Here is a 57,671-nt window from a genome sequence, read left to right on the forward strand (position 1 = left end):
ATGAATGTTTCCAATTACTGGATTAGAAGTAATATGGAGCGTCCAGCTGGTATTGCCACCGTGGGAATGGGCTCTGCACTTACGGCATCAAACGCAATACGTCCTGATATGGCAATGATCACACTTGCCGACAATTCAAATATGAGATTTGTAATGACATTTATGGTTAATGCAATGTCGGGTGTCATGCATACGGTGCTCCCGTGTTTTGTTAACTTAGAGGGAGGATCAGGGTATAGGGGAGAAAACTGGGGTCCCTTCAGTAGAAACATGTTTATCGGCATGTAAACCATATTTTGAACTTTCACTTCTGCAATAATTTGTTATACCAACGGAACACTTTAGTTTAATAAAAATTCTACGAAAAGGACCAGTTGGGTCCTTTTTTCTATTGGAAAATTATCGACATTTTACAAGTAGATCAAAGTAAGTAATTCCTATTCCTGATTAATAAATATCCTCTCTCTTCGAAAAATTGGGCAACTGGTGTATGATAATGGCCAATCTTGATGATAACGACCTGTTTCCTATGATAATACTTGGATTACTAAATCAATATTTAAGCCTCAATCATGTTTCTACAAGTAAGGGGCGAACTGTTTAGTTGACGGGATCAGTAGCCCCACGGGTGCTTACGTTCTACCCCGGCTACCGCAATCATATATCGATATAAAAAAAGGTCAACCAGAAATATCTGGCTGTCTTCTAGTCGACCGTAATGATCGTAAGTGAGATTTTGGGGTTAGGTGAACAATGATTTACTTTTGCTATTAGTAGAGCAAGTATTTAGGCTTTCGAATCTACAACTAACGGGTGCTTTAGTTTAACAAGACCGTCATTTAGATGGTCTATTTTTTTATCCAAAACTTCAAGTAGATCTTAGACATCCATTGTGAAATGTTACACTTAAACTAACGGGGCAGGTTAGTTGAAGAAGAAATCGGAATATTATGTTAATATTTACAGCAAAGATGGGGAGAGGAATTAATGGACAATGGGGATATGAACATTAGAAAAGCCGTTTTATCAGACGCAAAAGGAATAGCTAAAGTACACGTTGATTCTTGGAAAACTACGTATAAGAATATAGTTTCAGACCAATATTTGAATAATTTAACATACGAAAGCAGAGAAAGGCTATGGGAAAACAATATTCCTAATGGAGGGGTATATGTAGCAGAGAACAAGGAAGGGGAAATTGTTGGTTTTTCTTCTGGTGGATTAGAAAGAAGCGGGAATTACCATGGGTTCGAAGGTGAGTTATATGCAATATACATTTTAAAAGAGTATCAAGGCAATGGTATTGGAAAAGCACTTGTTAAACCAATCATTGAAGAGATTACAGAATTGGGATTAAACTCTATGCTTGTTCTTGTCTTGAAAGATAATATTTCTCGTCTATTTTATGAATCACTTGGTGGTAAAAAAATAGATACTGTTGAAGTTGAGATTTCAGAGAAAAAACTTACCGAAATTGTTTATGGTTGGGAAGATATTAGAAAAATATATTAGTTTTTACTTCAACTAACGGGTGCTTTAGTAAAAATCGTTGAGCTGTTCAAACAGCTCTTTTTCTTATTGAACTAACGGGGCAGTTTAGTTGAAGAAGGAATTATTCAACCTAGCAAAGAATGTTATTACATTGGAGGGAATTGGATATGAACGATTTATTTACAATAGACTGCGGTGAAATACTATTAAGAGAGTTTAGAATAGAAGATGTAGATGCTATTTATGAACTGACTTCACAACCCGAAGTTTATGAGTTTTTACCAGATTGGCGTTCAACTAGAGAACAAAGATTAGATTGGGTTACAAACTATGAGATACCGGATAATAAAGAGTTTTTAGCTAAAGTCCCAAGCATAGGCAAAAGGTGGCTGAAGTTGGGAATTATTTTAAAAGAATCTGATGAATTTATTGGTTTCTGTAATACGGGTATTAAAGAGGAATTAAGTGGACCAAATCGAGAAGTAGCTTACTCTATTTCTAAGCATTATAGAAATAAGGGGTACACAACACAAGCAGTAAAAGGATTAGTAAATTACCTATTTAAAAACACTGATGTTGAACAGTTGAATGCTGTGGTTCTTCCACGAAATGTAGCTTCAAATAAAGTAATAGCAAAATGTGGTTTTCACCTTAGAGGGAATGTTGAGATTGATGATCAACTACATTATCATTACACACTTGCAAAAAAATGATGAAATAAGTTTATTCAACTAACGGGTGCTTTACTTCAAGAAGAGGAACGCATTTTTACTTATTGAACTAACGCGGCAGGTTAGTTGTAGAAGCATAATAATAAAAATAAAGGGACTGTACTGTTTTTTTAGGTACTGTCCCTTTTCTTTTATTTTTTTAACCCAAGAGCAAAGAAAGGACCATTAACTGTAATGGTCGATAGAATACGAGCCATTTCTTTAGGAGATTCTTTCATTCCACTATTCAACCATTGTTGAATTACCCCTATATGTGCAGACGCAATATAAGAAATTAAATATTGTCCTGGAACAAGTAAATTTTCCTTTTTGATCATTGCGTTTACATCATTTCCAAATATTGTTTTCGAAATAAAATCTTTCAGCCTTGTTTGGAATGATAAATCTCCTTTAGGACCTAAAACAGCTTTCATAAAACCACTATTTTTTTTAAGATACTCAAATATTGAAACTGCAAGAGAAAAGGGTTCTGAAGTTGGTAAATAAGTTTCAAGTTCGGCAACTATACTTGGAAGGTTCTGTTTTGCAATTTTGGACATTTCAAGCATAATTTCTTCTTCACATTGAGTCATTAAATCATATTTGTCTTGAAAGTGTGCATAAAATGTACCTCTATTTATTTTTGCTCTAGTTGTTATGTCTTTAACCGTAATTGCCTCGAAACCTTTTTCATCGATTAATTCTACTAGTGCATCTCGGATGGATTCTTTTGTCCGAATGACACGTAAATCCGTATTACTATCACGCAAGCTACTTCCTCCTTAATTTATCCGACACATTTATAAAAGGTGTTCCTTACCCAACACATCTGTGCTTTTTGATTATTGAAAAGAAAAGGAAACAATTATAAAATTTTAAATGCAATAAACAACAGGTTGTTTATTATTATAGCAAAAAAATAGGGAGGGTAAAATAAATGATTAAAAACAAATTGTTATTAGTTTCACCAATCATTTCATTTGCAGTCATTTTTATTTTTTCACTAACATTATTTCCATCGGTCCAACCTCAACCGAAAAATCTGCCAATTGCAATCGTAAATGAGGATGAGGGAATGGAAATTCCTAATCAACCAAAAATAAATATTGGTCAAACAATTGTAGAAATGATACAAAAAAATCCAAAAGCAAAAACAGATGAAGACACTGCTGTGAAATGGATTAAAGTAAAAACAGCAGAAGATGCACAAAAAGGAATGGATAATCAAAAATATTATGCAGCATTGGTCATTCCGAAAGACTTTAGTGCGAAGCAAGCATCCTTACGTACGCCAGCACCTTCTTCACCGGAATTAAAAATATTTATCAATCAGGGAATGAATACGGCTGCCTCTACGATGGCAGGACAGGTTTTAAACGGAGTAGTCGATAACATGAATAATTATGTTCGAACACAACTGCTTGATAATTTTGAAAAACAGGGAGCAACTTTAACAGCAAAACAGGCGGCAAGTCTTGCAGTTCCAATTGTTAAAAACGTCACAAATGTGAATGATATCGGAACCAATAGTGCTAACGGAAATTCGCCTATTTCATTATTCCAACCATTATGGATGGCAAGTTTGGCTAGTTCAGCGATTCTCTTTATTGCTATTAGTAAATTGCCAATTAGCACTCGAAAAGAAAGTCTTTTCACAAAGGTAGGGCAAATTGTAATGAGTGCTATTATAGCACTAGTAATTGGGTTCGGATTTACCTGGATAGTAGAGGGAATGGTAGGAATAAATATTCCGGATTTCCTTGATACAGCCCTTTTTTTATCAATTACCTCATTTAGCTTTATCCTAATGATTTTAGCTGTACTTTCGATAGTTGGGATTAAGGGTATTTCAGTCTTTGCCTTATTGCTTTTCTTTGGCGCACCTTTACTAGCATTAGCACCTGAAATGATGTCTCCATTTTATAGAAATTGGATTTACTCATGGTTACCAATGCGATTTATGATAGAAGGTCTTCGAGAATTATTCTTCTTTGGTGAAGGGTTAACCTGGAACACTCCAATTTCAGTACTTTTTGGGATTGGATTGGTTAGCATGATTGTCATACTTACTTCTGCTTTAAAGCATAATAAAGTTAAGAAAGAAACATTGGATACCGATATAGCTTAATAGTTATTGCCTTCATTCAAAGTTGAAAAAATTTATCCCATATAGTCGTTTTTCTTATAGAAAACGACTCTTATTAATGAGTATGTGAAAAAGTGCACTTAAACTAACGGATGCTTTAGTAAAAAATCATAGGGTTGCCATAGGTAACTCTTTTTCTTATTGAACTAACGAAGCAGGTTAGTTTAATATAGAAAGTTTCAAATTTAGTGTAAAATTGTTCGTGAGGTGAGAGAACTTATGAAAATATTTCAAGCTACAATTGAAGATTTAGAAGGAGTATCAAATTTATTTAATTTGTATCGTATGTTTTATCAACAAGAATCCGATTTAGAAGGTGCTAAGAATTACATAAAAGAACGTATAGAAAGCAAGGAGTCAGTTATTTTTGTTGTTAAAGACAAACAAAACTATTTCGGCTTTACTCAACTTTATCCAACATTTTCGTCTATATCTATGAAAAGAGCTTGGGTATTGAATGACTTATATGTTGATACAAATGTGAGAAAACAAGGAGTAGGAGAAATTCTCTTACACAAAGCTAAAGAATATGCAATTGAAACAGGTGCTAAAAGCCTTAGTCTTAGTACAGCACCAGATAATAATTCTGCACAAAGATTATATGAAAAAAATGGATACAAAAGAGATTCCCAATATTATCATTATGAATTAGATTTAGCTGAATAATTTCTAATTACTTCTTCCACTAACGGGTGCTTTAGTTAAACAAGACCATCATTTCGGTGGTCTATTTTTTATCCAAAACATAAGTAGATCTAAAAAATCCATTGTGAAATGTTACACTTAAACTAACGGCGCAGGTTAGTTGAATAAGAAAAATAAAAAGCATTCAATATGTTGAATGCTTTTTATTTTTATGATATTTAGGTGATGTAATAGAAATTGTTAATGTGCTGTCCAAAACTTTTACAGTAAAGGCATATAGTAATTGTATTAGCCTCCCCAAGCCTCTTTTAAAAGCTTCACTCCTTCTTGAATTTCATCAAAGGTTAGATTACTGAATCCAAGTTTAATAATTGCTTCGGCTGAATGATTTTCTATGAAATAGATGGAGGTAGGATACACTTTAACTCCATAAATGGAAGCACGCTCGATTAACCATTCTTCTGAACGATTTAGATGTACCTTAACTAAAACGTACAAGCCAGACTGTTCCCCAATAATGGAAATACATTGTTTGAAGTGTATTTTTAATTCTGAAACTAAGCACTGCATTTTTCGCTTATACACAAGTCGCATTCGTTTGATATGGCGATTCCATTCTCCCTCTTCCATAAATTTAGCCATTGTAAGCTGGCTAAGGAGGGAAGTGGTGCTCTCGAAATGAAGAAATTGATTTTTATAACGATTTAATAGTAACTGTGGAAGCACCATGTAACTTAGGCGGATTCCTGGAAGAAAGGACTTTGAGAAATTCCCTAGGTAAATGACTCTCGTTGAATCAATGGAAGCAAGTGCTGGAAAGGGTTGTTGGGTATAGCGAAATTCACTATCATAATCATCTTCGACGATAATAAATGCATTTTTGTTGTTTGCCCAAATGATAAGCAGTTGCCTTTGCTGGATGGACATACTTACTCCTAGTGGACTTTGATGGGATGGTGTCACATAAATTAAGTGCGACATCATATTTTCTAATTGTGAAAACTCAGCACCTGTTTCATCAACTGGTAAAGTTTCAAGTGTAAAACGATGGAATAGAAATACCTCTTTTGCTCCATCATACCCTGGGTCTTCCAAGATTACGCTTGGGAAATCATCCTTTAGGATTTGTCCAAGATTTATTAACATTTGCTGTGTGCTGCTCCCAATGATAATTGCATTTGGCTCTGTCTTTACCCCGCGAGATTGGAGTAAATAGACAGCAATTTGGTTACGCAAACACATTTCACCAAAAGGATCCCCGTATAGAAAACTCTCCTGTAAGGTCAGTACTGAATTAGTAATTCTTCTCCACGCTTTTAGAGGAAAATTTGCTTGATCTACAGCCCCTGCTTTAAAATCAACAAAAAATGTTGTCACCCGCTCAGTTTGCTTGCTAGGAATAGAAATGTCTTCCTCCTGAAATAAATGTGGCTCTAATTCATTAACAAAGTAGCCTTTTCTTCCTTCTCCCCGTATATAGCCTTCTGCCACAAGCTGTTCATAAGCCATTAATGTCGTATTGCGACTGACTTGCAGGGAATCAGCAAGTTGACGTATGGAAGGTAATTGCTCGTTTTCTGGTAGGTCCCCATGCTCAATTAATAATTTAAATCGTTCATATATCTGTTTGTATTTAGAAGAGTGATCGTCTAAAGCAAAAATGATATTTTTCATTATAAATCGCCTCTGACATGTCTGTTTTATTTAAATTGTACCTTTTTATATGTCAATTATTATATTACTATGTTGACTAACCGATATCCACAAGATTTAAAAATAATCAGATAAACATTAGGGGGGCTTCGATGCTCAATATTGCTGAGTATAGTGCATTTATTATGGTTGTCTTTGGTTTGTTTTTGATCCCAGGTCCTGCTGTATTGTTAATGATAACTCGATCGGCTCATGAGGGAACCAAAACAGGTATTATAACAGGTCTAGGCATTGCAACAGGTGATTTCATTCATGTGTTATTAGCAGCTATTGGATTTTCAGCCATTCTTATGACATCTACGGTTGCCTTTAATATCGTAAAAATCGCTGGGGCAGCGTATTTGTTGTATATGGGCATTAGGGCATTATTTGCAAAATCGTCATCCCTAAGAATGCCTGAAGTTGTACAGGAGTCATTACTTAACGTCTATAGGCATGGAATATTAGTAGAAGCCTTGAATCCGAAAACAGCACTTTTCTTTATAGCTTTATTTCCACAATTTGTAGATGTTGAGAGAGGCACGATCGTAATTCAATTTTTAATTTTAGGTGTAATTTTTGTTGTATTAACTGTAATTTATACAACTATCTTGTCCATCTTTACCGGGAAAGTTAAACAACAGATCGTGCGTGGGGCTGGTATGAACAGATGGAGTAATAAAGTGTTGGGTCTGCTTTATATCGGACTAAGCATGCAAGTATTACTCCTAGGACAATAATCTTTTTTAGATTTCGAGGATTCCCCCAAAGTTTCGATGAATCATTTTAATATAGAAAGGAGAAGGCTTTATGTATATTCCAAAATTCTTTAAAGTCACCAATATCAATGAAATTCTGGAGTTTATGCAGGAGAACTCTTTTGCAACACTGGTCACAACAAAAAAGGGGAAACCCATTGCTTCTCATCTGCCATTACAGCTTCATAAACAGGGAGAGGATTATTATATAACTGGACATATGGCATATGGAAATCCTCAATGGAGAACATTCCAATCATGCGAGGATGTTCTAGTCATCTATCAAGGATCACATAGTTATATTTCATCATCCTGGTATGGCCATGAAAATGTACCGACATGGAATTACCAGGCAGTACATGTATATGGTCAAGCAAGTATATTAGGGGAAGAAGAGTTGAAACAAGATCTGATAACGTTGCTAGAAAAGTATGAGAAACAACGTGATAACCCAGTTTTATGGGGTAAATTGTCGCCTGAGCTATTAGAAAGTGAAATAAAAGGGATTGTTGGCTTTAAAATAAAAGTAGAAGAAGTCCAAGCAGCGTATAAATTAAGTCAGAATCGAAATGAAGAGGATTACCAAAACATCATTGAAAAATTACAAGAAGAAGAAAATCTAAATTCCCATCAATTGGCTGAAGTAATGAAAAAAATCAAAAATTAGGTAAATTGAGAGGTTTGTGAAGGATTCACTTAAACTACCCGGTGCTTTAACAGAACAAGCGGCTACCTTGAGAGGTAGCTTTTTCTTATTGAACTAACCCAGCAGTTTAGTTGAAGAAGGAATTATTCAACTTAGCGAAGGTCGTGAATTCTGAGTTGAAAACAACTCTTATTTATTAAAGTAACGGGTGCTCTAATGAAATTCGTTGAGCTGTTTAGACAGTTCTTTTTTCTTATAGAACTAAAGTGGCAGTTTCGTTCAATAAGCAGGAGTTTTTGAAAAGATGTAGAAGCATTTGCTATATGGGGAATTATAGCTAAAAACTATTCTCATGAGGAGTGGTTTGATTAAGAACATCAGTACAAAAGCAAGTTGAAGCAATAAGAAAGAAATTATAAGTTATGTGTTGACTATAATAGACAAAAATCAGGAGGTAATTATTTGAGAAATTCTATAAACTTTACGATAGAACCCCCTAATAACTTTGAGCAATTACTAACCTTATATGAATCTTTAGGATGGAATTCACTTGACTTAACAATTAATGATTTGGAGAGAATGTGCAATCAAAGTTGGTATGCGATTTACGTATTTGATGAAAAACAATTAGTGGGTATGGGACGTGTTATATCAGATGGTGTAATTACTGGTGTAATTTGTGGATTGTGTGTTCTACCAAGTTATCAGTCAGAAGGAATCGGCAAAGAAATGATGAATCGAATAATTCAACATTGTGAGCAAAATCGGGTAGTTCCTCAATTATTGTGCGTGGAAAGTTTGGAACCATATTATGAAACTTTCGGGTTCAAGAAATTCACCATTGGAATGTCAAAAAATATAAATAGATAAATTTAATTTGATTTCTTGTTTAACAAACGGGTGCTTTACTTCAAGAAGTAGTAAAGACTTTTTTCTTATTGAACTAAAGCAACTAGTTTGTATTTCAAGATTTTAAAGATAAATACAAATATAACGGGTGTTTAGTTGAACAAGTGGCTGCCTGTTTGGGCAGCTTTTTCTAATTGAAGTAATGCCGCAGTTTATTTTAGAAGTGAATATTACGAGAGCATTAATAAAAACCCATTTTATGGTCCAGTGAAACATTAAGCGATATTCAACTAACGGGTGCTTTACTTCAAGAAGGAGTAAAGCCTTTTTTCATAAGGAACTAAAGCAGCAGGTTAGTTGAAGAAGGATTTTTTTCAATTTATATAGAATATTCTAAAGAAGAAGAGGAGTTGGTTAGTTTGTATGGGATTTGAAAGTAGACATTTAGAAAGAGATTTACTATTACCAAAACATCGTGATAATCTATTGGAAAATGTATTAAAAGATTTAACATCAGATTCTAATGTTTTGGCTATTTATCTGGCAGGTTCATTGGCTAGAGGGAACTTTGACAATTACTCAGATATTGATTTACATATTATTGTTACTCCTAAAAAGAAAGCAGATTACATTAAAAACAAACGCAATAGAGCAAAAAGATGGGGAGAAGTATTGTTTTACGAAGACTTTAATCCTTCTTCACCCGTTGTAGTTACCCATTATGATTCCTTTATAAAAGTAGATAGTTGGTATCATTCACCTGAAGAAGTTGTACCTTCTATCTGGATAAAAGGATATAAAGTTCTTTACGACCCAAATAACATTATTAGTAATGTCATAAATGATTCTGCATATGAAGTTTATAAACCCTCATCGGAAGAAGTTATTTTTTGGAGAGGAAAACTTTTTGCTTTTATACACGAAACTTACCGAGCGGTTATGCGGGAAGAGATATATTATGCTTTATCTAATATAGATAGAGTCCGATGGCTAGTTGTTTCTGGTTGGTATATGGAGATGGAGCAACACTTAGATAGCCCATACGGTGTTTGGTCAAAAATTGAGGGGAAAAGAAGTAAATTAAATCATTCGCAGTTATCTCTTCTGGAAAACTGGGATTGTGGTCGTAATACTAATCAAATTATGAAAGCCTTGGTTGGTATGGTTCCTGAAATTATTAGACTGAATAAATACTTGAGTAAACAAGTTAATATCGAAGAAAATGAAGACCACATTAAAAAAATCATAGAATTAGCATATTAGTATAAATTGAAAGGAGTACTATAATGGTACGCCTTATTTGTATAACTAACGGATGCCTTAGTTTAAAAAGTACTTAACGAAAATCGTCTTTTAAAGGCGTTTTTTTATTTTTAATGAAAATTAGAAATAGTTTAAGCCAAATTGAACTTTAAATTCTCTAATAGATATAAGTTAAAAAAGAGGGAGTGAACTAAGATTATACGTTTGTTAACACAAATTAAACTGTAATACTGTGAAGAGTTTTACTTAAACTGATGCCGAAGTTTACTAGAGGATAAATTTAATTCCCCAAATAGATATAATAGAACGTATATTCGTGTTATAATTTATCTGATAATACTAGTGTGGGGGATAATTGTGAATTTAAAGAACATTAACATTGAAGAGCGAATGAAACATTATAATGTGCCAGGGTTAAGTATCACATTGCTTGAGGGCGGTGAAATTAGTGGAACAGAAAATTACGGCTTATTACAAGTGAAAAGCAATAGAAGAGTAAATGAAGATTCAATTTTTAGTGCGTGTTCAATTAGCAAGTTTTTAACAGGAATACTTGCTATGAAGCTAGTAGAGAAAGGACTTCTTGATTTAGATGATGATGTAAACGAAAGACTTGTAAGGTGGAAAGTACCAGAAAATGATTTTACTAAAAATAATAAAGTGACATTGAGGAACTTACTGAGTCATCAATCTGGAATTAAAGACACTGAAGGTAGTTTTCCTGAACTGAATTCGAAAATGGAGGTTCCTTCGATGGTTGAATTATTAGAGGGGCAAACTTCTTATTGTAAAACTCCTATTGACGTCAAGTGTGAACCAGAAAATGAATTCCATTATTCGGATGCAGGTTTTTGTATCATTCAGCAACTGATAGAAGATCTTACCGAAAAACCGTTTCATCAAGTTATGAATGAGCAAATATTTGAACCATTAAGAATGTCAAATAGCCAATTTAATACAACAATGTTGGAAGCAGATAGACAATATTTTTCTTGTGGTCACAACAAAAAAGGTGAATTAGTGGATGGGAAATATCCTATATATCCTTATCCAGCGGCTTCTGGATTATGGACAAGTTCTTTGGATTTAGCTGAATTAGTACTTGAGTTAATGAATGCTTTAAAAGGAGAAAGCAAGGTTGGGATTTCGGAAAGTTTAGCAAGAGAAATAATAACCCCACAAAGAGGTAAGAGTTGGACTGGATTAGGAGTGTTTCTTGGAGGCTCTGAAAAAGAACTAGAAATTACATCACTTGGTTGGGGAGTGGGTTTTCAATGCTTGATGGTGGCGTTTCCCTATTTAGGGAAAGGTGCGGTCATAATGACGAATGCAGAATTGGGTGTTCATCAACTCGAAGGAATTATTGGAGAAATATATAAGTCTCTTTTGTCTTAAAAAACGTTAAGGGGGGAGAAATTTCCTGATAGCCTTAGTGAATCCAACTCATATAAATGAAGTTATGTCGTTTTTCAACTAAAATTTAGTCAGTAATAACTGTGCGGTTTATTCTGAAGAATTTTTATGTCCTTTTGGAATTAAAGCATCCATAAGAAGAAAGCAAATGATAGTGGCACCTGTAGAAGATCAAGTAGTAGGGGCTTTTCGGTTTTATCTATTAAAAAAACAAAACAAAATATCATTATATCGATTATTGAGTAATACAGGTGAAAAATTTACAAATACTTCATAAATACTTCCTCATAAATACTTCCCTATTGGACAAAATATGTGACGGGACAGTACTGCAAATACAATTGCACATACCTATAAAAAATGAAGGAGTGAAATAGATGGCTGATATTAACAAACGCAAACGTGCCAATAACCATACTGATGAAGAACTAGGAACTAATGTAGGTGCTTTTGCTGGGGATACAATGGCTACTGCTCTTGATCCATTTGGTACTGCTGCAGGTGCTATTGCTGGCGCAGAGTCGGACAACAAGGCGAGCGAAAATACCGTTGATGACGACAACCATGACTCCAAAACAAGAGATTAGAATTAGTAAAGTAATCCTTAAAACGAAGGTTATGGCATGTAGAGGACTTCCTAAATGGGAGTCCTTCTAAAGAAACTTCTTATGTTTGCAAATATAAGGAAGCCTATTACACAATTATAGTGATTAAATAAAGCCATTTTAGCTCTCCTAACCAAAATCTCATTACTTAGAAAACTCTAATACTAAAACTTTGCAGCAGCAAATCTAGTTGTTTGATACACTAAGTATGCAAGATTGAGAGATAGAGAATAAAAGGTGGAGAATAATGAGTAATTTTGGATTGATTTTAATGTTATTAGCTTTTGCTAGCTTTTTTGTTGGTCTAATTGGTGTTGTAAAGGGAAGTGTGAAATTCCTAAAATTAGGTTCTAGGAAGGCAAGTGGATTATTTCTCGGTGCTTCCTTCGTAGTGTTTATTGTTGGTGCAATCATGGTAGGGAGTGATTCTTCTATCACTGATCCAGCAGACGATAAACAAGTAGCTTCAAACGTAGAAGAAAAGAAAGAAACGATGAAAGAGGAAACGTCAGAAGAAACAGAAGAGAAAAAAACAACGAATGCAGTGGTTGTTCCTCCAAAGAGTGACACTACTAAAACGGAAACAGTAAATGGAGATTTAGAAGTACATTTCGTAAATGTAGGTCAAGGAGCAGCACAAGTCATTATTACGCCGAATAAAAAGGTTATGGTTATAGATGGCGGAAATAATGATGATGAGGATGAAATGGTTGCTTATTTAAAACAATTAGATGTAACTAAAGTGGATATATTAATAGGAACACATCCGGACGCAGACCATATCGGCGGGATAGATGCAGTGATTAATTCTTTTGACATTGGAAAAATCTATATGCCGAAAGTTCAAAGAGATACTAAAACATTTGAATCTGTATTACAATCAATTCAAAATAAAGGATTGAAAGTGACAACTGCTAAAGCTGGACTAAATCTTGATTTGGATCCTGCGGTTCAAGTAAAAATGATATCTCCTATCGAAGAAACCAATAGTGATGCAAATGAACTGAGCGCAGTTGTACGACTGCAACTAGGAGAACAATCTTTCCTTTTAACAGGAGATATTGGAGTAGCAACGGAAGAACAGTTGATCCAATCAGATGAAAAACTACAATCCACTGTTCTTTTAACAGGTCATCATGGAAGTGATCATTCCTCAAGTGAAGCATTCATACAAGCAGTTCAACCAAAGTATGCAGTTATTCAAGTAGGGAAAAATGGCTATGGTCATCCAACAAGCGAAATATTAGATCGACTAGCTAATCACGAAGCAAGTATCTATCGTAATGATACAGATGGAACGATTGTTTTTAAGACAGATGGTAAAGAGATGAAAGTAAATAAAAATGCTTTTGCTCATACACCTAAAGCAAAAACACAAACAGCTACTCCAGTTGTTGTACCAGTTACGCAACCAGATGCAGAATCAAGTTCACCCGGTAGCTTAAAAGCTACTGCAACTATTGATAATGCTAGTCCAAATCAAAATGAAGAAGTAACGGTAACGGTTACGGTTAAAGACCAAAATGGCGCACCTGTAAATGGAGCAAATGTTCATTTGAACCTTGCATTTAAATCAAAAGATACTATTTATGAGAGTTTAACAAATGCAAATGGTGTAGCTTCCATGTCATTTAGAATTGGACGAGCAGCTGAAGGATTCACGGTAAATGGTGACATTACTATTTCTCATAATGGTACAACCACAACTGCTCAAACAGGTTTTACACCAAGATAAAAGGATGTGTAGACATGAAAGGAATTGTTGACCGCTTTGAAGGGGATATTGTTGTGATTGAGATTGATGGAAAAACACAAGATATTTCGAAAGATATTGTGAATTCAGATGTGAAAGTTAGTGATGTTGTGGAATTGGTGAATGGAAAATGGGTATTGAGGAAAGAAGAAACAGATAAACGAAAAAAAGAAATAAAATCTCTTATGGATAGTGTTTGGGAGGATTAAGCTAAATAGCTTTTTTAATGAACTTACTAGAAAGTAGGTTCATTTTTTTGTCTTTCTATCCGTTCATTTCCCTTATGTTACATTTTAAAATCTTGTTATAAACTTTTTTTATATTCAACCTTTTCCATTTGACTCAATAATAAAAACGGTCTCCTGATTAAGTAATTCTGAGAAATCAATTAGGAAACCGTCTTTGTTTATCATGGGAAAAATTTGAAATACTTGAATATCCTCTCTCACAGGCTCATTCCACTATCGACTTCTTTTTGCAAAAAGTTTTTTCTTAATGTTTAAGTAGTTTTTCATTTCAAAAATCAAATAGGATAGATTCGCCTGTACTTCAAATTCTTCTCTTGTCTTCGGCAAATCCATCTTGCGGATCGAGGCATTTAATTCTTCTAACTGATTTAATGTAATGTCGGTTGTATCTCCCGAATGAACGTTTCGACTTAAATTTTCCAAGAACTCTGCAAACATTTCTTTCTGTTTGACGTCTTGGGTGGATGAAGAGAAGATAGCAATGATTTTCATCATATGTTTTAGTAGCTCTAATTGATCCTCTCGCATTTCCAAATAATAATAATCTTTATTTTGTTTTCGCAACAGATGATTTTCTACATCTTGAATAGCAATGCTTTTGGATTGATTAATCAAATCTTCTACTTCTAGTATTTCTCTCCCATCCCAGTTTCGCATTCTATCCCTTAAATGAGCAGAGAATTCAAAGAGGATAATTTCAAACTTTTGTTCAATCTCCTTCTTAGAGTTTTCAATATCTCTCTTGAGATTTGGCATGAAACTATTGACGAGAAGAGCAATTCCCATACCGATGAAAATGATATAGAGCTCGTTCAGAAACATAGCCCAGTTAGCATCCTTTACCGTATAAACATGTAATACGACTACCATACTTGTGACAAAACCACCTTGGATATGAACCCTTACGAGAATTGGAACAAATAATAAAATAAATAAGGAAAAGATAATAGGAGAATAACCTAATAGCTCAAACAACAAAGCACCAAGAACCAAAGATAAAAGAGAGGCAAAGAATTTATTCTTAATTGTAATTAAAGTCTTTTTCTTCGTTTTCTCGATACACATAATAACTATAATTGCTGCAAATGTTGCAAATTCTAAATCCAATAAACTCGCAATCCAAATTGCTAGCCCTGCTCCTATAGCAGTCTTTATCGTCCGATAGCCAATACCAATCATGGAAACACCATCCTATCATTTTCAATGTAAATCTTTGCACGTTACCTGATTTACAATATTCGAGTTAATTCACATATATGTACCATAATAACACCATAATTGTTTGGAATCAGCTTCTATAAATATCAATACATTTGTAGTGTATTCGAATAAGTTCCATTTCACTAATTAAAGTCAAAGAATTTATTGATAAAGTAAGAAGGTAGAAAAAAGTTCATAAAAAATGTCTATGTTAGAAACATGTTTGTTTCTAACATAGGGTCAAAAAGTCAATACAGGAACAAAAAATAAAGGCAAAACCCTGTCGATATCAGCATAATTAAACGTTGATCCAACAGGGTTTTTATAGGCGTTTATCTAAAATATTTTAAGTATCATGCTGCTTGGCATGCAATCATAGATGGAGAAGGGTAATGTCGATTATTTTGTGATTTGATATTTTTCTAGATCTTTGCTCGCACGATTCACGATTGCTGCCATTTGCGCCCTTTTAATATACTCGCTCGGATAAAATCCTCCGTCTTCTTTTCCTTTAATAATACCTTTACTACTTAGTTTTAAAATATCTTGATACGCCCAATGTTCTTTTTGTACATCATAAAAAGGAGATGCATTCATGTTATTAAAAGGGTAATCTAATATTCTCGATATTATTGCTGCTAATTGAGCTCTTGAAATTTTGGCATTTGGTTTAAATGTGTGTGGATTCGTTCCATTAACAATATTATACTTATGTGCAATCTCAATATCCCGTTTTGCCCAATGGTTAGTAGGAACGTCAGTAAAATAATTGGGTGTTGTTTCGTTTGTTTCGTTTAAATTGATAGCGTTGATAAGGATAACGACAGCTTGTGCCCTTGTTAAGTCACCATTTGGATCGAAAGTGTATTCGGTTTTCCCATCAATCCATCCTTTTTTATAAAGAGACATAATATCCTTTTCAGCCCAATGATTTTCTGAGTCTATAAAATTATGTTCTCCATTCGCCCAAGAAGCATAATAATCCCAAATTCCGTTATCAGCCTGATTTAAATCCCAACTACCTGTTCCTCTTAAATTGTATTTCTCTACTAATCTTAATTTATATTTTAATGATAAATCATTCTCATACCATATGGTGTAATTACCCGCAGTAAGCTTGTTACCTCCAATATAAGTTGGTGAGTCACTACTTTTAACAGTGAATTTAGCATAAGCTGATTTGGAAACTTGATCAAAATATAGTTTTCCTTTATGTTTATTAACTATGCTATTGACAGATCTATTAGGTACACCGTCTCCTCCTATTTTGACGTCATCTTTCCAGATTCGACCATAAAAAGGTAGGCCTAAAACTACTTTTTTTGGATCAACGCCTTGATTTAATAATGACTTAATAGAGTTTTCAACAAATGATAAACTAGCGACAGGACCTACTGGACCACCTTTCCAACTTTCATCATATGTCATAACCATTAAGTAATCACTATATTCACTAATCTTTAAATAATCATATGAACCATGCCATCCTACTGTCCATCCATTTGGATTTGCAGCAACCGCTATGGATATTGTTTTGTCATTAGGCATCTTTTCATTTAATAATCGAATAAAATCTGTGAATATTTCCTTATCTGTATAGTTTAAATTCTCTATATCTATATCTATTCCATCTAAATCATTTTTTACTACAGAATCTACTAGTTGAGTAGATAAGCTTTCTCTATTTTTCATAGCAATTTGACCTAAATTTCTATCGAAGTGGTTAGTAATAAAAGGAACCACCTTTAATCCTCTTTTGTGTAACTCATCTATTAACCTTTTATCAACTAAAGATTTTAAACTGCCGTCAGCGTTCAAATTATAAAATTCTGGCGAAGCTGTATTTATCGCACCTAATGTTCTATCTATATTTTCTAAAGAGGAGCTAGTAGTGCCACCATATAAATAAGACATGTGTATGTCATTTACGGAAGCATTAGCACTAACTGGGGGGGCGAAAATTGTAGTGAACAAAGCCGAGATTAGAAAATATTTTATTAAATTTTGTTTCATATTTTTCTTCCTTTAAAATAGATTTTATCTACTCTAATTATCTATTATTACTTTAAAATAACAATTATAAAAATATGGTATCTAAGAGTATTTTAGTAAATTTAAGTTTTAAGAGGGGTTGCTTAGTAATAGTAAGTAAGTTTCGATCGTAACAGGAGGGGCTATGATAATGCTACGCAGTTGCAAACGGCATAGTAAGTAGCTTGTAAGATCAATTAATAAATAATAAAGTAAAAGCGACCTTAAAGTTGATCGCTTTTTTATTTGTCAAAATTTACTTTTCGTAAAAATCAAAATTTCGCTCTTTTTTCGAAAAGAAGTATGATGAACCTTTCGCAGATGTACTAAATAGCGCAAACTTACCAGAGTTAAATGTAGGAGTTTCAAGATAATCCACTTATTAAATTCATAGATACGAGATAAATTACCTTATTCATACCATAATTACTTCATAAGATATAAATAGTAATATGAAAGGAGGGGTATATGATGTCTGGATATGGTGGAAACGGCGGATATGGTAATAGCGGATCAAACTTCGTGTTGATTGTAGTATTGTTTATCCTACTTATTATTGTGGGAGCAAGCTTTTTGAGTTACTAAACACATATGATCTAGTATAAGGGAGAGTATAAGCTTTACCAACATGACTTTTTAGTCATGTGGTATAATTTGTCCGCTGTATCTAAAGGTCTTAAGGCGCTTTTCCATTTTTGAATTTTCTCTTCTATAAAAGCGACCTTCTCATTCATTTGAGTTGGTCGCTTTTTTATTTGTCCAAATTTAATAGAAAATTTAAATGTTTTATCTAGAATGCCGTTATTAAGAGGGAGGAAAAATAACATGTTTTAAGCCAGAAATATAATGGATAATTCTCTTGTTAAACGGTAAAAAACACGGTTAGTAAAAATTTGTCTCACATTGGTCACGCAACATTAATTTTCACTTGTTTTATAGGGGATAGAAGGAATTGAAAAAAGCCTGCAACCATTGAGGTTAAAGGCTTTTGTCTAGATGGTCTCGAACCAGCGCCCCCCACCCTTGTCAAATTTGTAACCTTTAAATAACTTGGTAAACTGAATTCGTTTAAGTTAAATAAGTCTGATTTAATTAGGTTTTCGTAACTTTGGATAAAATGATGATTATTCAAGCAAGGGTGAAGGAATTAATTCTAACTGGCATACTTACAGAAATCTTTTTATTTCTAAAACCTTAGTGATAAGGAGAATATCTTGTTTGATAATATTTTTGATTGATGCATCGGTACAACGTTCGTAATCCATGGACAAACGTTTAAATTCTTTTTCAAAAATAGGGATTTCGCTTTTTTTTAACAATCATGACATCTCCTTGGAGCAAGGAGCCAGCCAGAGATAATTCCTTCTACCTAACCTTAACTGATAAAACTATAATCTCCTAATTTATATAGGAATAATAATCTAAAGCTTTAGCACAGAATTGATAATTATTTCACCAACAGAAGAACCTTTTATAATTGCTTCAACAAAATACTGAACAATTAGACCATACGGGGGGGGAGCATGTTTTATGGAATCAGAAAAAGGTAAGATTACAGGTTAAGCTATTGTTGCAGTTGATTTTTATGAAAATGGAGTTTGTGAAATCAGGTCACATGCATATTTAGGTGTTGATGAAGTTGAAATGTGGATTAAACAATAATGCGTATATCGAAAAAATGACGCAATTGCCATTTAAGTTAAAAAAAATAAAAACCCCCAAGTGCGAGGGTCAATTTATATAAATATTATTTTCTATATATTCTACTACCGAATCTACACTTTCATGAGAATCTGTATAGTGTGTGTTGAGATTAGTAACTTCAAATAAACTATTGGATAAACTCACTGAAAATAACGGTTTATGGTTAAGGTCGTTAATGGTAATCAAGATTTTAGAATCCTGAAATTGTTGCATAGAAAGTAACATATTCTTCAAATGTTTAGATGACATATCCTGGTACTCCTCTCTAAGGAGTGACTACCACGGAAAGTCTCTAGTCACTAATCAAGTTGTGTATTACTTATATTATACCATTATTTACCGGAATAATATAAGTATTCAAAAATTATTGATTAGTGTTACATAAAGATCAGCTCCAAATAGAACTACTAGAATAAGCTTGTTCGTCACCTTTCAATTTATTAATTTCTCCGCCATTATACTCCAGCCACTTTTCCTTTTCTCGCTCCACTGCTCGATTTTGCCATTCAAACCAAACGTATGAACTCACTACAATGACTTTCTACAACACTATTATTGTGCAGATCTCTTTTTGAGATGCTAGAGCAAGCATGGAAGTACTATATAGGGGATGGACGTAAATCCATACCCTACGAAGATTTTGTCATGCAATGCGATCAATTGAATAATGATAAAGGACATGTGCTGCATTATTTGAAATCGGTTTAAAACGTACTGCCACATTATGTTCAGTAGTGGGATGAGTGTATGGAGAAATTAACAGTTTTTGATATGATAAATGAATTTGATGGATCAAGGTGTAAGTGGGTCGATGTGCTAGGAGATTTTGAGAAATGTACTGAATTAGCGATGATACCAACGGAAGTTTCAGTCCATTAGAAAATCCTTACAAATACCGCAGTGATGAATACTGAAAGGCTAACAAAATATGGAGTGAATATACGTATGCGATATTCAGTCATATTGACCCAGGTGAAAAATCATGGCATGTTGCTTGCAATAGATTTAGAGCACACAGAGATAGCAATGAGCCTTGTTTGAGGGAAATCCGTAGAACTAAGCGAGGTGATGATTTTAGACCATCTCAAGTGATTGATTACATTAGACACATAAAGTGAATTACAATATTGAAATTGTATTTATATGTAAAAAAATAAATTGGATATATCACCACTATTATTATCAAGCTAATTATTAAAGATCAGGCTTTTTAGTACTTGTAAAAGGGTGAGAGTGAATGCAACGAATATTCCGAGATAGAAAAATTGAAAAAGGTCAAACTCGTAAAGAAATTGAGGACAAGATTGCAGAAAATGAAACAAGAGGATGGAAGCAAATAAGTGACATAAAAGAATACTGTGGGAAATTCCAAGTATTGCTTAAATTTATGCCATAAGGAGACTCTAAATTGGGCAAGACCATTACACAGTAAATCAAAATAAAAAGGCAATCAAAATTAGATTGCCCAAAGAATTATTATTCTTTACCTGGAGAGTTTAAGTGTAGTGGAGGAGGAACAAGCCAACCTTTATCTTTGTTAAGTCTCAGAAGCTTGGCACCTATTTGCACTTTCTTCAATTGGAATTGACCAAACATTAAAGCGATATCTTCTCTAATGCACATTGCCATAGCTTGACTGCTAGCAACTAAACCAGCTGATGAATTCATAGAAAGTGCAGCGCTAATTTCGGGATCATTAAATCTAGCGCCAACTGGAATATCCTCTAATCTAGCTTTTGGACGTTCAGGAGGTGACGGAGGAAGTCCTATACCATTAATTTTTAGTATTACTTCCAGTTGTTTGTTCTCATCTTTCATACACTCAATTGATTCATCGATGATTTTTGCTAAATCTTCGTCGCCAGTGTGATTAATAAATGTTTGGTATGCAGCTATTAGCCCGTTGTTTGTTGCTACATTCGTCCATATAGAAAATACTTCACCATAATGTAATGGTTCATCTTTTGGGTTTCCACCTAATATTCCCATAATTGCACTCCCTATCTGATAATAATTTTTCAAGCAAAACTATTATGTGTAAAAATTAGGAAAAGTATTCATTTAGGAGGTTGGAACCATTCTTAAGTGTTTTCACTATCGAACTCCTGAGACATAAGTAATAATGCGTCCGTTAATAGTTTAAGATTGGAGAGAATTAGTTCTTTAATTTGTAATTCAGGACATTTGTAATAATCATCAACGAGTCTGTTAAGCTCTTTATATAATAGTGATATAGGCACTTTTACACCAGCCTCTAGTAGTTCATATTTCTTACTAATCATTATGAAACATTTTATTATTAAATGAAAGTAAAATACCAAAATAACAAGTATTGTTAAAATTTAGAATAATTAGGTTTAATTAATATGCATATGCCGAGGATTGGGCGTTCTTATAAAAAAAGACCCTATTCAAGGTCTAATAGTTTTTATTTCATTATTCACATGTTCCCGAAGGAGTAGTAATTCAATAACATCCTGACCGGAATATGAATATGGAGAATGGTCAGGAACAAGTTCATTGAATTGTCTAACGATATCATTAAGAGTTTCAAAATAAAAATCATTTAAGGTTAATTCCAATTTAGTCAAAGTGTTCACCCTCCTCTTTTTTAGAAGTTTGACCTTTTCGGGCGGAATTTATTCAAATCGCAAAATGGGGGCCAGAGCCTAGATTCGCATATGAAAATGGTTGTTATTGTATAAAAACTTGTTCGTCACCTTTCAATTTATTAATTTCTCCGCCATTATACTCCAGCCACTTTTCCTTTTCTCGCTCCACTGCTCTATTTTGCAATTCAAACCAAACGTATGAACATTCACTACAATGACTCTCTACACCACTATTATTGTGCAGATCTCTACTTATAAATAAAGTCCTTTTACGACAGCAGTAGCAATAAATTATTTTATCATCACTTTTTTTTATTATTAACATGATCATATTACCTCCAATTTACAATATTTATTGTCTAAAATTTGGTTATTTATTCTAAAACCAATAATTTCATTGAATAAATTTGCTTTCTTAAAGGTAAAAATTGATTTTTAGTAAATGGTATTATGAAGATTACCTACATCGAATGAAATAAGTTTCAACCAAACTGGATATTTTGTTAATACATAAAAAGTTTGTGAAAGAATGCATGTGATAATATTTTATGAATTGGAAAAGATACTCTTATGAAAGGAGGAATTGCGAATGTCGATGAAAAAGTGGTTAACTGGATTGGTCGTTTTGCTTGCGATGATTGTGGTTGTGATAACTCCAGGATCACTCAGTGTATTTGCTGAGTCAGGCGTCGTCACACAGCCAATTGAGTCAGAGAAAGCTATTGAAGTCGAGTTGAACAATAATTACTTTAATCCGAAAGTCATTACTATTCCTAATGGAAGAACGACAACGTTGATATTGAAAAACAAAGGTACGAAAAAGCACACCTTCACAGTGGAAGAGCTCGGAATTGACGCCGAAATCCAACCGGGAACAGAAAAAACCATTACCGTGAATCCAATAAAAAGCCGTACATATAACCTGATATGTAGGTACCATTTCCAAGAAGGAATGGTTGGAAAAGTAATAGTCGAATAACAAGCAGGGCCAATTGGTCCTTGCTTTTTTAATAGGCAACGATAACTTAGTTGTTATTACCCAGACATCATAACAGCTAAGTTTCCTCAGCGACCAAATGTTACTTTAAAATGGGAAATGCTCACTTTTTGAGGTAGGCGAGAAAAGATTTGTTCCATATTCACTAGTATTAATAGAACTAAAAAATTGAAGAAAACAGGTATTTGGAATCAATATCGGAGAAAACATAATAGTTCTATGTTTTTGAGGAACAATAAATTGAAAAGTAATAAAAAGGATATATAAAGCGAGGAGTTCTATGAAAAAGGTTGCAATGTTTTTCCTATGTCTACTTATATTAACTCTCCCATCACAAGTTTTTGCTCAACGTAAAGTACCTATTTTAATATATCATTCGATTGATGAATTTAAAGGGCATGGTTCAAAGGAGTTATATGTAACACCGAAGAATTTCGAGAAACAAATGATATATCTAAGAGAGCATGGCTACACATTATTAACTTTTGATCGATGGCAAGACATTAATAAAGTAAACAAACCCATTTTCATTACCTTAGATGATGGGTACAAAAACAATCTTAATGCATTTGGTATCTTTCAAAAACTGAAAAACGAACGTTTTAAACCAACTGGTACCATTTTTGTTATTTCTGACTTTATCGGTCGCTCCAACCGATTAACGGAATCGGATTTAAAAATGATGTCTGATTCGGGAATCATCTCAATTCAGTCTCATACTGCTACACATCCTGATTTGACGAAAATAAAAAATTATGAATATGAACTGAAAGAGTCCAAAGATAAAATTCAGAAAATAACGGGCAAACCAGTTAATGCTCTTGCGTATCCATACGGAAAATTCAATAATAAGGTCGTAGCAGAAACGAAGAAATACTATTTGTTTGGAATTACGACAACTCCTGAACTATTTTCTGAGAAGGGCATAAAAGACGAATTCTATCTTTTACCACGGATCTATATCAAGTATGAAACTACTATTGATGACTTTGCAAAAATTGTTGAAGGGGAATGAAGGCGATTACTATACCAGGTAATCGTTTTTTCTTTTGGAACCAAACCCATTTGTTGCCGCGTTTGTTTTTCGAGCATTTCCTGTCAACTAGATTCAACTAAGAGAAGAAAACGGGTAAAATAGTAAGCCATAAAAGTTATTTCTTCAGGAAGGAATTTATTTTAGCTGCTGCCGAAGAACTTGGTATAAAGGCACAATTAGTAAAATCACCAGTAAATTGGAATTAATTGAAATGAGAAATGACCTCTTATAAATAACAAAAAAGACTAGAACAAGATCAGACTATCCCGACTGATTTGGATCTGGTTTGTAAAGTATGAATTGTTGTCCTACTTTGAAATTAGAATAGGTAAACTGCGAGCTAAAACCAAGAAGTTTTTGTACAAACAAAGCAATAGAACTGTACAGTAATATACTTATATATTTTTTATCTTTGTTGTTTCTTTTTTCTTTTATTATAAAAGGTACGAAATGGACCAACAACGATAAGACCAATTAAGAGAAAGAAAATAACTATTTCTGCTACTTCCATCACTAGAAAAGGTCTAATAGCATTATTGAAGGAGGTGTTTAGGTCAAAACCTAAAAGAATGTCTATGCATAGAGAAAAAACAGTTAAAAAGACGAACATCAGAATAGAAATACCGATTATTTTCATTTTTTATCACGCTCCACTAAACGATACTTCCTTTTTGGAAATAAATTTTTACTTTGCTTGCTTTTATTTTTTTTGTTCTTAATAAATGCAATCAGAAGTAACAGACTTGGAACAATTACTTGAAGTGGGAGATGCAAATAAAGGGTAATAACATGAAGCCCTTCTTTTACATGTTCAGAAAAATTACTGGCTATTGTTATGGAAAGAATCAGGATGGCTATTCCTAATGGGAAAGCTAATCGTGCGGAATCTTTGACTTTAAATAAATTGGCTGTTCCTACTACAGATGCATAGAAAAACACGCACATTTTAAAAAATACACTGATAACCGTTATTAGTATAAAATAAACATCTAACCGTTCTAAAAAACCGGCTACCTCTATTGTTTGTATAGTAGAAAGAAAGGGGAAGGGTGAACGGGTAACGTTATTTACACCTAGTACACTAACATTTATGGCCATTACTGAAGCTAATATGAGTCCGCTGAATCCTATTGCTAGTAAACCAATTCGTTTCACTTTTTCCGGTCGATTTAAATAGGGGAGGATCATAGCAAATGCAATCACCTCACCAAATGGAAAGTATAGGGTTTGAGTAAATGTCGTTTTTATAACAGGCTTGATACCTTCTTCAAGCACAGGTTCTAAGTTAGAAATTCGTATTATCCCGGAAACAACTATTAAAAAAAGAACGCTTATCCCAAGTAAAAAGATTAGAATAAATAGTAATTCACTTGTTCGCGCTAATACCTCAATACCCTTACGAATTGTATATATAACTATAAGAACCATCAATGTATTTAATATAAACAAAGGAGTTTCCCAATAAAAGTCTGTAATTAGCATTTCTCCGAAATCCCTCAACACTCTTGCAGAAAGATATATAAAATAGAGTACGTAAATGAAGGCAAATATTTTCCCAAAAAAACTTCCCATAATTTTTTGTATATATTCAGTTGGAGGTATATCTGGATAATATGAGTAGAGACCATAATAGACCAAATATAAGCAAAAACCACCAACCATACCAACCAATATAGCAAGCCATGCATCCTGTTTTGCTTCTATTGCAATAGGTACCAACAAGGCACTACCAAGTTCAAACAAGACAATTAGAATGAATAGCTGATAGGTGCTGATTTTTGCCTTTTCCAATGTTTTTCACTCCATTTCTTGACACTTATTGTTTCATATCAGAAAGATATGAATTGGTTCTATTACCAGAACGTCGTATAAATGCTTCCACCTTCACATTTACCTTTAAGTTTGGAAAATATGTATCATTCCAATCGTTCTTCATCTTTTTCCATTTTTCTGGGTCAGAACGATGAACCACTTCCCCAAATCCAAAAACATCTGATTTGTTTTGCTGCGTCCGTATAACAGTATTTTCCAATTGCTTCTTAATTTCTTTTTCTAATTCCTTTTCTATATCCAAAATCTCATACGGATCGGTTAAATCAATTTGTGACCTTACTTCGCGAATATCACCTTCCGCTCGTACTCTAACTGTAATGACAGGGAGGTTGTTTGATGTATCAGCTGAGACTTTTGTTTTTTGACGGAGCACGTTGTAAGTCAAGGTGTTTTTCTGTCCTTCCCGGTCTAATATCACATCTGTCTGTTGGATTTTATCCAATATCCATACTACTCCTCTAGACATATCACCTTGATACCAGTCAACCAACTTTCCTTCTTTAAAAATGGCCAGTCCGTCAGATTCAAGAGTGGTATCCAGTTCGGACTGTTGAATATTATCTATCTTTTTTCCTTGTTGGATATCTCCTTTTAAGCTAAATCCACTAATAACTGTTTCTTTCCCTGCAGAGGTGAGAGTAGTAATAACGTCCTGAAGGTTAACTTCCATACTTTCTCCTCTTGCTCTTTCGGTAGTCTGTAAAGTCCCGTTCACTTTCTCGGCTGGAATCCTATCAATCGCAGTCAAAGATTTAAGAAGATCACCTGCTTTTGTATGATGGGCTATTACCATCCTTGACGTCATTCGAATTTCTGGATCACGTTCAAAGGCATCTAAAATTTCTGTAATGCCTTCTTCTCTTGCTAACTCCTCACTAATAACAATTAAATTTGCATGTGCGTGATATAGCCTTCGTGAGATTTTAGATGTCGCATGAAAATGTGCTTCCAGAACACTGTCTCCCATAGCTGTGTAAACGGTAACTGTGGGGCTTTGGCCACTTCCTCCACCTTGAAGTCCTCCTGCTACGTTTCCAGGATTGATAAGTTGAATGGTCTTGACATACTTACCCTCTTCATTTTTGTCAATCGCCATTGCAGATATTATCGCCAGTTCATTTAACTCTTTTTGATTCCAACACCCTGAGATGAAAACTGTGCTTGTCATAATCAAGAAAAGAAGAATCCATTTATGATTCATGCCGTTCACCTTTCTCCATGTTAGTAGTATTTTTCATAATACGAGTACGAGGAGGCTGTGGTTTCTGATCTTCCCCTTGGCTAACCCTATTTGGGCCACTCATCAATTGTGGTCTTTTTTTGTAAGCCCAAATTGGTCTACGGAAAATGGTATCACCTGCTTCCTCACGGATAAATGGTGCAAGAGGGGACATATATGGAACACCGAACGAACGTAGGCTGCATAAGTGAACTATCAGCAGTATAAACATTAGAATAACTCCATAAAAACCGAATGTAGCTGCACTGACCATAAAAATAAATCTAACTAAACGGGCTGATATTGCAACTGCATAGGAAGGTGTCGCAAAACTGGCGATTGCGGTCAAAGAGACTACTATTACCATTGCAGGTGACACAATGCCAGCCTGAATTGCAGCCTGTCCAATGACAAGTGCTCCTACTATAGATATAGTGGAACCCATAGCTTTGGGCATGCGAATACCTGCCTCTCTTAAAATTTCAAAAGTTATTTCCATTATGAGTGCTTCAACAAATGCAGGAAACGGAACAGATTCCCTTTGTGCTGCAATAATTATAGCCAATTTTGTTGGAATCATCTCCTGATGAAAGGTGGTAGCTGCGATGTATATAGCAGGGCCGACAAGGGATATAAAGAAGATTACAGTACGTAAAAAGCGAATAGCTGTTGAGATATCAAAACGTTCATAATAATCTTCAACTGATTGAAAAAAATCTATAAATAGGGCAGGTACCAGCAATACAAAAGGGGTCCCATTTACAAAAATAGCAATCTTTCCTTCTAATAAATTACCCGCCACACTATCCGGCCTTTCTGTATGATGTATCGTAGGAAAAGTAGTATTTGTTTGATCTTCTATTAGCTGTTCAATATATCCGGATTCTAAGATGCCATCAATGTTTATTCTTTTTAAACGTTTACGTACTTCTTCTATTATTTCATTCTTTGCGATGCCATTTATATACATAATTGAAACTTCTGTTTTTGTCATTTTGCCAATATTGATGGACTCAACCCATAAATCTGTATTGTTGATTATTCGACGAACCATGGCTATATTTGTCTCTATTGACTCGTTAAACGCTTCTTTAGAGCCTCGAATAGAAACATTTGTAGTAGATTCTTGAACAGACCTTCTCTGTCCACCTTGTGTGCTCGCACAAATCCCTTTGCTTATTCCATCGATGAGTGTAATAGTTCCACCCGACATTAATGCAGTAAATAGTTTTTCCCAGTCACTAACTACTTTGATTCCGCCTACAGAAACAACATCTTCGGTGAGAACTTCTAATACGTCTTGTGGTACGAGCTTTTCACTTAAATTTTGGTTATTCATAATTGGTTCGATAACAAAATCGTTAACCGATTGATTGTCAACCATTCCTTTTACATATAAAATGGCTATTTTTAGCTTGGAATTATGCCCAATTTTTAATTGGCGGATTACGATATCTGAACTGTTTCCTGTTTTTTGTTTAATGACTTCAAGATTCTTGGACAAAGAGCTTTCAATGAGGTTCGGTGGTCTGTTGTGAGATTGATTTTGATTGTTAATCTCTTGGATCTTTCTATCATTTTTTGGATTCTTTCGTTTTAAAAATGAAAACATAGCTCAAATACCTTTCTTTTTCAACTCATTTTGTTCAAGATAGGAACATTTTAAACAAAATGGAAAAAGATTAGTCATGAAAAAAGTCAAATTGGAGATTTCTCATGAAGATTTTAAATTTTTTCCATTATACACACTATTTAAGAATCTCAATTATTCTGAATATAAACTTCATTTTTGGGGCAATCTTAAATGGATGAAAAGAATGGGAGGTGCCGAATGTTTGAAAAAAAATTAGCACTTCATGAAACTTTGGAATTTCATGAAGTAATAAATTTTAAGACAGTATGTTTACTTAAATCTAAAATGATGCAGGGTATCGTTTTTGACCAAGATCTAAAAGCGCTAATGGAGAAGGATGTAAAACAATCTATACCAGCTTTAACTGCAATGATAAAACTATATTCAAATTCTGAGTTAAAATAATCGGAGGTCGGTTCGTATGAATGATTATTTAGATCCTATAAATTCTGTTGGAATGCCTGAACTTACTGATTCAGGTATAGCCCTTGAATTTTTGCTATCCGCAAAAACTGGGGTTAGAAATCTTTCAATTGCATTGACAGAAGCAGCAACACCTACAATTAGAAAGTTATTACAGGAACAACTTGATGTAACCATTGCCTTATATTTCGAGATTGCAGATCTCATGATGAAAAAACAATGGTTAAACCCATTTGATTTGGAACTTCAAAAACAATTGGATATTAAATCCGCTCAAAATGCAGTAGATATAGCTAATCTAAATCTCTTTCCGGGCGTTACAAATCGGAAAGGAATGTTTCCAAGTCCACCGAAGAATTAATGAATAAAGAAGGAGATTTAAATAATGAAAGCTGTTACTTTTCAAGGTGTTAAAAATGTTCAGGTAAAAAATGTGAAAGACCCAAGCATCCAAAAAGCGGATGATATCATAGTTAAACTGACTACTACTGCCATTTGCGGATCAGACTTACACTTAATTCATGGGATGATACCAAACCTTGGAGTAGATTATGTCATTGGACATGAACCAATGGGAATTGTAGAAGAAGTCGGTAAGGATGTAACGAAAGTTAAAAAAGGGGATCGCGTTATAATCCCATTTAATGTAGCATGTGGTCAATGTTGGTACTGTAATCATGAATTAGAAAGTCAATGCGACAATTCGAATGAAAATGGAGAAATGGGCGCTTATTTCGGCTACTCAGACACGACGGGAGGGTTCCCAGGCGGTCAAGCGGAATTTATGCGAGTTCCATATGCTAATTTTACACCTTTTAAGATTCCAGAAAACAGTGAGGTAGCGGATGAAAGTTTAGTGTTACTTGCAGATGCTGCATCTACTGCATTTTGGAGTGTAGACAATTCGGGAGTGAAAGCAGGGGATACGGTCGTAATTTTAGGATGCGGTCCAGTTGGTCTGTTAGCACAAAAATTCGCGTGGTTAAAAGGTGCAAAAAGAGTTATTGCAGTTGATTACGTTAGTTATCGTTTAAAACATGCAAAACGTACGAATAACGTGGAGATTGTTAACTTTGAAGATCATGAAAACTGTGGTGAATATTTAAAAGAAATAACACAGGGGGGAGCAGATGTAGTCATTGACTGCGTAGGAATGAGTGGAAAAATGACTCCACTTGAATTTCTTGCATCTGGTCTGAAATTACAAGGAGGAGCAATGGGAGCTCTAGTAATAGCAAGTCAAGCAGTTCGTAAAGGTGGAACAATTCAAATTACAGGAGTTTACGGGGCACGTTATAATGCATTCCCATTAGGTGACATCTTTCAACGAAATGTGAATATTAGGACAGGTCAAGCTCCAGTTATTCACTACATGCCGCATTTATATAATTTAATTGCGGAAGGTAAGGTTGATCCAAGTGATATTGTTACTCATGTACTTCCTTTAGATCAGGCTAAGCATGGCTATGAAGTATTTGACACAAAAATGGAAGACTGTATAAAAGTTGTACTAAAACCGTAAACATAGCGGGTTAGTTTTCGAGCATCTCTTATGAGGTGCTTTTTTAGATTTTGGAGAGAATAATAATTGTATACCTTTATAGAAAAATGCACATGATGAAATATTATTTAATCAGTGCAATTGATTCATTTGTTAATTTGTTGTATATACATGGATTGTCCCATCCAATCACGATAGAAAAAATTATTAAGTAACATGCATAAAAAAATTTTTTCAACATATATAAGTGATATTCGTTCGAATTTGATGAGGAGGATATCATGCAACCTATATTACCTATGGAAAAATATTTTGGGCAGTTTGAACTGGTGCATGCTTTTTATGGGGCTATGCCTACAGGTGTCAGCGTTTCCGAAACCGGTCGTATTTTTGTTTGCTTTCCGAAATGGGGAGACGACGTTCAATTTACTGTAGCGGAAATTGTTGAGGGTGAATTGCAACCTTATCCCAGTTTAGAAACTAATTTGATTAATACTGGGGATATTATGATGTCTTTCGTCAGTGTCCAAAGTATCATTGCTGATGGAAGAGGAACACTTTGGGTACTAGATACAGGGGCACCAAATTTTTCTGAACCTATTCAAGGGGGAGCAAAATTAGTTGCTGTTGATTTAAGCACGAATACAATAAGGAAAGTATATACTTTCACAGAAGATGTTGTCTTGCCAACAACTTATTTGAATGACGTCCGTTTGGATTTTCGGGTTGGAAGAGCAGGCTATGCATATATAACGGATTCTTCTTCCAGAGGGCCAGGAGGTATTATCGTCGTAGATTTAGAAAATGGGAACGCGTTTAGACGGTTAAATGGGGCAATATCAACTTCACCTGATCCCTATTTTTTACCGAAAGTAGAAGGTGAAATTTTGATGAATCGAAACCCGGACGGCTCGACCTTCCCATTTAGATTGGCTTCCGATAGTTTAGCAATTTCTCCTGATGGAAAGGTTTTATTTTATGCTCCACTAACCAGCCGTCAGCTGTTCTCGATCTCAACAGAAGCCCTAAGAGACAGAAGGATACAGGACATTAATTTACCCCAATATGTACAGTATTGGGGGGAAAAAGGCGCGTCTGATGGAATGATCACCGGCGCAAAAGGAACCATTTATGCGGGAGACTATGAAAACAACAGTATCCGGAAGATATTGCCGAATGGCGTAATGGAAACCATCGCACATGACCCGAGAATTTTATGGCCGGATACTTTTTCGATTGGCCCCGATCAATACTTATATGTCATAGTTAATCAATTACATCGGCAGGCGAGATTTCATTATGGAAGAGACCTGCGGGAAAAACCATACAGTTTACTTCGTATGAAAATTGATGAATTCCCTGCTCCTACCTTTTCATAATAATCTTAAACGAAGGTAGCTATCCCTCATTAGGGAGCTGCCTTTTTTGTCAGTTAAAATAAGAAACAGGTACCTGTGCATGAAACAATTCAGATAGTAAACTACATGTGCATAAAAAACGTATTGAAGAATGGAAGGAATTAGATTGGACATTATTTTAGGATAACGATTTAGTTATAAGTACAATTACAGGAACCTTTCAAGATCCTCGTAATGTTGTTAGAGTCATGAAACGTATCGTAAAGAGCGCAAAAGTTAGATTTCATGATATTCGACACACGCATGCTTCCATACTTATTTCGGCAGGTGCAGATATTGTTACTCTTTCTCTAATCCAAAAATAACATTAGAGTTTTATGCGCATTTATTACCGGGTGCAAAAAATGAAATTGCCGACATTTGTCATGATGCCATCCAACCATTGACAATGAGGAGGATTCAGATTAATGGTGCGGACAAATTGCGGACAAAAATTAAAATTTGCAGGATATGCTTAGGAAAGCTAACAAGAGAAAAAGTCTGTAAACATTGATATATCAAAGTTTACAGACTTATAGTAATGATGGTCCCGACTGGTCTCGAACCAGCGACCCCCACCTTGTCGAGGTGGTGCTCTCCCAACTGAGCTACAAGACCGATTTAATAAAGAATGAACTCTTGTGCATCAATGTTCACAATTATAAATATACTATAAGATAGGGTGCTAGTATATACCTAAAAGTGCTACTTTCGTTATTTAATTAGATTTAATTAAAATAGAAATGTAAATAATAATAACCTTGATTGGCTAAAAGCCTTTCAAGGTTATTTTGTAGATATCTTTATAAGTATAAAGTAGGGACAGTGTAATACATTAATATTCTATTATCTATAAAAACCTATTCTAAAATTACTCTCTAATTTTTACTTCTCGCATGCAATGCCATCTTTATCCCGATCGCTTTTTATGTTGGCATTATAAATTTCCTTTGATACAAATGGAGTATATTTTGTTTTTCCACCTTTATTTTTAATATTTGCAGCTTTAGCTACTCCGCCTTTATATGTTTTATTTAACTCTGTGCAGTTTGCAAATTTCTTTGCTGCCGCATCTGTTGTTGTTGGAGAAATCGTAGTAACTCCCAAAAGTAAAGTTGCTGAAAGTAAAATAACTGAAATGCGTCTCATGGTAAATCCTCCTATAATTTTATCTGTAATAATTTTGCTAAATAATTTGATTTCCCGAGGTGGTTTTTTTATCAAAAGAGTAAGAAAACAAAATATAAAACGTTATCCATATTTTAACATAACTCAGATTAATCCGTATATAGCCATTGTTCTAATTCGAATATTTTTACTGTCATAAATTCCTCACATCTTTCTTAGTTCTGACACTTGTTTGTATTGCCTCCATTCTACTAAGATGGAGAGATAGGGGAGGTGCGACGATATGTTAATGGAAGCACAAGATTTTATTCGTATTTTTTATAAGGAAACTGGTAAAACGGAATTAGACATGAATACGCGTTTAAGAGAAATAGAAAGCCAGATTAATAAAGAAGGTAGCTATGATCATACTAGCGAGGAGTTAGAATTTGGTGCCAAGGTGGCATGGCGAAATAGCAATAAATGCATCGGGCGATTATTTTGGCAAAGCCTTACTGTTTTTGATAAACGAACTTTACATACCGAGGACGCTGTGTTTGAAGCACTACTGGAACATATGAAGTTTGCGACAAATGAAGGTCGAATCAGACCTACTATTACGATTTTTTCACAAAAGGACATACGCATTTGGAATCATCAGCTAATCCGATATGCGGGCTATGAAACAGAAGATTGGGTTATTGGAGATTCTGATTCAATTGATTTTACAAAAAAATGTGAGGAACTTGGGTGGAGAGGGAAGAGAACCAATTTTGATGTGCTGCCCCTCGTTATTCAGGTAAAGGATCATCCTCCGAAATTATACGATATTCCAGAGCAGTATATTTTAGAGGTACCAATTCGTCATCCTGAATATGAATGGTTTCAGGATTTACAGCTAAAATGGTATGCTGTTCCGATGATTTCTAATATGAAATTAGAGATTGGAGGCATTACTTACGCTGCTGCGCCTTTTAATGGATGGTATATGGGTACAGAAATTGGTGCACGCAATCTGGCGGATGAATACCGCTACAATATGCTTCCTTCTGTTGCAAGATATATGGGATTAAATACGAAATCTAATGCCTCTCTTTGGAAAGACCGAGCGCTATTAGAACTAAATGCAGCTGTATTGTATTCCTTTAAAAAAGATGGTGTAAGTATTGTAGATCATCATACAGCAGCGCAGCAATTTAAGAAATTTGAAGAAATTGAAAAGGATGCGGGTCGTGACGTCACTGGTAATTGGACGTGGCTTATCCCTCCGATGTCACCAGCGACCACGCATATCTTTCATAAGCCATATAATAATGAAAAAGTAACACCAAATTATTCCTATCAACCATCACCGTACTAAAAAAGAAGCATGATTTCATGCTTCTTTTTTACATATCCTAATTAGACTTCCTCGGAAACAAATCGATCTCTTCCCGCATGCATTCCAGCTAAGAATAGAAGAACAACTGTAACCATAAATAGAATCATTGGAGTATGCCAGCTGCCCGTTTCATCGTGGATAAATCCAAAGAAAACTGGACCAACTGCTGCGAGTAAATACCCAATTGACTGAGCGACCCCCGATAAATCAGCTGCTTCCATTGGAGTGCGAGAACGAAGGGAGAAAAACATCATTACAAGACCGAAAGAAGCCCCTCCACCTAAGCCAAGTGCAATCATCCAAAGTAATGTAAGTGAAATATCTCCATATAATAATCCGGTAAAACCTATTAGATAAAAAATCGTAAATAACAAAACAAGTATTCGTTGATCCTTAAATCTACCTGCAAGAATCGGGATTAGAAAAGTCATCGGAAGCTGTGCAAATTGCATATTAGATAACATCCATCCAGATTTTTCAGCTTCCATTCCTTGTGTTTGGAGTATTTCAGGAATCCATGCTGCTGTTGTATAAAAAATAAGTGATTGCAGACCCATGCATAAAGTGATAGACCAAGTTAAAGGCGATTTTAAAATAGACTTTGCTTTTATCGCATTAGTTTTAGGACCTGAGACAACTATTTGTTTTTTCTTAATCTGAGGTAACCAAATAATACACGCGATTACCGCAAGAATTGCCCAAAAACCGAGTGCACCTTGCCACCCATACTTAGTACCATTTGTTATTGGATAGCTGATGCCAGCACCAATACCAGCAGATAAGTTCATCGAAACGGTAAATAATCCAGTCATGAGACCAAGCTGTAAAGGAAATTTTAGCTTGATGAAACTTGGGAGTAATACATTACCAAAAGCAATAGCAACTCCTATTAAAGCAGTACCTAATAGCATGAAGAATGATGTTCCGAGCGAGCGAATAACAATTCCGATTGCCAACAATAGAATAGCCAGAAATAGGGTCATTTCCATCCCGAAGCGTCGCGCAATCTTTGGGACAAAAGGGGAGACGATTGCAAATGCTAAGAGTGGAATCGTTGTGATAAATCCGGCTAACACATTTGAAATTTCCAAGCCATCTCGTATATAGGAAATGATTGGCCCTACGGCAGTAAGCGGTGCTCGTAGAGTAGTGGATATGAAGATAATTCCAATAACTAGTAAAGCAATTTTACTTTTATTTGTTTCTTGGTTAGTTAACAAATGAGCCCTCTCCTTACGAGATTATGTAGTCCAACTTTAGAAAATGCTACACCCATTGTCCTCGAAGTTCAAGAGATAGTTGTAGAAAGATATTTCTCTAAATGAAAATAATGGAATAACAAGAGTATTGGTATGATAAAATATATATGTAAATATTTAGAATTTGAGAGTGATTTATACATAGGGGGAATTCAAATGAGCGCAAAGAAAGTGTTGTCACTGATAGGTGTATCTAAAAGCTTTGGAAATAAACTAGTGCTAAATGGAATCAATCTAGATGTATATGAAGGTCAAATTATTGGCTATATCGGTCCAAATGGAGCTGGGAAAAGCACAACAGTGAAATTGATGCTTGGTCTTATTGATGGCTTTACTGGCCTTATAGAAATCTTTGGGGAAAATATTATCAAAGGTGATTATTCCTATAAAAAGCGAATTGGCTATGTACCTGAAACGGCGGAGCTTTATGAAAATTTAACCGCTTTCGAATATCTAACCTTCACGGGGGAGCTGTACGGATTAAGTGGTGAGGAAGCAGAGAAAAAGGCATTCGGTTTGATGCAGGAATTTGGTTTAGAAACGGTATTTCACCAACGAATTTCCTCTTTTTCTAAAGGGATGAAGCAGAAGGTATTAATCATTTCGAGTTTGTTACATGATCCGGATTTATTGTTTTTCGATGAACCGCTATCTGGTTTAGATGCGAACAGTGTGATGGTTATTAAAGAGATACTTGCAAAACTTGCAGAGCAAGGGAAGACCATTTTTTATTCTTCTCATATTATGGATGTCGTAGAGAAAATCAGTAACCGAATTGTATTATTAGTAAATGGTCAAGTAGTGGCAGATGGAACTTTTGAAGAACTGAAAATGCAAAACGAGGAAGGATCTTTAGAAGACATCTTCAATCAGTTGACTGGTTTTAACGAGCATGTGGAAATTGCAGATAGGTTTGTGAATTTAGTTCGTGGAGGCAGAGACTATGAATGATTTTGCGTCACTTAGGGCTCTGGATCGTTTTAAACCTGTCTATCAAAAGTTAAATATTGACTATGATGTGATGCGAAAAATTATACAGCTGAAGCTGACAATGGATAGTAGAAGGATGCCAGCAATCTTTAGCGGTTCAAATATTAAAAAGGACGGAAACCAGTTTCTTAAATCCTTATGGATGTACGGGTTATTTGGAATCCTCTTTTTAGTTCCTTTTCTTTTTTTAGGTAATGAGTTTCTCTTCTCGCTTACTATTATGTTTAGCTCCTTATTTATCATATTAATGACATCGATGGTTTCGGACTTTTCTGCTGTTCTGCTAGATATAAGGGATAAAAATATACTTCACCCGAAACCTATTAGTGATAAGACATTAAATGCAGCAAAGATTACTCATATTATGATTTATATGGTTCTTTTAACAGGTTCGTTTGTAATTATCCCTCTCATTGTGAGTGTTTTTAAATTTGGTATTATCTTTGCACTCTTGTTTTTCATAGAAATATTATTAGTTAGTAGTTTGGCAGTAGTGTTGACTGCCTTTGTTTATCTATTTATCCTTCGTTTCTTTAGTGGTGAAATGCTAAAGGATGTTATTAACTATGTGCAAATTTTCTTAGCAATTGGGATGGCGGTAAGTTATCAATTAGTGGGGCGCGTGTTTCAAATAGTTAATATTGATATTACGTACACATTTGCTTGGTGGCATACGTTACTACCACCATTTTGGTTCGCAGCTCCTTTTGAATTAATCTTAAATAGAGATTATTCCTTGTATATTATTATACTATCCTTTCTTGCAATTCTAGCTCCAATTCTTGCGATCGTGATATATATTCGTCTTATGCCAACTTTTGAGCGAAACTTATCTAAATTACAAAGTGATACAAACAGAATGAAGAAGCGAAACCATATGGTACAGGGAGTTTGGGCAAGAATTTTATGCAGAACTAAAGAGGAGCGTACCTTTTACAAGTTTGCTTCCCTTATGTTAAAAGAAGAAAGGGAATTAAAGCTAAAAATATTTCCCATACTAGGTTTTTCGATTATTTTTCCATTTATCTTTTTATTCAATACGTTAAGTTCTGGTTCCTTTGAGGAAATGAAAAGCGGAAATTCTTATATGGTCATATATTTTGCTCTAATAATGATTCCATCCGTTGTTCAAATGTTGGAGTACTCAGGTAATTATAAAGGGCAATGGATTTTTTACGCAGCTCCTATTACAAATAAATCGATTGTATATAGTGCAACACTTAAGGCCAGCATTGTGAATTATTTCATTCCTATTTTAACGATGCTAAGTGTCCTATTTTTATGGATATTTTCTTTCCGAATTCTTCTGGACTTAGTCGTCGTGCTATTAGCTGCAATTATGTTAACGCTAGTATCTTATGGGATTTTTAGTAAGGGGATGTTCCCTTTTATTAGCTCGCATGAGCATACACAAACTAATGCGTTCTTTAAAGTATTCGGTAGTATGTTCATGGTAGGATTAATGGCAGCAATACATGCTTTGGCTTTAATCATTCCTTATGGTCTGCCGGTATATGCCGTTATACTGTTAATAAGTATTTTCATAGGTTGGAGATTAATGTTCTCGAGAGGGTAAGGAGAAGTGAGGTAAGTGGATTTACAAACAAAAGAAGATATAAAATCTTTAATACTTGAAGATAAATGGATGATAGATATATTAAAAGCAGCTCAACAATTAAACCTTCCAGACTGGTGGATATGTGCAGGATTTGTCCGCTCTAAAATTTGGGATACAATTCATGGATATATAGAAAGAACTCCTTTAGAGGATATCGATGTTATTTATTTTAATCCTGAGAATATAGAAGAGTCGGAGGAGAAAAAATGGGAGAATCAGCTAAAGAGCTTGATGCCGAATATACCGTGGTCAGTAAAAAACCAAGCCAGAATGCATAAGATAAATAACCTGCCTCCTTATAAATCTTCAGTGGAGGGGATAGCCAATTTTCCTGAAACTGTGACGGCTGTCGGGGTGAAACTGGATCAACAGAATGAGATTGTACTTGTAGCCCCGTATGGTTTAACCGACCTATTGCGGATGACTGTGAATCCAGTTCCTCGTTTTGCAACAAATAAAGATCTTTTTGCAGTTTATGAGCAACGTATTCAGAGAAAAAACTGGCATTCTATCTGGCCAAATATAAGAATAGTTAGCACCAAGAAGTGACAAAAATCGCAATAGTTATTATTTCTTCCTCTTTAGTCTACACAACTTTTGTAACTATATGAACCGATTGGGCGATGGGCGCATATGATGTTATGACTTGATTACAAGGAGGAAGAAAATGAAACACTTGCGCCATATCGTGACGAAAGCTGTTGTTGCTAAAGGAAAAAAGAGAACGGAATCCTGTGAAGTTCTTCGCCCGCCAAATACACCATCTAGTATTTTAGGATGCTGGGTTATTAATCACACATGTTCGTCTAAAAAACACGGTAGATACGTAGAGGTAACTGGAAAATTTGATATAAACGTTTGGTATGCACATCACGACCATTCTAAAACGTCCGTTTTTACAGAAACGATCAATTATAAGGATCGTATCAAACTACATTACCGCGATAAAGATACTACTGGGGAAGAAGTGCATGTTCGTGTACTACAGCAACCAAATTGTACAGAGGCAATTATTATTTCAGGAGGTACGCAATTCCAGGTAACCGTAGAAAGAGAGATACTAGTTGAAGTTGTAGGGGAAACAACTATTTGCATTCAAGTACATGAAGCAGAATTTGAAGAAGAATGGGCATATGGGGAAGAAAGCTCATCTAGTTCTAGTTCATCTAGCTCGTCATCCAGTTCTTCGGGATCCATTGGTGCTTCCAAAGAAGTAGAAGATTCTTCGTCACTTTAAAAAGCCGGCTATTACTTCCGGCTTTTTTTTTGCATAAAAATATTTCAAATTAGTTTTTTCAATTATGAATACGAAATCACAATTTTTTTCGTGTTTTTAAAGTTGATTCGTAACCACTGAAAGCGTCCGCCTGTAGCGGAAATCAACGTGTTGGATTTCACTTTTTAATATGGAATTATGAAATTTATTCTATTAGATAACAAATTGAATATCTCTCGTTACACAGGAAAAACTAAGAAAGATAAAAACGAGAGGAGTGTTCATTATGAAGGAACGTAAGCAACCCCATGAGAAGTTTAATACAAAAGATAACGGATTGACTTCAATGCAGGAAGTTATATATCCAAAAGACTTCAAACGTGCTGACAAGGAAACATTTAATAAAAATCAAATTAAAAAGTAAATATAATATGCACCCTGAATTAGGTCACATATTCTGGGTGCATTATATTTACCCTCGACTCGAATACCCTTAAGCTATCTAATTAAGGTCATCTGTCTCTTTTCTCATTGTTTTTTTGTTATAATCATTATATTAGTAAGAAGAGAGAAGGATTTAAATGACTACACAAACTCCAATGATGCAGCAATACTTAAAAATTAAAAAAGACTACATAGATGCATTTCTATTTTTCCGTTTAGGCGATTTTTACGAGTTATTTCATGAAGATGCTATTAAAGCAGCTGCGATTTTAGAAATTACCCTAACTAGTAGGAAGGACAATATCCCGATGTGTGGAGTACCTCATCATTCTGCCCAGGGGTATATCGAAACACTTATAAGCAAAGGCTATAAAGTCGCTATTTGCGAGCAAGTAGAAGATCCAAAAGTTGCAAAGGGTGTAGTTAAAAGAGAGGTTGTTCGTCTTGTTACGCCGGGTACTATAATAGAAGGAAAAGCTATGCAAACGAAGTCAAATTATTTTATTGCTTCCGCTGATTTGCTTGCTACAAATGAAGTCGCTTTTGCTTATTTAGATGTATCAACGGGTGATGGCTTTACGACCATTTTAACTGGCGACGAAAAAGAGGTAGTGCAGGAATTGCTTGCGATTCAGGCAAAAGAATTGATAGTCAGTGAACAAATGTATGTGTTAATCAATGATTTGTCTGCTATTCATGATTTTACTGTTTCCATTGAAAAAGAAGAGTTGTCAGATGAGGAAATTCATAAATACGTTCCTGACCATCCCGATCAAACACATCAAACGGTGAAACGACTATTACAATACATTCAAAAAACGCAAAAACAATCTCTCTTACATATTCAGCCTTTCACTTTTCAACAGAGAGAGTCATTTTTAGCGATGGATTATCACTCCAAACGAAATTTAGAACTTATTTCATCTATTCGAAGTGGAGACCAAAAAGGGACGTTATTATGGTTATTAGATGAAACAGTGACTGCAATGGGTGGTCGAAAGTTAAAGCAATGGATTCATCAGCCTCTTGCAAACAAACAATCCATCGAGGCTCGACAAGAAATAGTAACAAGTTTTCTCAATGACTTTATGCTTCGGGAAGAAATCAAAGAAGCTTTCAAGGAAGTTTATGACCTAGAACGGCTTGTAGGTAGAATTGGATTTGGCAGTGCTGGAGGAAGAGACCTTGCCCAGCTAAGACTATCACTTTCGAAGGTCCCTATAATAAAACAGCTACTCAATTCTTCACAAGATCAAGTGCTGCAAAAACTCGGAGCTGTTTTAGAGGATTGTGAAGACATTTGGAGAAAGTTACAAGAAGCAATTAGTGAAAACCCTCCAATTTCTGTTAAAGACGGTGGGGTGATTAAAAACGGCTACCATGAAAGACTGGACCAGCTTCGTGATGCATCAGTTAACGGAAAAAAATGGATTGCAGAACTTGAACAAAGGGAAAGAGAAATTACAGGTGCTAAAAACTTAAAAATAGGCTATAACCGAATTTTTGGTTACTATATCGAGCTAACAAAATCGAATATCCATTTAGCAGATGAGTCTAGATATGTTCGTAAACAAACGCTTGCGAACGCAGAACGATATATTACGGACGAACTGAAAGAAAAGGAATCCCTTATTTTATCAGCAGAAGATGAAAGTCAAGTGCTAGAATATGAGTTATTTACGCAGGTTAGAGAACAAATTAAAGCTTATATCCCGCTTGTACAAAAATTAGCGAAACAAATAAGTGAGCTAGATGTATTTATTTCATTTGCTCAAGTAGCTGAAAACCACCGTTTAACAAAGCCTATTTTCCATGATTCTAATGCCATGATTATTAAAGATGGCAGACATCCAGTTGTGGAGAAAATGATGAACAATCAGTTGTATGTACCAAACGATTGTGTGCTTACAGAGGATATTAATATGCTCCTAATAACCGGGCCTAATATGTCGGGTAAAAGTACTTTTATGCGACAAATAGCAATCACAACTGTAATGGCACAAATTGGGTGCTATGTACCTGCTGAATCTGCGAAGCTTCCAATAGTCGATAAAATATTTACACGAATTGGAGCAGCAGATGATTTGGCGGGTGGCCAGAGTACATTCATGATTGAAATGATGGAATCCCAGCATGCGATTATGAATGCTACAAGTAAAAGTTTGCTTTTATTTGATGAAATTGGACGTGGAACTTCCACTTATGATGGTATGAGTTTGGCTCAGGCGATGATGGAATATATTCATGGAAATATAGGGGCAAATACGCTGTTCTCTACACATTATCATGAGTTGACGGATTTAGAGGACTCGCTACCAAAGCTTCGAAATGTACATGTGTCAGCAACTGAAAAAGATGGGAAAGTTGTCTTTTTACACAAGCTTAAAGATGGTCCTGCAGATAAGAGTTATGGTATACATGTTGCAGAGCTAGCCCAATTGCCTGAACAAATTATTACGAGAGCACGGGAAATCTTGAATACTTTCGAGCATCAGGATGAGAAGGAAGAAAGTGCTGTTAACGTTAGCGAAACACAATTATCGTTCTTTGATGATCAACCTAAGGTGCATAAAGAACCAATTGTAATCCAAGAAAACGAGTCATCAGAAAAAATTATGAAGAAGTTAAAGAAAATCAATATATCAGGTACAACTCCATTAGAAGCATTGCAGCTATTATATGAGCTGCAAAAAGAGCTAGAATAACCCAAAAGTAGGTGAATAATATGGGACAAATAATATTAATGGATGAACTGTTATCCAACAAAATTGCAGCAGGTGAAGTGGTGGAACGGCCAGCTTCTGTTGTGAAAGAATTGGTAGAAAATGCAATAGATGCGGAAAGCACTTCTATTGAAATTACGCTAGAAGAAGCCGGGCTGTCTAAAATTCAAGTAACTGATAATGGAAAAGGAATGGACGAGGAGGATGCGATAAAATCCTTCTCTAGACATGCTACCTCTAAAATCACTACGGAGCATGATCTTTTCAGAATACGTTCATTAGGTTTTAGAGGAGAGGCGCTTGCTAGTATTGCCTCAGTATCGAAAATTAGCCTATGGACATCAAATGGTGAAAGTATTGGGACAAAAGTAGAGTTAGAAGGTGGAAGGTTATTATCCAATACCCCTGGACCGATACGAAGAGGAACTGATATTGTCGTGAGCCAGCTATTTTATAATACGCCAGCTCGGTTAAAATATTTGAAAACGATTCAAACAGAGTTAGGTCATACCATTGACTTGATAAACCGCTTAGCCATTAGTTATCCAGGTATTGCGTTTAAGCTAACACATAATCAGCAAACCATTGTACAGACAAGTGGAAGAGGCGACCTTAAACAAGTTTTGGCTTCCATTTATGGAATCTCTAACGTGAAAAAAATGGTTGCCTTCGATAAGGAAACATCTGATTTTCATATATCGGGTTTTGGAACATTACCGGAAATAACGAGAGCTTCGAAAAATTATATAACTGTTTTAGTGAATGGCCGTTGGGTTAAGCACTATGGGATAAATAATGCAATAGTCGATGCATACCATACTTTGTTGCCGATAGGTAGATATCCGATTGTCGTCTTAAATATTGAAATGGATCCAATACTAACGGACGTCAATGTTCATCCTGCGAAGCATCAAATCCGCCTTAGTAAAGAAAAAGAACTTATGGAAATGATTCGTTTAACAATCCGTTCGATTATGCATCGTGTGCAGAAACCACCCGAAATTATAGAAAAGCCAGTTATTAAGAAACAGCCAAGTGTGCAGTTTGATTTCTTTAAACAAACTTATGAGCCGACAAAAATGGATCCCATTCCTCCAGACGATGATAGTATGGCAGTCGAACAAACTAATAATCCATTTAAAGAGCTGCCTAGTATCGTTTATGAAGAGATTGAGCCATTGGCAGATTTCGATATGCATTCAATCGAAAATGTGGAGGATAAAAAGCCATTTCCTGATTTACATGTAGTAGGTCAAATCCACGGTACTTATATTGTTGCTCAAAGTGATGATGGGTTTTACTTAATAGATCAGCATGCTGCCCAAGAACGTGTAAAATATGAATTTTACAAGGAAAAGATAGGGGAAGTAAATGCAAATGAGCGACAATCGCTTTTGCTTCCACTGACTTTTCACTATTCTTTAGACGAGGCTTACCGTATAAAAGAGTCTATACATGAATTAAATGAGGTAGGAATATTTTTAGAGGAGTTTGGTACTTCTAGCTTTGTTGTAAGAGATCATCCTACATGGTTTCCTAAGGACCAAGAGACGAAGATTATTGAAGGGCTAATCGAACAAGTATTGAATAACCGTAAAACAGATATTAAAAAACTTAGAGAAGATGCTGCCATTATGATGAGCTGTAAACTTTCGATTAAAGCAAATCATTATTTGACGATGAACGATATGGAGCAGCTGTTAGAAAGCTTAAAAAATGCTCAACATCCTTTGACCTGTCCACATGGTAGACCTGTAATCGTACATTTTTCGACTTATGAGATTGAAAAAATGTTCAAACGAGTTATGTAGGAGGAAGTAAAATGGGAGAATATATATTATCGATCGATCAAGGAACGACTAGCTCTAGAGCAATACTTTTTGATAAGCTCGGCAATATTGTTCACTCTGCTCAACGAGAATTTAAACAATATTTTCCTAAATCAGGATGGGTGGAGCATGATGCGAAAGAAATTTGGGGATCCGTATTATCTGTGCTGGCAGCAGTTCTAACAGAAAGTGGAAACCAACCAGAGGATGTCCATGCAATTGGGATAACGAACCAACGAGAAACAACAGTCGTGTGGAATAAACATACAGGAAAGCCTGTGTATAATGCGATTGTTTGGCAGTCAAGACAAACCCAGTCTATTATTGATGAACTTAAAAAAGATGATATGGAATTGTTTTTTCAAGAGAAAACGGGCTTGAAATTGGACCCGTACTTTTCTGCAACTAAAGTAAAGTGGATATTGGATAATGTTGATGGTGCCAAAGAGCAAGCGGAAGCCGGTGATTTACTGTTTGGAACGATTGATACGTGGTTAATATGGAAGCTTTCCAATGGGAATGCTCATGTGACGGATTATTCCAATGCTTCTAGGACGATGCTTTACAATATATATGAACAAAAGTGGGATGAAGAGATTTGTGAGAAGCTTTCTATTCCAATGGAAATGCTGCCAAAAGTAGCATCATCATCTGAAGTATACGCACAAACCGATCCATCTGTTTTCTTTGGAAAGGAAATAGATATTGCCGGAGCAGCAGGGGACCAACAGGCTGCATTATTTGGGCAATGCTGTTTTGAGAAAGGCATGGCTAAAAACACGTATGGTACTGGATGCTTTATGCTATTAAATACTGGAGAAGAGGCGGTTACTTCTCCGTCTGGTTTGTTAACGACTATTGCATGGGGTATAGATGGTAAAGTGACCTATGCTTTAGAGGGAAGTATTTTCGTTGCTGGCTCTGCGATTCAATGGCTTCGTGATGGACTACGTATGATAAAGAGTGCTCCTGAATCGGAGAGGTACGCAAAAAAAGTTGAATCTACAGAAGGTGTCTATTTTGTACCAGCTTTTGTTGGACTTGGAACGCCTTATTGGGATTCCGAAGCGAAGGGTTCAATTTTTGGATTAACAAGAGGAACGACAAAAGAGCATTTCATCCGTGCCACGATAGAATCCCTTGCTTATCAAACAAAAGACGTTCTTGAAACGATGGAAAAAGATTCTGGGGTAGATGTAGAGACATTAAGAGTAGATGGTGGAGCGGTAAGTAACGAATTTCTAATGCAGTTCCAAAGCGATCTATTAAATTTGCCCGTAGAACTAGCCAAGCTTAACGAGACAACAGCCTTAGGAGCTGCTTTCTTAGCGGGTTTAGCTACTGGCTTCTGGAAGGATTCACAAGAATTATCCAACTTACGTGAAAGTCAAAAGCAATATGAACCAAAAATGGAAATTGCGAAAAGAGATCAACTTTATAAAGGCTGGAAAAAAGCAGTTGAAGCAACACGTATTTTCAAACTTTCAGACGAAGAGGTGGAATAATTGAAGTCTTCTGTAGAACGTGAGCAAATAGTAAATACACTAAATTATTTTGAATTCGACGTGCTCGTAATAGGCGGAGGTATAACCGGTGCGGGAATTGCCCTTGATGCTGTAACCCGTGGAATGTCTGTCGCTTTAGTGGATATGCAGGATTTTGCTGCAGGAACTTCTAGTCGTTCCACAAAGCTTGTGCATGGTGGTTTGCGGTATTTAAAGCAACTGGAAGTGAAAATGGTTGCTGATGTCGGCAGAGAAAGAGAAATTGTGTATGAAAATGCAGTTCATGTGACCGAACCAATATGGATGTTACTACCGTTTCATAAAAAGGGTACATTTGGACCTCTTACTACATCTGCTGGCTTGAAGATGTATGACTTTTTAGCTGGTGTGAAGAAGAATGAAAGAAGATTAATGCTTTCGGACAAAGAGACACTTGAAAAAGAACCACTTTTAAAAAGCAAAGGTTTACTAGGAGGGGGATACTACGTTGAATACCAAACCGACGATGCCCGACTAACGATTGAAGTTCTCAAAAAAGCAATGGAAAAAGGGGCAGTATGCTTAAACTACGCGAAAGCACGCTCCTTTATTTATGACGATGATAATCAGGTAATGGGAGCAGAGGTTGTAGATACAATAAGCAATAAACGAATTTCCATACATGCCAAAAAAGTAGTCAATGCCACTGGCCCCTGGGTGGATGGAGTTCGTGCTTTAGATGCCCTTGAAAACAATAAAAAACTCAAGCTCACAAAGGGTGTGCATATTGTTATTGATCAATCGGTTTTCCCGCTAAAGCAGGCTGTCTATTTTGATACACCTGATAAGCGAATGATTTTTGCAATTCCACGTGATGGGAAAACTTATGTAGGAACAACGGATACGTTCTTTGAGGGCGATATTCAGCATCCTATAGCCACTCCGGAAGATGTAAATTATCTTATCCAGGCAATCCATTCGATGTTTCCTTTAGTTCGTGTTACTGCAAACCAAGTAGAGTCCACTTGGGCAGGTGTTCGTCCATTAATATATGAGGACGGAAAGGATCCATCAGAAATTTCTCGAAAAGATGAGGTTTGGCAGTCAGAAGCAGGTTTATTTACAATTGCTGGAGGTAAACTAACAGGGTATAGGAAAATGGCTGAAACTATTGTAGATAGAATTTCCAAGCAACTTGGGGATGAAAAATACGGGCCATGCGTAACAAAGCATTTAACGTTATCTGGTGGAGATATTGGTGGCTCTAAACAATGGGATGCATTTCTTAACCAGAAAGAACAAATGGCACTCGCTTACGGACTTTCTAGATTAGAAGGAAGAAAGCTGGCTAAAAGGTATGGAACGAATGTCGATAAAGTTTTTCAATATGCACAAATCCTATCAACAATCCCGTCTAGTTTACCGTTAGCTTTGCTTGCTCAAATTTATTACGCAGTGCATGAAGAAATGGTCTATTCACCTGTGGATTTTTTAGTAAGAAGAACAGGTATGCTTTATTTTGATATACAGCACTTTAAAGAATATAAAGATGAAATAGTGAATGTAATGCAGCAACTGCTCCAATACTCGGATGTACAAACAACTACATTTAAAAACCAACTTGATATACTTTTGCTAGAAGCTACATTAAACGAAAGTAGGGATTGAGCTGAAAACTATCTTAGAAGGTAAAATGTCAGATGAGCATTTAATTCATATCGTTAAATTTTCTCCAGATACAGCACCGATTGGTCATGTACATCTTCTTCATGGCATGGAAGAGCATATCAGTCGTTATGAAGATTTCGCTACCTTTTTAATGTCCAAAGGATTTGTCGTTACTGGCCACGATCACCGTGGGCATGGTTTGACAGCTGAAAAAAATGGGCAATTTGGATATTTTGCAGATAAGTTAGGGTTCGAACGAGTAACGGAGGACGTACGTGAAGTATTAATACATGTTCGTGAAAATTTGGGAGATATTCCACTTATTTTATTCGGTCACAGTATGGGATCATTTGTTGCACGTAGATATATGCAGAAGTATAGTGATTCTTTGACCGAAGTCGTCCTTTCTGGAACTACCTTTAGTCCAGGGTTAATGGGAGACGCGGGTAAACTAATCGGCAGGTTTACTTCGGCTGTAAAAAGTCCGACAGCTAAAGCTGCTTTGTTGAATAGCATGGCTTTTGGTGGGTTTAATAAACAAATAACCAATCCTAAAACACCTTTTGACTGGCTTTCAACAGATGAAAAAGAAGTCCAAAAATATATAGAGGATCCGCATTGTGGGATAATCCCAACGAATCGATTCTTTATAGACCTTTTTGACGGATTAAAAATAATTCACCAGACTAAAAAAAACAATCATATAAAAAAAGATTTACCCGTTCTAGTAATTAGTGGCGCCAAGGATCCTGTCGGTAAGCAAGGGAAAGACATCTTCAAAGTCGCGAATGGTCTTAAAAGTGTTGGAATGACCAATGTAACTGTACATTTAGTAGAGGATGCAAGGCACGAAATTCTAAACGAGGTCAACAAGCTTCAATCATATGAAATAATTGCAAATTGGATGATAGATAATGCATAAAATAGCAAGCGTAATTGCGATAGTCGGACCAACGGCTGTTGGGAAAACAGCTTTAAGTATTCAATTGGCTAAAGCGTTTAATGGTGAAATTATTAATGGAGACTCAATGCAGGTATATCGAGAACTCCATATTGGAACGGCAAAGATTACACAAGAGGAAATGGAAGGTATTCCTCATCACTTACTAGATATTAAAGATCCAACTGAAAGCTTTTCCGTTGCGGAATATCAAAAACTCGTACGAGGTAAAATTGAAGAAATTACATCAAGAGGTAAACTTCCGATTATCGTTGGAGGAACTGGGCTTTATATTCAATCTGTTTTATATGACTTTAGATTTACGGAACAACCGAATCGTGATGAGAATAGACTTGCGGAATTAGAAAGAATGACACCTGATAGTTTATTTGAACGGTTGAATTCGTTGGATCCAAAGGCGGCAAAGAAAATTCATCCTAATAATGTGCAGCGTGTGATTCGCGCAATTGAAAGAGTAGAGCTTACTGGGAAACAAAAGAATGATATAGAGCAAAACCAAGGCCAAGAAAAAGTCTATCATCACTATATTATTGGCCTGTCCATTGATCGTGAACAGTTATATGGTCGTATAAATCACCGAGTAGACATTATGCTAGAAAAAGGACTTTTAGAGGAAGTAAAAACACTTTATAGTAAGGGTATTCGAGATGTTCAATCAATCCAGGCAATCGGCTATAAGGAATTATATGCCTACTTGGATGGAAATGTTTCCTTTGAAGACGCAATTGATCAACTTAAGCAAAACTCTCGAAGGTATGCCAAAAGACAGTTAACGTATTTTAGAAACAAAATGGACATTCATTGGTATAATCCGTTTACTGATGCCGAAAGAATAATAAAAGAAATTAATGAATTTATGCAGGAAAATGAATAATTAAAGCGAATACTAACAACGTAGTATGTTTTTAACATGCAAATTGTAAATGGGGGTATTGGGATGAAACCTACGAATATTCAAGATTTATATTTAAATCAGCTGAGAAAAAACGATATTTTCGTAACCGTATTTTTATTGAATGGTTTCCAGTTAAAGGGGTTAGTGAAGTCATACGATAACTTTACTGTACTGTTCGAATCGGATGGTAGACAACAGTTGATTTACAAACATGCAATTTCAACATTTGCTCCTTCTAAACCAGTAAAGCTAACAGAAGAATAATATGGAATGTTTGACAGATGGAAACGCTCCTATTATGATTTTATAGAATATACGCAGGAATTGGAGAGTTTAATATGAATGTTATTACAACAGAACAGCTGTTACAAAAATTAGACGCAGGTGAAGAAATCAGTATCATCGATGTACGTGAAAGTGATGAAGTGGCTAATGGGATTATACCTGGAGCAAAGCATATTGCATTAGGGCTAATTGAGAGCAGTATGGAACAGCTTGATAAATCAGTTCCTCATTACATAGTATGTAAAGCAGGTGGCCGTAGTGCAATGGCCTGTGAAATTCTAGAGGAAAATGGCTATGACGTAACGAATATTGCTGGCGGTATGATGGACTGGAACGGCGAGGTACAGTTTTAACTTTATTCAATATAGACAAAGGGCTAATTTCAATTTTGAGATTAGTCTTTTCTATTTGTAATTTGAAATTAGGAGAATATAACATGACATTTACAACAACATTATCAAAAGAAATATTGGAGCTTGCTGAACAGGTTGAAACTAAAATAGCATCTCACCATAAACTTGTTGAAAAAATTGCTTTTTTAAATCAGCAAAAAGTAATTCAAGCATTTAAGGAACATGGAGTTAGCGATCATCATTTTCATCCGTCATTTGGATATGGCTATGATGATGAAGGTCGAGATACATTAGAAAAGGTATATGCAACGACATTTGGATCAGAATCAGCGCTTGTACGTCCTCAAATTATTTCGGGAACGCATGCGATTTCTACTAGTTTGTTTGGGGTACTAAGACCAAATGATGAACTACTTTATATAACGGGTAAACCTTATGATACGTTGCAGTCAATTGTAAGTGGAGGAGAAAAGGATACGGGGTCGCTTGCTGACTTCGGTATTACTTATAAACATGTAGAATTATTGGAAAACGGGGACATCAATTGGGATGCGGTAAAAAAGGTTGTGAAAAGCAGCACGAAAGTAATTGCCATCCAACGTTCAAAGGGATACGCAGTACGTCCTTCCTTTACAATTGATCAAATCAAACAAATGGTTATAGAAATAAGAAGTATTAAAGAGGATGCTATTATTTTTGTAGACAATTGCTATGGAGAATTTGTAGAAGAATTGGAGCCGACGGATGTAGGGGTAGATTTAATGGCTGGTTCACTGATCAAAAATCCTGGTGGTGGTCTTGCTAAAATAGGCGGCTATATTGCGGGTAAAGAGGAATTTGTCACAAAATGTGCTTACCGAATGACTTCTCCGGGTATAGGAGCAGAGGCGGGAGCTTCTTTACATGCATTGATGGATATGTACCAAGGATTTTTTCTTGCTCCCCATGTTGTATCCCAGGCAGTAAAGGGAGCTATTTTTACTTCAGCTTTATTGGAGCAGGTTGGTATGACTACAGAGCCGCACTATACGGAACCTCGCACAGATTTAATCCAGTCCGTTTCTTTCCAAACTGCAGATCAAATGATTCAATTTTGCCAGGCTATACAAATGCACTCCCCTGTTAATGCGCGGTTTATGCCTGAACCAGCATATATGCCAGGTTATGAGGATGATGTTATCATGGCCGCTGGAACATTCGTACAAGGATCGAGTATGGAACTAACAGCAGACGGACCAATTCGTCCTCCTTATACAGCCTTTATCCAAGGTGGTTTAACGTATGAACATGTGAAATATGCCATTTTAGGAGCAGTTCAAACGATAAAACAATAAAAAAGATAAAACCATTTCTATGTCATAAGAAATGGTTTTGTTTAATCGAAAAATGTTGTTAGGTTTCCTAACATAGCCTTGACACGTTAGTTAACATGACATATAATAAATGTATAACCTACAAGGGGGTGTAGTAATGGAAAAGGAATGGAGACGTTCGATGCCATTACTTTCAATGAATATCGTTATGCAGCTGACTGGATTGACAGCTAGGCAAATCCGTTACTATGAAGAGCAAGAACTGGTTCACCCTGCACGAACTGAAGGTAAGCAGCGCATGTTTTCGTTAGATGATATTGATATATTGTTGGAAATCAAGGATTTATTGAAAACAGGTGTTAATATCGCAGGAATTAAACAAATCTTTGAGTTGAAAAATAGTCCTGCGGTTACAAAAGATGTTCGAAAAGTCATTTCGGACATAGAATTACGAGCAATTGTGAAAGAAGAGATGAAATTAGCTCAAAGGCATCAACGAGCTTCTTTGCGACAAGGGGACCTATCTCGGTTCTATCGATAATCGAGGTTCATATATAAACTTTTAGGAGAGTGGAAAAATGAGCAAGTATACTAAGGAAGATATCAAAAAATTAGTGACTGAACACGAGGTGAATTTTATTCGTCTTCAATTTACAGACATACTAGGAACTATTAAAAACGTTGAAATCCCAGTTAGTCAGCTCGATAAAGCTCTCGATAACAAAATGATGTTCGACGGATCTTCTATTGAAGGATTTGTACGAATTGAAGAGTCTGATATGTACTTAGTTCCAGATTTAAATACATGGGTAGTATTCCCTTGGATTACAGGTAAAGGGAAAGTAGCCCGTTTAATCTGTGATGTAAATAAAGCTGATGGAACTCCGTTTGCAGGAGACCCACGTAGTAATTTAAAACGAATCTTAAAAGAAATGGAAGAGTTAGGATTTACAAGCTTTAACTTAGGACCTGAACCTGAATTCTTCTTATTTAAATTAGATGCTCAAGGCGAGCCAACACTTGAATTGAATGATCATGGTGGTTACTTTGACTTAGCGCCTATGGATTTAGGAGAAAACTGTCGTCGTGATATCGTACTAGAACTAGAAGAGATGGGCTTTGAAATTGAAGCATCTCATCATGAGGTTGCTCCAGGTCAACATGAAATTGACTTTAAATATGCTGATGCAGTAACAGCATGTGACAATATTCAAACGTTCAAACTTGTAGTTAAAACAATTGCACGAAAACACGGCTTGCATGCGACATTCATGCCAAAACCATTGTTTGGTGTAAATGGATCAGGAATGCACTTTAATGTATCTCTATTTAATGGAAATGAAAACGCATTTTACGATGAGTCAACAGAAATTGGTTTAAGTGAAACAGCTATGCAATTTATGGCTGGTGTATTGAAGCATGTTCAAAGCTTTACTGCGATTACAAATCCATTGGTAAACTCATATAAACGTCTTGTACCTGGATACGAAGCACCTTGTTATGTGGCATGGTCAGGACAAAACAGAAGTCCATTAATCCGTATTCCTTCTTCAAGAGGGGTAAGTACGCGTATTGAAGTTCGTTCAGTAGATCCAGCAGCGAATCCATATCTTGCAATGGCTGTAATTCTACAAGCTGGGTTAGATGGAATTAAAAATAAACTAACCCCACCACCAGCTGTGGACCGTAATATTTATGTAATGTCAGAAGAAGAACGTATCGAAAACGGAATCCATAACCTGCCACCAACTTTACATGCAGCTGTACAAGAATTAGGTAAAAGTGAAACTATTCGCGGCGCACTTGGAGAACATATTTATGCAAACTTTGTAGAAGCTAAAGAAATTGAATGGGATATGTTCCGTACAGCTGTACATCCGTGGGAACGTGAACAATATCTAAAAATGTACTAATATTGATTTGACGGGGTTATTTGACTAAAATAATGGGGTGCTTAAAGCGAAATAATTCTGCAAAATTATCCGCACCCCATTTCACCCCGAAAAGAGAGTAAAAAAATATTATTTAAAAACATCGTTCAGTCGTGAGTTGACTCGTTCGGTGTTTTTCTTTTTTATTTTGCATGAGACGTGAGCATATACATCAGCTGTTATTTGATAATTATCATGACCCTGTTGTTTTTGGATATATTTAATGTCAGTTTCGGCTTCCATCATTAATACTACATAGGTGAGGCGTACTGAATGAATTGGTAAAGGCTTTAATTATGCCGTCTTTTCTGCAAGTTACAAGATGAAAGTTAAAACTCTATTTATGGTGATTGTTTTATCCTTAAAATTTATATCTGTACACTGTAAAGCTGCCGCTTCACCTTTTTCATTCTAGTTTAAATTTAGGTTTTAAAAAATATTCCATAAATATAACCGTATTGGTAAGCATGAGTTAGAACTGGGAGAAATTCTGCCTACATTTTGACACAACAAGTAGCTTCTAAGTTGATTAGTGCAGATCGTACAAACATTAATTGAAAGTACACGATGTTTTCGTTACAATTATATATATCTGAATAATTTAAATATTACGAACGAAGGGGGAAAAAATGGGGATCTTAAGTGGTTTGAAAATATTAGATTTTTCTACTTTGTTACCTGGTCCATTTGCAACGATGATGCTCGCTGATATGGGAGCAGAAGTATTGAAAATAGAATCTCCAAATCGAGAGGATTTATTAAAATATGATGGCCCAATGGACGGAGAAGTATCAGCTACTTTTGCTCACTTAAATAGATCTAAGCGTTCATTGGCATTAGATTTAAAGCGGGCAGAATCGATAGAAATCGTCTACCAATTAATAAAAGAATATGATATTGTCGTAGAACAATTCCGACCAGGTGTAATGCATAAACTGGGAATTGGATATGAAAAGCTAAAAGAAATAAATCCAGCTATTATTTTCTGCTCTATTACTGGTTATGGACAAACAGGTCCTCTTCGCAATCAGGCTGGTCATGATATTAACTATTTATCTTTAGCAGGTGTTTCCAGTTATTCTTTTCGAAAAGGTCAAACGCCTGTGCCTGCTGGTGTACAAGTAGCAGATCTTGCAGGAGGTTCGATGCCAGCTGTCATTGGAATATTAGCTGCTGTGTATAATCGACAAAAAACTAGTGAAGGTCAGCATATTGATATTAGTTTGACGGATGTATCGTTTTCTTTAAATGCTTTGTATGGACCTAGTTTTTTAGTTGGCGGAATCGAACCGACTGCTGAATCTTTACTGTTAAACGGTGGCTCTTTTTATGATTATTATGAAACGAGAGACAATCGTTATATATCTGTAGGAAGCTTGGAACCTCAGTTTCAAAAAATGCTTTGTGAATTACTTGGAGATCCTGGTTTGTTCAAACTTAGTAGTAGTGAGAATCGAGTAGATCAATTAGCGTTTAAAGAAAAGCTCATAAAAACTTTTAAAGAAAAGACATTGGATGAATGGAATAGTATTCTTAAAAATGGATTTAATGGCTGTGTGGAGCCGGTTTTAAATTTTTCAGAAGCTGTAGAACATCCGCATATAAAGGCAAGAGAGCTAGTAGTTTCTGTACCAAAATATGATGAAGGTATACAAAAACAAATTGCTTTTCCTATTAAGTTTTCAACACAACCAGGCGAGTACCGTTTTGCGGGGGTGCAAACGGGAACGCATACTAATGAAATCTTGGAAGAACTGGGTTTTGATAGTGAGACGATTAAATCACTTAAAGAAAAAGGCATTTTCGGTTCGATTAAACAAATAGAAAACTCAAAATAACAAATTAGTCTACTAAAGGGGAGTTGGTTAGAATGTTTGCTGCATTAACACCATTGGATTGGAAAAGAAGAGCGATTAAATATTACCCACAAAAAGTAGCAGTTATTGACGGAGAAAAACAGTTTACATATAAAGAATTCGGACAACGTGCTGACAAGTTATCTGCTGCACTATTAAACGCTGGTATTCAAAAAGGCGATCATGTAGCAGTCATGCTACCAAACACTCATTATATGCTAGAAAGCTTTTATGGAATATGCCAAATAGGAGCTGTACTTGTACCTCTTAATTACCGACTAAATGCAGAGGATTTGGAGTACATCATAAAGCATAGTGACTCCAAAATGCTGATAGTGGATGAAGAATTTACTAGTCCTATTGAGGAAATTGGGGATCGTTTACCTTTTGATCAAGTTATCGTTGTTTCTGTAGAAGGGGAAACGAATTCATTGAATGGTATAGATTTTGAAACATTTATCGAACAAGATTCTGAAGATGTTATTTTACCTAATACGGAAATTGATGAAAATCAGCTTCTGACATTGAATTATACGAGTGGTACGACATCTAAACCCAAGGGTGTTATGCTAACGCATCGTGGAAACTACATGAATGCGGTCAATTTCTTGTATCATTTGAGTGTTAAGCATGATGATGTATATCTTCATACTTTACCAATGTTCCATGCTAATGGTTGGGGTGGTGTTTGGGCGATTACAGCGGCTGGTGCAACTCATGTATGTTTAAGAAAAGTTGATCCACCGCTTATTTTGAATTTATTTACAGAACATCAAATATCCTTATTATGTGGTGCGCCAACAGTGGTTAATATGTTGGTGAATGAACCATCGAGTAAAGAAATGAAAATTACTACAAATCCTCGAATGGCAACTGCAGGAGCCCCTCCAGCAGCCGCACTTATCGCGAAAGCACAAGCAATTCTAGGATTAAATATGATTCACGTGTATGGATTGACTGAAACTTCGCCTTTCATTCTATATAATGAATGGAAAAATGAATTCGATGAGAAATCACCTGATGAACAAGCTACAATTAAAGCGAGACAAGGAATTGAACTTGCTTTTAATGGGGAAACGAAAGTAGTTAACCAAGAAGATGGACAAGAAGTTGCATGGAATGGGAAAGAACTTGGTGAGATTATCACTCGTGGAAATGTAGTCATGGATGGTTATTACAAGGATCCAGAAAGAACTGCTGAAGCAGTTAAAGACGGTTGGTTCTACACAGGAGACTTAGCTGTAACGTATCCTGATGGTTATATCGAAATCCAAGATAGAATAAAAGATATGATTATCTCTGGAGGAGAAAATATTTCTTCCACAGAAATTGAAGGTGTACTATATAAACATCCCGATATTTTAGAGGCTGCAGTTATTGCTATACCTGATGATAAGTGGGGAGAAGTTCCAAAGGCAATTATCGTACTTCATGAAGGAAGAACAGTTACAGAAAAAGAATTAATCGATTACTGTCGTTCGAATATGTCTCATTTCAAAGCGCCAAAATCGATTGAATTTGTAGAGGCATTACCAAAAACAGCTACAGGAAAACTGCAAAAATTCCGTTTACGCGAAATGTACTGGAATGGCCCTAAAAAGGTAAATTAACAAAAAACTCACTCCGGTGGTTTCACCGGAGTGAGTTTTTATAGGCTTCTTAATAGTACTAGTATTAGAGATTTTGTTTAGTAGAGGTTTCAGTAATGTTATTCGCACCACTCCAATAAAAACATGTTCAAGTAACGGATACTTAAGTTGAAGAAGAAATTGTTATTAACATACGGTAAAAGCTCAGTTCACAATGGATTGAGGATTTTATTATTTAAAAAAGCGTTTGAGCTCTATGCTCTCAACGCTTTTTGTATATGGTTAGTTTGTTTATTACTAAGTAAGAGGGAGCCGTCACTTATTGAGTTTCAAGTGAAACTGTTAAAGGATAATCGACATCGAAAAGTAATATCGCTTCAGTGAGAAGATGGATATCAATAAGAATTTGCTCTTTTATATGTTTAAAGGGACATTTATAGTAATCATCTATTAATCGATTTAGTTCTTTATAAATTAATGCTATAGGCAATAATACTCCCCCTTATGATCTATAATACCTGTTTTTTTATTATGTAACAAATCGACTATAATTGGAAGTATTTTAAGTAATAATTTTTGAAAAAGAGAACAAAGGCCATGTGGAATTGAAGAGTTGTTTAGGTACAAAAAGATCACTTGATTAATAACCAAGTGATCTTTCATAGTTAATCCCTAGCTTACTTTTTTCAATAATTCTTAGTGCATCCTTTAATAGTTTAATATCGATCAATATTTGTTCCTTCAGTTGGAAGTTATTGCATCTATAATAGTCATTTATGAGTTTTTTAAGTTCTTCTACAATTATTTTCATAGGTTACGACTCCTTTGTAGTTATGTATCACCCATAAATAAGTATGTAATTTAACCTATGTAAGCTTATAGAAATAATACCCACATTTTGTTATTTTCAAACTCTTTATATTATATTTTAGAATATAATATTTTTCAAAACAAAACCCCTCAA

59 protein-coding genes and 1 tRNA gene (1 of these 60 only partly in view) are annotated in these 57,671 nt (G+C 35.4%); 40 read left to right on the forward strand and 20 right to left on the reverse strand.

What is annotated here, in order from left to right; genetic code table 11:
- From ACIQX2_RS06695 to ACIQX2_RS06705, 3 genes are all read left to right on the forward strand, one after another.
- On the forward strand, positions 1–288 hold the 3' portion of the coding sequence (locus ACIQX2_RS06695; protein WP_402847855.1) for a hypothetical protein. It extends 93 nt beyond the left edge of the window; 288 of the gene's 381 nt are visible here — the last part of the coding sequence; its start codon lies beyond the left edge, outside the window; the stop codon is at positions 286–288.
- A gap of 699 nt (positions 289–987) precedes the next feature.
- On the forward strand, positions 988–1,512 hold the full coding sequence (locus tag ACIQX2_RS06700) for a GNAT family N-acetyltransferase (RefSeq protein ID WP_402847856.1): 525 nt from the start codon (positions 988–990) through the stop codon (positions 1,510–1,512).
- A 146-nt stretch (positions 1,513–1,658) separates the two neighbouring features.
- On the forward strand, positions 1,659–2,204 hold the full coding sequence (locus ACIQX2_RS06705; protein WP_402847857.1) for a GNAT family N-acetyltransferase: 546 nt from the start codon (positions 1,659–1,661) through the stop codon (positions 2,202–2,204).
- 149 nt (positions 2,205–2,353) lie between these two features.
- On the opposite strand, the gene ACIQX2_RS06710 is transcribed toward ACIQX2_RS06705, so the two are convergent.
- Positions 2,354–2,971, reverse strand: coding sequence for a TetR/AcrR family transcriptional regulator (locus ACIQX2_RS06710; RefSeq protein WP_402847858.1), 618 nt, complete (start codon positions 2,969–2,971; stop codon positions 2,354–2,356).
- A gap of 167 nt (positions 2,972–3,138) precedes the next feature.
- On the opposite strand from ACIQX2_RS06710, the gene ACIQX2_RS06715 reads away from it, so the two are divergent.
- Positions 3,139–4,329, forward strand: a complete 1,191-nt coding sequence (locus ACIQX2_RS06715) for a YhgE/Pip domain-containing protein (RefSeq protein WP_402847859.1) — start codon at positions 3,139–3,141, stop codon at positions 4,327–4,329.
- A 237-nt stretch (positions 4,330–4,566) separates the two neighbouring features.
- Positions 4,567–5,013, forward strand: a complete 447-nt coding sequence (locus ACIQX2_RS06720; RefSeq protein ID WP_402847860.1) for a GNAT family N-acetyltransferase — start codon at positions 4,567–4,569, stop codon at positions 5,011–5,013.
- Positions 5,014–5,280: 267 nt separating this feature from the next.
- Here the strand turns inward: ACIQX2_RS06720 and pdxR are convergent, their stop codons facing one another.
- Positions 5,281–6,666 carry a MocR-like pyridoxine biosynthesis transcription factor PdxR gene (pdxR, locus tag ACIQX2_RS06725; RefSeq protein ID WP_402847861.1) on the reverse strand — a complete coding sequence of 462 codons (1,386 nt, stop codon included), beginning with the start codon at positions 6,664–6,666 and terminating at the stop codon, positions 5,281–5,283.
- 131 nt (positions 6,667–6,797) lie between these two features.
- Between pdxR and ACIQX2_RS06730 the strand changes: the two genes are divergently transcribed.
- From ACIQX2_RS06730 to ACIQX2_RS06765, 8 genes are all read left to right on the forward strand, one after another.
- Positions 6,798–7,424 carry a LysE family translocator gene (locus tag ACIQX2_RS06730; RefSeq protein WP_402847862.1) on the forward strand — a complete coding sequence of 209 codons (627 nt, stop codon included), beginning with the start codon at positions 6,798–6,800 and terminating at the stop codon, positions 7,422–7,424.
- A 70-nt stretch (positions 7,425–7,494) separates the two neighbouring features.
- Positions 7,495–8,109 (forward strand): FMN-binding negative transcriptional regulator, encoded by a 615-nt coding sequence (locus ACIQX2_RS06735; RefSeq protein WP_402847863.1) that lies wholly within the window; start codon positions 7,495–7,497, stop codon positions 8,107–8,109.
- Positions 8,110–8,550: 441 nt separating this feature from the next.
- The gene (locus ACIQX2_RS06740) at positions 8,551–8,958 is read left to right on the forward strand and encodes a GNAT family N-acetyltransferase (protein WP_402847864.1); all 408 of its coding nucleotides are present in this window, start codon (positions 8,551–8,553) and stop codon (positions 8,956–8,958) included.
- A gap of 402 nt (positions 8,959–9,360) precedes the next feature.
- Complete coding sequence (locus ACIQX2_RS06745; RefSeq protein WP_402847865.1) at positions 9,361–10,200, forward strand: nucleotidyltransferase domain-containing protein; 840 nt, start codon at positions 9,361–9,363, stop codon at positions 10,198–10,200.
- A 357-nt stretch (positions 10,201–10,557) separates the two neighbouring features.
- Positions 10,558–11,595 carry a serine hydrolase domain-containing protein gene (locus ACIQX2_RS06750; protein WP_402847866.1) on the forward strand — a complete coding sequence of 346 codons (1,038 nt, stop codon included), beginning with the start codon at positions 10,558–10,560 and terminating at the stop codon, positions 11,593–11,595.
- A 395-nt stretch (positions 11,596–11,990) separates the two neighbouring features.
- Complete coding sequence (locus tag ACIQX2_RS06755; RefSeq protein ID WP_402847867.1) at positions 11,991–12,200, forward strand: hypothetical protein; 210 nt, start codon at positions 11,991–11,993, stop codon at positions 12,198–12,200.
- A 265-nt stretch (positions 12,201–12,465) separates the two neighbouring features.
- Positions 12,466–13,953 carry an MBL fold metallo-hydrolase gene (locus ACIQX2_RS06760; RefSeq protein WP_402847868.1) on the forward strand — a complete coding sequence of 496 codons (1,488 nt, stop codon included), beginning with the start codon at positions 12,466–12,468 and terminating at the stop codon, positions 13,951–13,953.
- Between the two features lie 14 nt (positions 13,954–13,967).
- Positions 13,968–14,180, forward strand: coding sequence for a DUF3006 domain-containing protein (locus tag ACIQX2_RS06765; RefSeq protein WP_402847869.1), 213 nt, complete (start codon positions 13,968–13,970; stop codon positions 14,178–14,180).
- Between the two features lie 252 nt (positions 14,181–14,432).
- On the opposite strand, the gene ACIQX2_RS06770 is transcribed toward ACIQX2_RS06765, so the two are convergent.
- Both ACIQX2_RS06770 and ACIQX2_RS06775 read right to left on the reverse strand, forming a co-directional pair.
- Positions 14,433–15,398, reverse strand: a complete 966-nt coding sequence (locus ACIQX2_RS06770) for an aromatic acid exporter family protein (RefSeq protein WP_402847870.1) — start codon at positions 15,396–15,398, stop codon at positions 14,433–14,435.
- A gap of 420 nt (positions 15,399–15,818) precedes the next feature.
- Positions 15,819–17,432: a glycosyl hydrolase family 18 protein gene (locus ACIQX2_RS06775; RefSeq protein ID WP_402847871.1), complete on the reverse strand. Its 1,614-nt coding sequence runs from the start codon at positions 17,430–17,432 to the stop codon at positions 15,819–15,821.
- A gap of 486 nt (positions 17,433–17,918) precedes the next feature.
- Here ACIQX2_RS06775 and ACIQX2_RS06780 point away from each other — a divergent pair, with 486 nt between their 5' ends.
- Positions 17,919–18,035: a YjcZ family sporulation protein gene (locus ACIQX2_RS06780; protein ID WP_402847872.1), complete on the forward strand. Its 117-nt coding sequence runs from the start codon at positions 17,919–17,921 to the stop codon at positions 18,033–18,035.
- 581 nt (positions 18,036–18,616) lie between these two features.
- Here the strand turns inward: ACIQX2_RS06780 and ACIQX2_RS06785 are convergent.
- The 3 genes from ACIQX2_RS06785 to ACIQX2_RS06795 all read right to left on the reverse strand — a co-directional run bounded on the left by ACIQX2_RS06785 (position 18,617) and on the right by ACIQX2_RS06795 (position 19,683).
- Entirely contained in the window at positions 18,617–18,769 is a 153-nt protein-coding gene (locus tag ACIQX2_RS06785) for a hypothetical protein (protein ID WP_402847873.1), read from the reverse strand.
- 412 nt (positions 18,770–19,181) lie between these two features.
- Positions 19,182–19,403: a hypothetical protein gene (locus ACIQX2_RS06790; protein WP_402847874.1), complete on the reverse strand. Its 222-nt coding sequence runs from the start codon at positions 19,401–19,403 to the stop codon at positions 19,182–19,184.
- A gap of 139 nt (positions 19,404–19,542) precedes the next feature.
- Complete coding sequence (locus tag ACIQX2_RS06795; RefSeq protein WP_402847875.1) at positions 19,543–19,683, reverse strand: hypothetical protein; 141 nt, start codon at positions 19,681–19,683, stop codon at positions 19,543–19,545.
- Positions 19,684–20,391: 708 nt separating this feature from the next.
- Here ACIQX2_RS06795 and ACIQX2_RS06800 point away from each other — a divergent pair.
- Positions 20,392–20,550 (forward strand): hypothetical protein, encoded by a 159-nt coding sequence (locus tag ACIQX2_RS06800; RefSeq protein ID WP_402847876.1) that lies wholly within the window; start codon positions 20,392–20,394, stop codon positions 20,548–20,550.
- Between the two features lie 80 nt (positions 20,551–20,630).
- Here the strand turns inward: ACIQX2_RS06800 and ACIQX2_RS06805 are convergent, their stop codons facing one another.
- The 4 genes from ACIQX2_RS06805 to ACIQX2_RS06820 all read right to left on the reverse strand — a co-directional run bounded on the left by ACIQX2_RS06805 (position 20,631) and on the right by ACIQX2_RS06820 (position 22,091).
- On the reverse strand, positions 20,631–21,143 hold the full coding sequence (locus ACIQX2_RS06805) for a DUF3231 family protein (protein WP_402847877.1): 513 nt from the start codon (positions 21,141–21,143) through the stop codon (positions 20,631–20,633).
- A 92-nt stretch (positions 21,144–21,235) separates the two neighbouring features.
- Positions 21,236–21,436 carry a hypothetical protein gene (locus tag ACIQX2_RS06810; RefSeq protein ID WP_402847878.1) on the reverse strand — a complete coding sequence of 67 codons (201 nt, stop codon included), beginning with the start codon at positions 21,434–21,436 and terminating at the stop codon, positions 21,236–21,238.
- Between the two features lie 129 nt (positions 21,437–21,565).
- The gene (locus tag ACIQX2_RS06815; protein ID WP_402847879.1) at positions 21,566–21,745 is read right to left on the reverse strand and encodes a hypothetical protein; all 180 of its coding nucleotides are present in this window, start codon (positions 21,743–21,745) and stop codon (positions 21,566–21,568) included.
- A gap of 103 nt (positions 21,746–21,848) precedes the next feature.
- Entirely contained in the window at positions 21,849–22,091 is a 243-nt protein-coding gene (locus tag ACIQX2_RS06820) for a hypothetical protein (protein ID WP_402847880.1), read from the reverse strand.
- Positions 22,092–22,355: 264 nt separating this feature from the next.
- Between ACIQX2_RS06820 and ACIQX2_RS06825 the strand changes: the two genes are divergently transcribed.
- Together ACIQX2_RS06825 and ACIQX2_RS06830 are read left to right on the forward strand one after the other, a co-directional pair.
- Entirely contained in the window at positions 22,356–22,745 is a 390-nt protein-coding gene (locus ACIQX2_RS06825) for a cupredoxin domain-containing protein (protein ID WP_402847881.1), read from the forward strand.
- 298 nt (positions 22,746–23,043) lie between these two features.
- Positions 23,044–23,778, forward strand: coding sequence for a polysaccharide deacetylase family protein (locus ACIQX2_RS06830; protein ID WP_402847882.1), 735 nt, complete (start codon positions 23,044–23,046; stop codon positions 23,776–23,778).
- Positions 23,779–24,205: 427 nt separating this feature from the next.
- Here the strand turns inward: ACIQX2_RS06830 and ACIQX2_RS06835 are convergent, their stop codons facing one another.
- The 4 genes from ACIQX2_RS06835 to ACIQX2_RS06850 are packed head-to-tail and all read right to left on the reverse strand — an operon-like array spanning position 24,206 to position 28,463.
- Positions 24,206–24,436, reverse strand: a complete 231-nt coding sequence (locus tag ACIQX2_RS06835; RefSeq protein WP_402847883.1) for a YczF family membrane protein — start codon at positions 24,434–24,436, stop codon at positions 24,206–24,208.
- Positions 24,433–25,590 (reverse strand): GerAB/ArcD/ProY family transporter, encoded by a 1,158-nt coding sequence (locus ACIQX2_RS06840; RefSeq protein ID WP_402847884.1) that lies wholly within the window; start codon positions 25,588–25,590, stop codon positions 24,433–24,435. The genes ACIQX2_RS06835 and ACIQX2_RS06840 overlap by 4 nt, the downstream gene beginning before the upstream one ends.
- 25 nt (positions 25,591–25,615) lie before the next feature.
- Positions 25,616–26,833: a Ger(x)C family spore germination protein gene (locus ACIQX2_RS06845; protein ID WP_402847885.1), complete on the reverse strand. Its 1,218-nt coding sequence runs from the start codon at positions 26,831–26,833 to the stop codon at positions 25,616–25,618.
- The gene (locus ACIQX2_RS06850; protein WP_402847886.1) at positions 26,823–28,463 is read right to left on the reverse strand and encodes a spore germination protein; all 1,641 of its coding nucleotides are present in this window, start codon (positions 28,461–28,463) and stop codon (positions 26,823–26,825) included. Before ACIQX2_RS06850 ends, ACIQX2_RS06845 begins: the two co-directional genes overlap by 11 nt.
- Before the next feature lie 219 nt (positions 28,464–28,682).
- Between ACIQX2_RS06850 and ACIQX2_RS06855 the strand changes: the two genes are divergently transcribed.
- The 4 genes from ACIQX2_RS06855 to ACIQX2_RS06870 all read left to right on the forward strand — a co-directional run bounded on the left by ACIQX2_RS06855 (position 28,683) and on the right by ACIQX2_RS06870 (position 31,787).
- Positions 28,683–28,889, forward strand: coding sequence for a spore coat protein (locus ACIQX2_RS06855; protein ID WP_093061030.1), 207 nt, complete (start codon positions 28,683–28,685; stop codon positions 28,887–28,889).
- A gap of 16 nt (positions 28,890–28,905) precedes the next feature.
- Complete coding sequence (locus ACIQX2_RS06860; protein WP_402847887.1) at positions 28,906–29,268, forward strand: spore coat protein; 363 nt, start codon at positions 28,906–28,908, stop codon at positions 29,266–29,268.
- A gap of 24 nt (positions 29,269–29,292) precedes the next feature.
- Complete coding sequence (locus ACIQX2_RS06865; protein WP_402847888.1) at positions 29,293–30,429, forward strand: zinc-dependent alcohol dehydrogenase; 1,137 nt, start codon at positions 29,293–29,295, stop codon at positions 30,427–30,429.
- A gap of 260 nt (positions 30,430–30,689) precedes the next feature.
- The gene (locus ACIQX2_RS06870) at positions 30,690–31,787 is read left to right on the forward strand and encodes an L-dopachrome tautomerase-related protein (protein WP_402847889.1); all 1,098 of its coding nucleotides are present in this window, start codon (positions 30,690–30,692) and stop codon (positions 31,785–31,787) included.
- A 563-nt stretch (positions 31,788–32,350) separates the two neighbouring features.
- Here the strand turns inward: ACIQX2_RS06870 and ACIQX2_RS06875 are convergent.
- Both ACIQX2_RS06875 and ACIQX2_RS06880 read right to left on the reverse strand, forming a co-directional pair.
- A tRNA-Val gene (locus ACIQX2_RS06875) sits at positions 32,351–32,423 on the reverse strand.
- A 267-nt stretch (positions 32,424–32,690) separates the two neighbouring features.
- Positions 32,691–32,954, reverse strand: coding sequence for an excalibur calcium-binding domain-containing protein (locus ACIQX2_RS06880; RefSeq protein ID WP_402847890.1), 264 nt, complete (start codon positions 32,952–32,954; stop codon positions 32,691–32,693).
- A 262-nt stretch (positions 32,955–33,216) separates the two neighbouring features.
- Between ACIQX2_RS06880 and ACIQX2_RS06885 the strand changes: the two genes are divergently transcribed.
- Positions 33,217–34,272, forward strand: coding sequence for a nitric oxide synthase oxygenase (locus ACIQX2_RS06885; RefSeq protein ID WP_402847891.1), 1,056 nt, complete (start codon positions 33,217–33,219; stop codon positions 34,270–34,272).
- Positions 34,273–34,313: 41 nt separating this feature from the next.
- Here the strand turns inward: ACIQX2_RS06885 and ACIQX2_RS06890 are convergent, their stop codons facing one another.
- Positions 34,314–35,513 (reverse strand): CynX/NimT family MFS transporter, encoded by a 1,200-nt coding sequence (locus tag ACIQX2_RS06890; protein ID WP_402847892.1) that lies wholly within the window; start codon positions 35,511–35,513, stop codon positions 34,314–34,316.
- 195 nt (positions 35,514–35,708) lie between these two features.
- On the opposite strand from ACIQX2_RS06890, the gene ACIQX2_RS06895 reads away from it, so the two are divergent.
- The 18 genes from ACIQX2_RS06895 to ACIQX2_RS06980 all read left to right on the forward strand — a co-directional run bounded on the left by ACIQX2_RS06895 (position 35,709) and on the right by ACIQX2_RS06980 (position 56,728).
- On the forward strand, positions 35,709–36,503 hold the full coding sequence (locus ACIQX2_RS06895) for an ABC transporter ATP-binding protein (RefSeq protein WP_402847893.1): 795 nt from the start codon (positions 35,709–35,711) through the stop codon (positions 36,501–36,503).
- The gene (locus ACIQX2_RS06900) at positions 36,496–38,118 is read left to right on the forward strand and encodes a hypothetical protein (protein WP_402847894.1); all 1,623 of its coding nucleotides are present in this window, start codon (positions 36,496–36,498) and stop codon (positions 38,116–38,118) included. The genes ACIQX2_RS06895 and ACIQX2_RS06900 overlap by 8 nt, the downstream gene beginning before the upstream one ends.
- A gap of 15 nt (positions 38,119–38,133) precedes the next feature.
- On the forward strand, positions 38,134–38,709 hold the full coding sequence (locus ACIQX2_RS06905) for a nucleotidyltransferase family protein (RefSeq protein WP_402847895.1): 576 nt from the start codon (positions 38,134–38,136) through the stop codon (positions 38,707–38,709).
- 118 nt (positions 38,710–38,827) lie between these two features.
- Positions 38,828–39,397: an outer spore coat protein CotE gene (cotE, locus tag ACIQX2_RS06910; protein WP_402847896.1), complete on the forward strand. Its 570-nt coding sequence runs from the start codon at positions 38,828–38,830 to the stop codon at positions 39,395–39,397.
- A gap of 265 nt (positions 39,398–39,662) precedes the next feature.
- On the forward strand, positions 39,663–39,800 hold the full coding sequence (locus ACIQX2_RS06915) for a YfhE family protein (RefSeq protein ID WP_139185119.1): 138 nt from the start codon (positions 39,663–39,665) through the stop codon (positions 39,798–39,800).
- 157 nt (positions 39,801–39,957) lie between these two features.
- Positions 39,958–42,525, forward strand: a complete 2,568-nt coding sequence (mutS, locus tag ACIQX2_RS06920) for a DNA mismatch repair protein MutS (protein WP_402847897.1) — start codon at positions 39,958–39,960, stop codon at positions 42,523–42,525.
- Between the two features lie 20 nt (positions 42,526–42,545).
- Entirely contained in the window at positions 42,546–44,354 is a 1,809-nt protein-coding gene (mutL, locus tag ACIQX2_RS06925; RefSeq protein WP_402847898.1) for a DNA mismatch repair endonuclease MutL, read from the forward strand.
- Between the two features lie 11 nt (positions 44,355–44,365).
- Positions 44,366–45,877 (forward strand): glycerol kinase GlpK, encoded by a 1,512-nt coding sequence (gene glpK, locus ACIQX2_RS06930; RefSeq protein ID WP_402847899.1) that lies wholly within the window; start codon positions 44,366–44,368, stop codon positions 45,875–45,877.
- Positions 45,878–47,524 (forward strand): glycerol-3-phosphate dehydrogenase/oxidase, encoded by a 1,647-nt coding sequence (locus ACIQX2_RS06935; protein ID WP_402847900.1) that lies wholly within the window; start codon positions 45,878–45,880, stop codon positions 47,522–47,524. It begins immediately after the preceding gene.
- 25 nt (positions 47,525–47,549) lie between these two features.
- A complete protein-coding gene (locus ACIQX2_RS06940; RefSeq protein ID WP_402847901.1) occupies positions 47,550–48,446 on the forward strand; it encodes an alpha/beta fold hydrolase in 897 nt (298 codons plus the stop codon).
- Positions 48,439–49,359, forward strand: coding sequence for a tRNA (adenosine(37)-N6)-dimethylallyltransferase MiaA (miaA, locus tag ACIQX2_RS06945; RefSeq protein WP_402847902.1), 921 nt, complete (start codon positions 48,439–48,441; stop codon positions 49,357–49,359). The genes ACIQX2_RS06940 and miaA overlap by 8 nt, the downstream gene beginning before the upstream one ends.
- A 63-nt stretch (positions 49,360–49,422) precedes the next feature.
- A complete protein-coding gene (gene hfq / locus ACIQX2_RS06950) occupies positions 49,423–49,644 on the forward strand; it encodes an RNA chaperone Hfq (protein WP_402847903.1) in 222 nt (73 codons plus the stop codon).
- Between the two features lie 74 nt (positions 49,645–49,718).
- Entirely contained in the window at positions 49,719–50,018 is a 300-nt protein-coding gene (locus tag ACIQX2_RS06955; RefSeq protein WP_402847904.1) for a rhodanese-like domain-containing protein, read from the forward strand.
- An 83-nt stretch (positions 50,019–50,101) separates the two neighbouring features.
- The gene (locus ACIQX2_RS06960) at positions 50,102–51,352 is read left to right on the forward strand and encodes a methionine gamma-lyase family protein (protein ID WP_402847905.1); all 1,251 of its coding nucleotides are present in this window, start codon (positions 50,102–50,104) and stop codon (positions 51,350–51,352) included.
- A 136-nt stretch (positions 51,353–51,488) separates the two neighbouring features.
- Complete coding sequence (locus tag ACIQX2_RS06965) at positions 51,489–51,872, forward strand: MerR family transcriptional regulator (RefSeq protein WP_402847906.1); 384 nt, start codon at positions 51,489–51,491, stop codon at positions 51,870–51,872.
- Positions 51,873–51,909: 37 nt separating this feature from the next.
- Positions 51,910–53,244 carry a type I glutamate--ammonia ligase gene (gene glnA / locus ACIQX2_RS06970; RefSeq protein WP_402847908.1) on the forward strand — a complete coding sequence of 445 codons (1,335 nt, stop codon included), beginning with the start codon at positions 51,910–51,912 and terminating at the stop codon, positions 53,242–53,244.
- Positions 53,245–53,891: 647 nt separating this feature from the next.
- Positions 53,892–55,100 carry a CaiB/BaiF CoA transferase family protein gene (locus ACIQX2_RS06975; RefSeq protein WP_402847911.1) on the forward strand — a complete coding sequence of 403 codons (1,209 nt, stop codon included), beginning with the start codon at positions 53,892–53,894 and terminating at the stop codon, positions 55,098–55,100.
- Positions 55,101–55,132: 32 nt separating this feature from the next.
- Positions 55,133–56,728 carry a long-chain-fatty-acid--CoA ligase gene (locus ACIQX2_RS06980; RefSeq protein WP_402847913.1) on the forward strand — a complete coding sequence of 532 codons (1,596 nt, stop codon included), beginning with the start codon at positions 55,133–55,135 and terminating at the stop codon, positions 56,726–56,728.
- Between the two features lie 298 nt (positions 56,729–57,026).
- Here the strand turns inward: ACIQX2_RS06980 and ACIQX2_RS06985 are convergent, their stop codons facing one another.
- Both ACIQX2_RS06985 and ACIQX2_RS06990 read right to left on the reverse strand, forming a co-directional pair.
- The gene (locus tag ACIQX2_RS06985; RefSeq protein ID WP_402847915.1) at positions 57,027–57,197 is read right to left on the reverse strand and encodes a hypothetical protein; all 171 of its coding nucleotides are present in this window, start codon (positions 57,195–57,197) and stop codon (positions 57,027–57,029) included.
- 150 nt (positions 57,198–57,347) lie between these two features.
- Positions 57,348–57,518 carry a hypothetical protein gene (locus ACIQX2_RS06990; protein ID WP_402847917.1) on the reverse strand — a complete coding sequence of 57 codons (171 nt, stop codon included), beginning with the start codon at positions 57,516–57,518 and terminating at the stop codon, positions 57,348–57,350.
- Positions 57,519–57,671: the final 153 nt, after the last annotated feature.

Source organism: Psychrobacillus sp. NPDC096623, assembly GCF_044762655.1.
GTDB lineage: Bacteria > Bacillota > Bacilli > Bacillales_A > Planococcaceae > Psychrobacillus.

What these genes read in the sequence shown, in the direction of transcription:
- ACIQX2_RS06700 (WP_402847856.1), top strand. Translation starts at nt 988, where the DNA reads ATGGACAATGGGGATATGAACATTAGAAAAGCCGTTTTATCAGACGCA.
- ACIQX2_RS06705 (WP_402847857.1), top strand. Translation starts at nt 1,659, where the DNA reads ATGAACGATTTATTTACAATAGACTGCGGTGAAATACTATTAAGAGAG.
- ACIQX2_RS06715 (WP_402847859.1), top strand. Translation starts at nt 3,139, where the DNA reads ATGATTAAAAACAAATTGTTATTAGTTTCACCAATCATTTCATTTGCA.
- ACIQX2_RS06720 (WP_402847860.1), top strand. Translation starts at nt 4,567, where the DNA reads ATGAAAATATTTCAAGCTACAATTGAAGATTTAGAAGGAGTATCAAAT.
- pdxR (WP_402847861.1), bottom strand. Translation starts at nt 6,666, where the DNA reads ATGAAAAATATCATTTTTGCTTTAGACGATCACTCTTCTAAATACAAA.
- ACIQX2_RS06730 (WP_402847862.1), top strand. Translation starts at nt 6,798, where the DNA reads ATGCTCAATATTGCTGAGTATAGTGCATTTATTATGGTTGTCTTTGGT.
- ACIQX2_RS06735 (WP_402847863.1), top strand. Translation starts at nt 7,495, where the DNA reads ATGTATATTCCAAAATTCTTTAAAGTCACCAATATCAATGAAATTCTG.
- ACIQX2_RS06745 (WP_402847865.1), top strand. Translation starts at nt 9,361, where the DNA reads ATGGGATTTGAAAGTAGACATTTAGAAAGAGATTTACTATTACCAAAA.
- ACIQX2_RS06755 (WP_402847867.1), top strand. Translation starts at nt 11,991, where the DNA reads ATGGCTGATATTAACAAACGCAAACGTGCCAATAACCATACTGATGAA.
- ACIQX2_RS06760 (WP_402847868.1), top strand. Translation starts at nt 12,466, where the DNA reads ATGAGTAATTTTGGATTGATTTTAATGTTATTAGCTTTTGCTAGCTTT.
- ACIQX2_RS06765 (WP_402847869.1), top strand. Translation starts at nt 13,968, where the DNA reads ATGAAAGGAATTGTTGACCGCTTTGAAGGGGATATTGTTGTGATTGAG.
- ACIQX2_RS06770 (WP_402847870.1), bottom strand. Translation starts at nt 15,398, where the DNA reads ATGATTGGTATTGGCTATCGGACGATAAAGACTGCTATAGGAGCAGGG.
- ACIQX2_RS06775 (WP_402847871.1), bottom strand. Translation starts at nt 17,432, where the DNA reads ATGAAACAAAATTTAATAAAATATTTTCTAATCTCGGCTTTGTTCACT.
- ACIQX2_RS06780 (WP_402847872.1), top strand. Translation starts at nt 17,919, where the DNA reads ATGATGTCTGGATATGGTGGAAACGGCGGATATGGTAATAGCGGATCA.
- ACIQX2_RS06790 (WP_402847874.1), bottom strand. Translation starts at nt 19,403, where the DNA reads ATGTCATCTAAACATTTGAAGAATATGTTACTTTCTATGCAACAATTT.
- ACIQX2_RS06800 (WP_402847876.1), top strand. Translation starts at nt 20,392, where the DNA reads ATGCAACGAATATTCCGAGATAGAAAAATTGAAAAAGGTCAAACTCGT.
- ACIQX2_RS06805 (WP_402847877.1), bottom strand. Translation starts at nt 21,143, where the DNA reads ATGGGAATATTAGGTGGAAACCCAAAAGATGAACCATTACATTATGGT.
- ACIQX2_RS06810 (WP_402847878.1), bottom strand. Translation starts at nt 21,436, where the DNA reads ATGATTAGTAAGAAATATGAACTACTAGAGGCTGGTGTAAAAGTGCCT.
- ACIQX2_RS06820 (WP_402847880.1), bottom strand. Translation starts at nt 22,091, where the DNA reads ATGTTAATAATAAAAAAAAGTGATGATAAAATAATTTATTGCTACTGC.
- ACIQX2_RS06825 (WP_402847881.1), top strand. Translation starts at nt 22,356, where the DNA reads ATGTCGATGAAAAAGTGGTTAACTGGATTGGTCGTTTTGCTTGCGATG.
- ACIQX2_RS06830 (WP_402847882.1), top strand. Translation starts at nt 23,044, where the DNA reads ATGAAAAAGGTTGCAATGTTTTTCCTATGTCTACTTATATTAACTCTC.
- ACIQX2_RS06835 (WP_402847883.1), bottom strand. Translation starts at nt 24,436, where the DNA reads ATGAAAATAATCGGTATTTCTATTCTGATGTTCGTCTTTTTAACTGTT.
- ACIQX2_RS06845 (WP_402847885.1), bottom strand. Translation starts at nt 26,833, where the DNA reads ATGAATCATAAATGGATTCTTCTTTTCTTGATTATGACAAGCACAGTT.
- ACIQX2_RS06850 (WP_402847886.1), bottom strand. Translation starts at nt 28,463, where the DNA reads ATGTTTTCATTTTTAAAACGAAAGAATCCAAAAAATGATAGAAAGATC.
- ACIQX2_RS06855 (WP_093061030.1), top strand. Translation starts at nt 28,683, where the DNA reads ATGTTTGAAAAAAAATTAGCACTTCATGAAACTTTGGAATTTCATGAA.
- ACIQX2_RS06860 (WP_402847887.1), top strand. Translation starts at nt 28,906, where the DNA reads ATGAATGATTATTTAGATCCTATAAATTCTGTTGGAATGCCTGAACTT.
- ACIQX2_RS06865 (WP_402847888.1), top strand. Translation starts at nt 29,293, where the DNA reads ATGAAAGCTGTTACTTTTCAAGGTGTTAAAAATGTTCAGGTAAAAAAT.
- ACIQX2_RS06870 (WP_402847889.1), top strand. Translation starts at nt 30,690, where the DNA reads ATGCAACCTATATTACCTATGGAAAAATATTTTGGGCAGTTTGAACTG.
- ACIQX2_RS06880 (WP_402847890.1), bottom strand. Translation starts at nt 32,954, where the DNA reads ATGAGACGCATTTCAGTTATTTTACTTTCAGCAACTTTACTTTTGGGA.
- ACIQX2_RS06885 (WP_402847891.1), top strand. Translation starts at nt 33,217, where the DNA reads ATGTTAATGGAAGCACAAGATTTTATTCGTATTTTTTATAAGGAAACT.
- ACIQX2_RS06895 (WP_402847893.1), top strand. Translation starts at nt 35,709, where the DNA reads ATGAGCGCAAAGAAAGTGTTGTCACTGATAGGTGTATCTAAAAGCTTT.
- ACIQX2_RS06900 (WP_402847894.1), top strand. Translation starts at nt 36,496, where the DNA reads ATGAATGATTTTGCGTCACTTAGGGCTCTGGATCGTTTTAAACCTGTC.
- cotE (WP_402847896.1), top strand. Translation starts at nt 38,828, where the DNA reads ATGAAACACTTGCGCCATATCGTGACGAAAGCTGTTGTTGCTAAAGGA.
- ACIQX2_RS06915 (WP_139185119.1), top strand. Translation starts at nt 39,663, where the DNA reads ATGAAGGAACGTAAGCAACCCCATGAGAAGTTTAATACAAAAGATAAC.
- mutS (WP_402847897.1), top strand. Translation starts at nt 39,958, where the DNA reads ATGACTACACAAACTCCAATGATGCAGCAATACTTAAAAATTAAAAAA.
- mutL (WP_402847898.1), top strand. Translation starts at nt 42,546, where the DNA reads ATGGGACAAATAATATTAATGGATGAACTGTTATCCAACAAAATTGCA.
- glpK (WP_402847899.1), top strand. Translation starts at nt 44,366, where the DNA reads ATGGGAGAATATATATTATCGATCGATCAAGGAACGACTAGCTCTAGA.
- ACIQX2_RS06940 (WP_402847901.1), top strand. Translation starts at nt 47,550, where the DNA reads ATGTCAGATGAGCATTTAATTCATATCGTTAAATTTTCTCCAGATACA.
- miaA (WP_402847902.1), top strand. Translation starts at nt 48,439, where the DNA reads ATGCATAAAATAGCAAGCGTAATTGCGATAGTCGGACCAACGGCTGTT.
- hfq (WP_402847903.1), top strand. Translation starts at nt 49,423, where the DNA reads ATGAAACCTACGAATATTCAAGATTTATATTTAAATCAGCTGAGAAAA.
- ACIQX2_RS06955 (WP_402847904.1), top strand. Translation starts at nt 49,719, where the DNA reads ATGAATGTTATTACAACAGAACAGCTGTTACAAAAATTAGACGCAGGT.
- ACIQX2_RS06960 (WP_402847905.1), top strand. Translation starts at nt 50,102, where the DNA reads ATGACATTTACAACAACATTATCAAAAGAAATATTGGAGCTTGCTGAA.
- ACIQX2_RS06965 (WP_402847906.1), top strand. Translation starts at nt 51,489, where the DNA reads ATGGAAAAGGAATGGAGACGTTCGATGCCATTACTTTCAATGAATATC.
- glnA (WP_402847908.1), top strand. Translation starts at nt 51,910, where the DNA reads ATGAGCAAGTATACTAAGGAAGATATCAAAAAATTAGTGACTGAACAC.
- ACIQX2_RS06975 (WP_402847911.1), top strand. Translation starts at nt 53,892, where the DNA reads ATGGGGATCTTAAGTGGTTTGAAAATATTAGATTTTTCTACTTTGTTA.
- ACIQX2_RS06980 (WP_402847913.1), top strand. Translation starts at nt 55,133, where the DNA reads ATGTTTGCTGCATTAACACCATTGGATTGGAAAAGAAGAGCGATTAAA.
- ACIQX2_RS06990 (WP_402847917.1), bottom strand. Translation starts at nt 57,518, where the DNA reads ATGAAAATAATTGTAGAAGAACTTAAAAAACTCATAAATGACTATTAT.